Source organism: Bradyrhizobium sp. P5_C12, from assembly GCF_054049735.1.
Window position 1 is genome coordinate 1 of record NZ_JBFULU010000015.1, and the last position, 55,226, is coordinate 55,226.

Annotated in this window: 55 protein-coding genes and 1 pseudogene (1 of these 56 running past the window's edge); 39 read left to right on the forward strand and 17 right to left on the reverse strand. The window is 64.7% G+C overall.

Annotated features, from left to right (window positions below):
* The 3 genes and pseudogenes from ACXJMY_RS15630 to ACXJMY_RS15640 form a co-directional block, all read left to right on the forward strand.
* A pseudogene (locus tag ACXJMY_RS15630) lies at positions 1-479 on the forward strand (RNA polymerase sigma factor); the annotation flags it as partial.
* Positions 480-644: 165 nt separating this feature from the next.
* Entirely contained in the window at positions 645-1,181 is a 537-nt protein-coding gene (gene kdpF, locus ACXJMY_RS15635) for a K(+)-transporting ATPase subunit F (protein WP_456620231.1), read from the forward strand.
* 37 nt (positions 1,182-1,218) lie between these two features.
* A complete protein-coding gene (locus ACXJMY_RS15640; RefSeq protein ID WP_456620232.1) occupies positions 1,219-1,632 on the forward strand; it encodes a VOC family protein in 414 nt (137 codons plus the stop codon).
* A gap of 104 nt (positions 1,633-1,736) precedes the next feature.
* Here ACXJMY_RS15640 and ACXJMY_RS15645 read toward each other — a convergent pair whose 3' ends face one another.
* The 5 genes from ACXJMY_RS15645 to ACXJMY_RS15665 all read right to left on the reverse strand — a co-directional run bounded on the left by ACXJMY_RS15645 (position 1,737) and on the right by ACXJMY_RS15665 (position 4,763).
* Positions 1,737-2,087 carry a hypothetical protein gene (locus tag ACXJMY_RS15645; protein ID WP_456620233.1) on the reverse strand — a complete coding sequence of 117 codons (351 nt, stop codon included), beginning with the start codon at positions 2,085-2,087 and terminating at the stop codon, positions 1,737-1,739.
* A 375-nt stretch (positions 2,088-2,462) separates the two neighbouring features.
* Positions 2,463-2,642 (reverse strand): hypothetical protein, encoded by a 180-nt coding sequence (locus ACXJMY_RS15650; RefSeq protein WP_456620234.1) that lies wholly within the window; start codon positions 2,640-2,642, stop codon positions 2,463-2,465.
* Between the two features lie 110 nt (positions 2,643-2,752).
* Entirely contained in the window at positions 2,753-3,142 is a 390-nt protein-coding gene (locus ACXJMY_RS15655) for a hypothetical protein (RefSeq protein ID WP_456620235.1), read from the reverse strand.
* 239 nt (positions 3,143-3,381) lie between these two features.
* Positions 3,382-3,801: a hypothetical protein gene (locus ACXJMY_RS15660; protein WP_456620360.1), complete on the reverse strand. Its 420-nt coding sequence runs from the start codon at positions 3,799-3,801 to the stop codon at positions 3,382-3,384.
* A gap of 173 nt (positions 3,802-3,974) precedes the next feature.
* Positions 3,975-4,763 (reverse strand): SDR family NAD(P)-dependent oxidoreductase, encoded by a 789-nt coding sequence (locus ACXJMY_RS15665; RefSeq protein WP_456620236.1) that lies wholly within the window; start codon positions 4,761-4,763, stop codon positions 3,975-3,977.
* 91 nt (positions 4,764-4,854) lie between these two features.
* On the opposite strand from ACXJMY_RS15665, the gene ACXJMY_RS15670 reads away from it, so the two are divergent.
* The 10 genes from ACXJMY_RS15670 to ACXJMY_RS15715 all read left to right on the forward strand — a co-directional run bounded on the left by ACXJMY_RS15670 (position 4,855) and on the right by ACXJMY_RS15715 (position 9,816).
* The gene (locus ACXJMY_RS15670; protein ID WP_456620237.1) at positions 4,855-5,232 is read left to right on the forward strand and encodes a cupin domain-containing protein; all 378 of its coding nucleotides are present in this window, start codon (positions 4,855-4,857) and stop codon (positions 5,230-5,232) included.
* 308 nt (positions 5,233-5,540) lie between these two features.
* On the forward strand, positions 5,541-5,906 hold the full coding sequence (locus ACXJMY_RS15675; protein ID WP_456620361.1) for a nuclear transport factor 2 family protein: 366 nt from the start codon (positions 5,541-5,543) through the stop codon (positions 5,904-5,906).
* Positions 5,907-6,049: 143 nt separating this feature from the next.
* Positions 6,050-6,466, forward strand: coding sequence for a YciI family protein (locus ACXJMY_RS15680; protein ID WP_456620238.1), 417 nt, complete (start codon positions 6,050-6,052; stop codon positions 6,464-6,466).
* Between the two features lie 15 nt (positions 6,467-6,481).
* Positions 6,482-6,886 (forward strand): YciI family protein, encoded by a 405-nt coding sequence (locus tag ACXJMY_RS15685; protein ID WP_456620239.1) that lies wholly within the window; start codon positions 6,482-6,484, stop codon positions 6,884-6,886.
* Between the two features lie 66 nt (positions 6,887-6,952).
* Positions 6,953-7,315 (forward strand): hypothetical protein, encoded by a 363-nt coding sequence (locus ACXJMY_RS15690; protein ID WP_456620240.1) that lies wholly within the window; start codon positions 6,953-6,955, stop codon positions 7,313-7,315.
* A 177-nt stretch (positions 7,316-7,492) separates the two neighbouring features.
* Positions 7,493-8,233 (forward strand): TetR/AcrR family transcriptional regulator, encoded by a 741-nt coding sequence (locus tag ACXJMY_RS15695; RefSeq protein ID WP_456620241.1) that lies wholly within the window; start codon positions 7,493-7,495, stop codon positions 8,231-8,233.
* 121 nt (positions 8,234-8,354) lie between these two features.
* Positions 8,355-8,843, forward strand: coding sequence for a DUF2852 domain-containing protein (locus ACXJMY_RS15700; RefSeq protein ID WP_456620242.1), 489 nt, complete (start codon positions 8,355-8,357; stop codon positions 8,841-8,843).
* 350 nt (positions 8,844-9,193) lie between these two features.
* Positions 9,194-9,361, forward strand: coding sequence for a hypothetical protein (locus ACXJMY_RS15705; protein ID WP_456620243.1), 168 nt, complete (start codon positions 9,194-9,196; stop codon positions 9,359-9,361).
* Positions 9,362-9,430: 69 nt separating this feature from the next.
* Positions 9,431-9,688 (forward strand): hypothetical protein, encoded by a 258-nt coding sequence (locus ACXJMY_RS15710; protein WP_456620244.1) that lies wholly within the window; start codon positions 9,431-9,433, stop codon positions 9,686-9,688.
* Entirely contained in the window at positions 9,685-9,816 is a 132-nt protein-coding gene (locus tag ACXJMY_RS15715) for a hypothetical protein (RefSeq protein ID WP_456620245.1), read from the forward strand. The genes ACXJMY_RS15710 and ACXJMY_RS15715 overlap by 4 nt, the downstream gene beginning before the upstream one ends.
* Positions 9,817-9,849: 33 nt before the next feature.
* Here ACXJMY_RS15715 and ACXJMY_RS15720 read toward each other — a convergent pair whose 3' ends face one another.
* On the reverse strand, positions 9,850-11,013 hold the full coding sequence (locus ACXJMY_RS15720; protein ID WP_456620246.1) for an acyl-CoA desaturase: 1,164 nt from the start codon (positions 11,011-11,013) through the stop codon (positions 9,850-9,852).
* Positions 11,014-11,325: 312 nt separating this feature from the next.
* On the opposite strand from ACXJMY_RS15720, the gene ACXJMY_RS15725 reads away from it, so the two are divergent.
* Both ACXJMY_RS15725 and ACXJMY_RS15730 read left to right on the forward strand, forming a co-directional pair.
* Positions 11,326-12,093 (forward strand): serine O-acetyltransferase, encoded by a 768-nt coding sequence (locus ACXJMY_RS15725; protein ID WP_456620247.1) that lies wholly within the window; start codon positions 11,326-11,328, stop codon positions 12,091-12,093.
* Positions 12,094-12,134: 41 nt separating this feature from the next.
* On the forward strand, positions 12,135-12,845 hold the full coding sequence (locus ACXJMY_RS15730) for an SDR family NAD(P)-dependent oxidoreductase (RefSeq protein WP_456620248.1): 711 nt from the start codon (positions 12,135-12,137) through the stop codon (positions 12,843-12,845).
* 16 nt (positions 12,846-12,861) lie between these two features.
* On the opposite strand, the gene ACXJMY_RS15735 is transcribed toward ACXJMY_RS15730, so the two are convergent.
* Positions 12,862-13,149: a hypothetical protein gene (locus ACXJMY_RS15735; protein ID WP_456620249.1), complete on the reverse strand. Its 288-nt coding sequence runs from the start codon at positions 13,147-13,149 to the stop codon at positions 12,862-12,864.
* Between the two features lie 680 nt (positions 13,150-13,829).
* Between ACXJMY_RS15735 and tolQ the strand changes: the two genes are divergently transcribed.
* From tolQ to ACXJMY_RS15790, 11 genes are all read left to right on the forward strand, one after another.
* Entirely contained in the window at positions 13,830-14,546 is a 717-nt protein-coding gene (tolQ, locus tag ACXJMY_RS15740) for a protein TolQ (protein WP_456620250.1), read from the forward strand.
* 43 nt (positions 14,547-14,589) lie between these two features.
* A complete protein-coding gene (gene tolR / locus ACXJMY_RS15745) occupies positions 14,590-15,042 on the forward strand; it encodes a protein TolR (RefSeq protein WP_279666570.1) in 453 nt (150 codons plus the stop codon).
* 4 nt (positions 15,043-15,046) lie between these two features.
* Entirely contained in the window at positions 15,047-16,006 is a 960-nt protein-coding gene (locus tag ACXJMY_RS15750) for a protein TolA (RefSeq protein ID WP_456620251.1), read from the forward strand.
* Between the two features lie 23 nt (positions 16,007-16,029).
* The gene (tolB, locus tag ACXJMY_RS15755; RefSeq protein WP_456620252.1) at positions 16,030-17,397 is read left to right on the forward strand and encodes a Tol-Pal system beta propeller repeat protein TolB; all 1,368 of its coding nucleotides are present in this window, start codon (positions 16,030-16,032) and stop codon (positions 17,395-17,397) included.
* A 322-nt stretch (positions 17,398-17,719) separates the two neighbouring features.
* Entirely contained in the window at positions 17,720-20,050 is a 2,331-nt protein-coding gene (locus ACXJMY_RS15760; protein WP_456620253.1) for a putative bifunctional diguanylate cyclase/phosphodiesterase, read from the forward strand.
* A gap of 199 nt (positions 20,051-20,249) precedes the next feature.
* A complete protein-coding gene (locus ACXJMY_RS15765) occupies positions 20,250-20,975 on the forward strand; it encodes an N-acyl amino acid synthase FeeM domain-containing protein (RefSeq protein WP_456620254.1) in 726 nt (241 codons plus the stop codon).
* Positions 20,976-21,244: 269 nt separating this feature from the next.
* Positions 21,245-21,733, forward strand: coding sequence for a peptidoglycan-associated lipoprotein Pal (gene pal / locus ACXJMY_RS15770; protein WP_074121319.1), 489 nt, complete (start codon positions 21,245-21,247; stop codon positions 21,731-21,733).
* 187 nt (positions 21,734-21,920) lie between these two features.
* The gene (ybgF, locus tag ACXJMY_RS15775; protein WP_456620255.1) at positions 21,921-22,979 is read left to right on the forward strand and encodes a tol-pal system protein YbgF; all 1,059 of its coding nucleotides are present in this window, start codon (positions 21,921-21,923) and stop codon (positions 22,977-22,979) included.
* A 97-nt stretch (positions 22,980-23,076) separates the two neighbouring features.
* Positions 23,077-24,135, forward strand: coding sequence for a tRNA lysidine(34) synthetase TilS (gene tilS, locus ACXJMY_RS15780; RefSeq protein ID WP_456620256.1), 1,059 nt, complete (start codon positions 23,077-23,079; stop codon positions 24,133-24,135).
* Between the two features lie 279 nt (positions 24,136-24,414).
* Entirely contained in the window at positions 24,415-26,337 is a 1,923-nt protein-coding gene (ftsH, locus tag ACXJMY_RS15785) for an ATP-dependent zinc metalloprotease FtsH (RefSeq protein ID WP_007596301.1), read from the forward strand.
* Positions 26,338-26,377: 40 nt separating this feature from the next.
* Positions 26,378-26,770 carry a DUF3052 domain-containing protein gene (locus ACXJMY_RS15790; protein ID WP_456620257.1) on the forward strand — a complete coding sequence of 131 codons (393 nt, stop codon included), beginning with the start codon at positions 26,378-26,380 and terminating at the stop codon, positions 26,768-26,770.
* A 179-nt stretch (positions 26,771-26,949) separates the two neighbouring features.
* Here ACXJMY_RS15790 and ACXJMY_RS15795 read toward each other — a convergent pair whose 3' ends face one another.
* From ACXJMY_RS15795 to ACXJMY_RS15810, 4 genes are all read right to left on the reverse strand, one after another.
* On the reverse strand, positions 26,950-27,819 hold the full coding sequence (locus tag ACXJMY_RS15795; RefSeq protein WP_456620258.1) for an alpha/beta fold hydrolase: 870 nt from the start codon (positions 27,817-27,819) through the stop codon (positions 26,950-26,952).
* Positions 27,820-28,010: 191 nt separating this feature from the next.
* Positions 28,011-28,451, reverse strand: a complete 441-nt coding sequence (locus ACXJMY_RS15800; RefSeq protein WP_456620259.1) for a T6SS immunity protein Tdi1 domain-containing protein — start codon at positions 28,449-28,451, stop codon at positions 28,011-28,013.
* A gap of 586 nt (positions 28,452-29,037) precedes the next feature.
* Positions 29,038-30,519, reverse strand: a complete 1,482-nt coding sequence (locus tag ACXJMY_RS15805) for a hypothetical protein (RefSeq protein WP_456620260.1) — start codon at positions 30,517-30,519, stop codon at positions 29,038-29,040.
* Positions 30,516-32,006, reverse strand: a complete 1,491-nt coding sequence (locus ACXJMY_RS15810; RefSeq protein ID WP_456620261.1) for a hypothetical protein — start codon at positions 32,004-32,006, stop codon at positions 30,516-30,518. The genes ACXJMY_RS15805 and ACXJMY_RS15810 overlap by 4 nt, the downstream gene beginning before the upstream one ends.
* A gap of 293 nt (positions 32,007-32,299) precedes the next feature.
* Here ACXJMY_RS15810 and ACXJMY_RS15815 point away from each other — a divergent pair, with 293 nt between their 5' ends.
* The 3 genes from ACXJMY_RS15815 to ACXJMY_RS15825 all read left to right on the forward strand — a co-directional run bounded on the left by ACXJMY_RS15815 (position 32,300) and on the right by ACXJMY_RS15825 (position 34,682).
* Positions 32,300-32,464, forward strand: coding sequence for a Flp family type IVb pilin (locus ACXJMY_RS15815; protein ID WP_027532446.1), 165 nt, complete (start codon positions 32,300-32,302; stop codon positions 32,462-32,464).
* Between the two features lie 168 nt (positions 32,465-32,632).
* The gene (locus ACXJMY_RS15820; protein ID WP_456620262.1) at positions 32,633-33,859 is read left to right on the forward strand and encodes a glycosyltransferase family 87 protein; all 1,227 of its coding nucleotides are present in this window, start codon (positions 32,633-32,635) and stop codon (positions 33,857-33,859) included.
* Positions 33,860-34,001: 142 nt separating this feature from the next.
* Positions 34,002-34,682 (forward strand): TetR/AcrR family transcriptional regulator, encoded by a 681-nt coding sequence (locus tag ACXJMY_RS15825; RefSeq protein ID WP_247390641.1) that lies wholly within the window; start codon positions 34,002-34,004, stop codon positions 34,680-34,682.
* Positions 34,683-34,813: 131 nt separating this feature from the next.
* Here the strand turns inward: ACXJMY_RS15825 and pyk are convergent, their stop codons facing one another.
* Positions 34,814-36,250, reverse strand: coding sequence for a pyruvate kinase (gene pyk, locus ACXJMY_RS15830; protein ID WP_456620263.1), 1,437 nt, complete (start codon positions 36,248-36,250; stop codon positions 34,814-34,816).
* Positions 36,247-36,831: a DUF1036 domain-containing protein gene (locus ACXJMY_RS15835; protein WP_456620264.1), complete on the reverse strand. Its 585-nt coding sequence runs from the start codon at positions 36,829-36,831 to the stop codon at positions 36,247-36,249. The genes pyk and ACXJMY_RS15835 overlap by 4 nt, the downstream gene beginning before the upstream one ends.
* A gap of 172 nt (positions 36,832-37,003) precedes the next feature.
* Here ACXJMY_RS15835 and ACXJMY_RS15840 point away from each other — a divergent pair, with 172 nt between their 5' ends.
* The 4 genes from ACXJMY_RS15840 (at position 37,004) to ACXJMY_RS15855 (ending at position 40,178) form a co-directional block, all read left to right on the forward strand.
* Positions 37,004-37,306 carry a DUF1244 domain-containing protein gene (locus ACXJMY_RS15840; protein WP_456620265.1) on the forward strand — a complete coding sequence of 101 codons (303 nt, stop codon included), beginning with the start codon at positions 37,004-37,006 and terminating at the stop codon, positions 37,304-37,306.
* Positions 37,307-37,549: 243 nt separating this feature from the next.
* A complete protein-coding gene (locus ACXJMY_RS15845) occupies positions 37,550-37,822 on the forward strand; it encodes a DUF2312 domain-containing protein (protein ID WP_456620266.1) in 273 nt (90 codons plus the stop codon).
* Between the two features lie 116 nt (positions 37,823-37,938).
* Positions 37,939-39,705, forward strand: a complete 1,767-nt coding sequence (locus ACXJMY_RS15850) for an adenylate/guanylate cyclase domain-containing protein (protein ID WP_456620267.1) — start codon at positions 37,939-37,941, stop codon at positions 39,703-39,705.
* A 47-nt stretch (positions 39,706-39,752) separates the two neighbouring features.
* Positions 39,753-40,178, forward strand: a complete 426-nt coding sequence (locus ACXJMY_RS15855; protein ID WP_456620268.1) for a DUF1801 domain-containing protein — start codon at positions 39,753-39,755, stop codon at positions 40,176-40,178.
* Between the two features lie 165 nt (positions 40,179-40,343).
* On the opposite strand, the gene ACXJMY_RS15860 is transcribed toward ACXJMY_RS15855, so the two are convergent.
* From ACXJMY_RS15860 to ACXJMY_RS15875, 4 genes are all read right to left on the reverse strand, one after another.
* Positions 40,344-40,865, reverse strand: coding sequence for a hypothetical protein (locus ACXJMY_RS15860; RefSeq protein WP_456620269.1), 522 nt, complete (start codon positions 40,863-40,865; stop codon positions 40,344-40,346).
* Positions 40,866-41,136: 271 nt separating this feature from the next.
* Entirely contained in the window at positions 41,137-42,768 is a 1,632-nt protein-coding gene (locus ACXJMY_RS15865) for a DUF882 domain-containing protein (RefSeq protein ID WP_456620270.1), read from the reverse strand.
* Positions 42,769-43,036: 268 nt separating this feature from the next.
* Positions 43,037-45,235, reverse strand: a complete 2,199-nt coding sequence (locus tag ACXJMY_RS15870; RefSeq protein ID WP_456620271.1) for a L,D-transpeptidase scaffold domain-containing protein — start codon at positions 45,233-45,235, stop codon at positions 43,037-43,039.
* A gap of 343 nt (positions 45,236-45,578) precedes the next feature.
* On the reverse strand, positions 45,579-47,075 hold the full coding sequence (locus ACXJMY_RS15875; protein ID WP_456620272.1) for a sigma-54-dependent transcriptional regulator: 1,497 nt from the start codon (positions 47,073-47,075) through the stop codon (positions 45,579-45,581).
* A gap of 124 nt (positions 47,076-47,199) precedes the next feature.
* Between ACXJMY_RS15875 and ACXJMY_RS15880 the strand changes: the two genes are divergently transcribed.
* From ACXJMY_RS15880 to ACXJMY_RS15905, 6 genes are all read left to right on the forward strand, one after another.
* The gene (locus ACXJMY_RS15880) at positions 47,200-49,104 is read left to right on the forward strand and encodes a M3 family oligoendopeptidase (RefSeq protein WP_456620273.1); all 1,905 of its coding nucleotides are present in this window, start codon (positions 47,200-47,202) and stop codon (positions 49,102-49,104) included.
* A gap of 260 nt (positions 49,105-49,364) precedes the next feature.
* Positions 49,365-52,352, forward strand: coding sequence for a cell division protein (locus ACXJMY_RS15885; RefSeq protein ID WP_456620274.1), 2,988 nt, complete (start codon positions 49,365-49,367; stop codon positions 52,350-52,352).
* A 139-nt stretch (positions 52,353-52,491) separates the two neighbouring features.
* Complete coding sequence (locus ACXJMY_RS15890; RefSeq protein WP_008136857.1) at positions 52,492-52,644, forward strand: aa3-type cytochrome c oxidase subunit IV; 153 nt, start codon at positions 52,492-52,494, stop codon at positions 52,642-52,644.
* A gap of 137 nt (positions 52,645-52,781) precedes the next feature.
* Positions 52,782-53,909 carry a Re/Si-specific NAD(P)(+) transhydrogenase subunit alpha gene (locus tag ACXJMY_RS15895; protein WP_456620275.1) on the forward strand — a complete coding sequence of 376 codons (1,128 nt, stop codon included), beginning with the start codon at positions 52,782-52,784 and terminating at the stop codon, positions 53,907-53,909.
* Positions 53,910-53,920: 11 nt separating this feature from the next.
* Positions 53,921-54,238 carry a proton-translocating transhydrogenase family protein gene (locus ACXJMY_RS15900; RefSeq protein ID WP_456620276.1) on the forward strand — a complete coding sequence of 106 codons (318 nt, stop codon included), beginning with the start codon at positions 53,921-53,923 and terminating at the stop codon, positions 54,236-54,238.
* A 38-nt stretch (positions 54,239-54,276) separates the two neighbouring features.
* Positions 54,277-55,226, forward strand: the 5' portion of a protein-coding gene (locus ACXJMY_RS15905; protein ID WP_456620277.1) for an NAD(P)(+) transhydrogenase (Re/Si-specific) subunit beta. Its footprint extends 448 nt past the window's final position; 950 of the gene's 1,398 nt are visible here — the first part of the coding sequence; it begins with the start codon at positions 54,277-54,279; the stop codon falls past the right edge of the window.

The following is a 55,226-nucleotide window of genomic DNA, read 5'->3' on the forward strand; positions in this document are numbered from 1 at the left end:
TGATCGCGGAGGGCCTTGCCTTGATCGACAAGGCGATGCGCCATCGCCGCAGCGGGCCCTACCAGATCCAGGCGGCAATCGCCGCGCTGCATGCGCGCGCCGCGACGCCGGCGGAAACCGACTGGGCGCAGATCGACCTGCTCTATGGCGCGCTCGAGGTGGTGCAGCCCTCGCCGGTGGTGACGCTCAACCGCGCGGTGGCGGTCTCCAAGGTGCGCGGACCGCAGGCCGCGCTCGACTTGATCGAGCCGCTGGCGCCGAAACTCGCCAACTACTTCCATTTCTACGGCGTGCGCGGCGCCTTCCTAATGCAGCTCGGCCGCAACGACGAAGCCCGCATCGCCTTCGACCGCGCCATCGCCCTCGCCAACACCTCGGCCGAGGCCGCCCATATTCGCATGCATCTCGATCGCCTGATCCGGGACAGCCAGCCGAAGGGCGCCAACGGCGGCGCCAGGCAGGGCGCGAAGGTGAAATGACGGCTTGCCGTCATTCCGGGGCGGTCCGCAGGACCGAACCCGGAATCTCGAGATTCCGGTCTGGTCCTTCGGACCATCCCGGAATGACGAGCCAAAAAATCTCATTCCGTCTTGTCGGCCTCAGCCTCCTCCCTTCGTCTTAATCCCGTATCCAGGGAGCTACCTATGCTGAAAGCCATTGCCATCATCGCCCTCGTGCTCGCGGTCGGACTTGCGGGCGTCCTCGTCTTCGCGTTGACGAAACCCGACACCTTCCGCGTCGAGCGCTCGCTCGCCGTGAAGGCGCCGGCCGATGCCATCTATCCGGTGGTCGCCGACTTCCGCTTCTGGACCAACTGGTCGCCCTATGAGAACCGCGACCCCGCCATGAAGCGGACCTTCGGCGGAAGCGCGCGGGGCAAGGGCGCGACCTATGCCTGGGACGGGAACAACAATGTCGGCGCCGGCCACATGGAGATCCTCGAGGCGAGCACGCCGTCGAAGCTCCGCATCAAGCTCGATTTCGAGCGCCCCTTCGAAGGCCACAACACCGCCGAGTTCACCTTTGTGCCGCAAGGCGATGCCACACTGGTCACATGGGCGATGTATGGTCCGGCTCCGTTCATGTCCAAGCTGATGCAGGTCTTCATGAACATGGACAGCATGATCGGCAAGGACTTCGAGGCCGGCCTCGCCAGCCTGAAGAAGCTCACCGAGAAATGACGCGGTTCACGCCCAAGGAAGGAAAAGGAGAGAAACGATGCTCAATCCCTATCTGTTCTATCAGGACACCTGCGAAGCGGCGTTCAACTTCTACGCCAAGACGCTCGGCGGCAAGATCGATGCGATGATGCGGTCCTCGGACGCGCCGCCGGACATGCCGGCCGCGCCGGGCCGCGAGAAGATGATCATGCACGCGCGGCTGTCGCTGCCCGACGGCAGCGTGCTGATGGCCTCCGACGTGCCGGCCGAGCACTTTCACAAGCCGCAGGGCTTTTCGATCTCGTTCACGGTCACGGACCCCGCGGACGGTGAGCGCAAGTTCAACGCGCTCGCCGACGGCGGCTCGGTCACCATGCCCTACAGCAAGACGTTCTGGGCCAAGGGCTTTGGCATGTGCGTCGACAAGTTCGGCATTCCCTGGATGGTGAACTGCCCGGCGGAAGGAATGTGACCGGCGCGACCGCCTGAATGCACAAGCGGAGATCCCCCTCCCTCCGTGATTGCGGGGGAGGGGCACGTCGTCACCTCATACGCGCCGATCGGCCGCGCGCGTTCTCAACGGACCGATCCCGTCACGTCCTCGCTCGGCGGCGCTGACGGAACGCAGCGAGGGCAGATCACGAGCTTGGTGCCGAGCTGCCTGTCATTCTCCGCTTCGATCTCGTCATGGACCACCCACCATGCATCGGAGTAGGGGCGCAACGTGCCGAGCACTCTTTCCCGTTCCTGATTGGGATCACCCGCGACGGGGGCTTGATTCGTTGCGCGACGCTTCGTGATGGAGGGCCGGTTCGGATCCTGGCCGAGGCCATCCCATGCGATCGGGCGGCGCTCCTGCGCCGGTGCGACTGTGCATCCCGTGATCGCTGCGCAAAAAGTGAGCAGGACGAAGCCGTATCGCATCATGCCGGACCTTCAGTGCGGTACGCGACACGCAAAAATCCGCGTGGGAAACTTTGCATCGCGTCGGTTAAATGGAACTTAAGGGAAACGAGGTGGCCGGCATGGCCGAGTATCGAATCTTGCTTCGCAAGACTTTGCGAGAGCAGTGAGGCCGCATCGTGAAAAGGTGCGGACCGCATCGCACAACAACTGGCGCAATATTAGGCTGTGAACTCCGCGTCAGAATCGTTAATTGTGGTTCATAATTTCTACAAACCAGGGTGGGCGTGACTTGGAAGGGGAGCGACCGATGGCGGCGGCGCTGCAAATCAATTTTGCTCTTTGGGGAATGCTGATCTGCGCAAGCGTGAAGCTGGCGCCGTTGATTCAGACTCTCCTTTAAAAGAACAGCCAGTTTGTGACGGTCATGGCTCCCTCTGCGAGCACGTAGAGCCAGCCGACGGTTGCGATCGCGCTCGCCGACAGAAACGTCAGGGCGAAGGCATGTTCGCTCGCTTTGCGTGAAGGTGATGACGGCGTTTGCCCATCGGCGAGTCCGTCGTTGCCGATGATGGCCATGAACGCCTCCGCAGAGATCGAGTCGTGGCGTTAGATATGCCAAGCCAACTTGGCGTTAGTATGACGCTGTTCGCAGATGCAGCACATTTCCGCCGACGCTGCGCGTCGCGTCAACTCACCAGCAACGCGATGAGCGTGAAGCTGACGCTTGCGACGACAATCATGGGAACAATGTAGTTGCGCGGTCGCAGTGTCCGCGCTGGCGGCCTTCGCCGGCGCGGCGGCTCGGCTGCCTGCCATGCGGGCTGTGATGGCGCGCGCGAAGCCGGCACGCCCGAGCCAATATACTTCACATAGAGCTCGAGCAGGCGCAGCTCGGACGGAAGGTCCATCAGACCCTCGCGGTCGCGCTGCGACAGCAGTTCGAATTCGAGGGTTTCTTCGAAGCTCAGCTGGCCAAGGACAATGCGTCCCTGATCCGACAGGCGGTAGCGGAAATCGAGGGGCTGCATGGCAAGCGACCCGGGTGAAAATGAACGATCTTGAAAAAACGCGACCATCGTATTCTGCGACCACTGCTGAGATGTGACGGTCCCGCTTCGCGAGCCCCGAGAGAGCCTCAGTCTGGCCGCGATCATCATAGTCGGTCGTGAAAAAGCCGGAAACCGCGTAAATTGGGCAGGCGTTGCGAAGCGCTTGAGCGGAATCGGCGTCCGGAGCGGCGGGATTTCCGGGAAATGCCTAATCGCCGGACACCGGCGCGTTGATCCAGGTCACGCTGCTGCGGACCGTCGAATCGTCACCGGCAGCGCGGATAGATCGCGGCGAGATCGCGGCCCTTCAACAGAAGCAATCGCGACGAGAGACCGCCGTGGCGGCTGATCCAGTCGCGCACCGGGCCGGGATAGGCTCGCAGCACTGCTTCGGATGCTTCCGGTTCGGCGTAAAAGCGCCCGCGCCGGTCGACCGAGCGCGCTGCATGGAAGCCGAGCACGGCGCGTTTCGTGACACAGATGCGCTCGTCCGGCACGATGCTCAGCACCAGCGTGCAGGCGGACAGGCAGGGACCGTCGATCACCACGCGCTCGCCGCTCTCGCGCACCCTCTCGAACAGGTCGAGGAACGGCCCGACCTGTCCGCCCGGTGACTGGATGATGCGGATTTCGGCGGAAGCGGGCGCGGCGGCGAAGAGTGCTGATGCCAGCATCCAGACTTTCATGAAGGAGACGCGTCGCATGGTACTCTCCGCACATTCGATGCCGTAGGGTGGGCAAAGCCACCGGGTCGCGCGAATGTGCGCCCGATGACAGGCTCCGCGTGCCCACCAATAGCACCGCAAATCCGGAGAGATTGTGGGCACGGCGCGTCGCGCCTTTGCCCACCCTACCAGGTTCACCCGTTCCGCCGCTGCCCGCGCAGCGTCGGCAGACCGATGCCCGACGCATCGAAGCCGCCATCGACGGCCAAAATTTGGCCGGTGATGTAGCTCGATCGATCCGAGCACAGGAAGAAGATCGCTTCCGCGAGTTCCTCTTCCAGGCCGTAGCGGTTGAGTGGAATGGCATCGTGATAGTCGGCGCGGATCTCCGGGGTGTGCACCTGCTTGGCCATCGCGGTGTCGACCGGCCCCGGCGCCACCGCATTGACGCGGATGTTGAGAGACGCGAGCTCGACCGCGAGCTGCTTGGTCAGATGCGCGAGCCCGGCCTTGCTGGTGCCGTAGGCCGAGCGCAAGGTCGAGGCGCGCACCGCCGAGATCGAGGTGATATTGACGATGGCGCCGCCGCTGCCGTCGCGCATCAACGGCACCGCCGCCTTGGTGCAGAGGAGCGGGCCGGTGAGGTTGACCTCGAGCACGCGACGCCAGTCGGCGTCCGACGTCTCCATCAGCGGCGCGAACACGGCAATTCCGGCATTGTTGACGAGTGCATCGAGCCGGCCGAACTGCCGCCCGATCGCCTTGATCGCGGCGCCGACCGCGGCCACGTCCGAGACGTCGCAGGTCAGCGCCAGCGTCGCCTCGTTTTGGTCGATCTCGGCGACCGCGCGGCCGAGCAATTCGCCCTCGATGTCCAGCAGCGCCACCCGCCAGCCCTCGGCCAGAAATTTCCTGGCGGTCGCAAGCCCGATGCCACGTGCGGCGCCGGTGACGAGGGCGACTTTTTGCGGGTCTTGCGGCATCTGCTGATCTATCCTGTGTCCGGGAGGTCGGTTGCGCGAGCGCCGGCTCCTTTTACTGCCTTTTCGTTCTGGCAAGAAAGGCCTTCAGACCATGCCGATCGATCCCGACGCGATCCCGCGCGAGGAATGGCGGCCAGGTGTGACGACGCGCATGGTGACGTCGGCGCGCAACGGCGCATCCGCGCTCTGCATCTTCGAGCAATGGGTCGATCCCGGCGCCGGCGCGCCGACACACAGCCACCCGGTCGAGGAGGTGCTGACGGTGCGCGCGGGCGAAGCCGAGATGTGGATCGAGGACGAGCATGTCGCGGTCACGGCGGGCCAGTCGCTGCTGGTTCCCGCCGGCTGCAAGCACGGCTTTCGCAATTCGGGCACGGCGACGCTGCACGTCCATGCCGTGCTGGCGTCGCCGGTGTTCGAGGCGTTGCCGGAAGGGGCAAGCCAGTTGACGCGGCGGTGGGAGCGGTAGGTTTGCACGGACCTCGGCGCTGGAACGCGGAGGGCGCAATGAATGCAACTGCCGTAAGGGTTACATCGGCCCGTTGAACAATGTGAACCACGCGAACAAGCAGCTCGGCTCCGAAACTTCGCGCAGTAACAGTTATGTCTTTCACAGTGCGATCATTCTGAATCCATATGCATGGCGATGGGCGAAGCGCTACGCTTACTGGTGCGACAAAAAAGACGTCGGACGGTGCACGCCAATTCGCGCCGGAAGTTATGTCGGTATCAGTGCGGCTGATGCGTCTTGCAATGGAGTCCAGGAGAGATGCGATGATGCCCGACGACCGCGAGCGCCTGATTCGAAGCCTGTTCGCCGCCTATCTCGCCAACGACCGGCATGGGGTCAGCGATGCGCTGGCCGACGATTTCCGCTTCACCAGCCCGTTCGACGACGACCTCGACAAGGCGAGCTATTTCGAACGCTGCTGGCGGGATACCGGCTGGGTCGCGCGCCACGACATCGAACGCATCTTCGTCCGGGGCGACGAGGCCTTCGTCACCTACCATTGCCTGGCAACAGATGGCAGGAGTTTTCGCAACACCGAGTTTTTCACCTTCGCCGGCGGCAAGGTCCGCCGCATCGAGGTCTATTTCGGCGCCGCCTTCCAGGACGGCCGGTTCCTGCCGCAGCCGCGCTGACGCGTTGGGAACGCTGACGCGTTGGGAACAATGACCTCCGAAATAATTTCCGCGCCCCTGTCGGTATCGTAGAACCTCGCTCGTCTTACAGGGGAGCACAGGCCGGATCGGCCCCCCTCAAGTGAATGTCAGGGAGCACATCGATGCGTTTCATGGTGATCGTCAAGGCAAACCAGGACACCGAGGCCGGCAAGATGCCGAGCACGGAGATGCTGGCGGCGATGGGCAAGTTCAACGAGGAAATGGCCAAGGCCGGCGTGATCGAGGCGGGCGAGGGCCTGCATCCGACGGTGAAGGGCGCGCGCGTCAAATATTCGGCGACCGAACCCGGCGTCACCCGCGGCCCGTTCGCTCTCTCCCCCGACCTGATCGCCGGCTTCTGGCTGATCAAGACCGGTTCGCTGGACGAGGCGATCGGCTGGATGAAGCGCGCGCCGTTCGATCCCGGCTCCGAGATCGAGATCCGCCAGGTGTTCGCGGCCGAGGACTTTGGCGAAGCCTTCACGCCCGAACTGCGCGAGCAGGAAGAGCGTACGCGCGCATATGCGGCGAAGAAGTAGACGCGAGGACTTGCCATGCGATTCATGATGCTGATGATCCCGCTCGGCTACGAGACCGCGCCGCCGGACGTTCAACTCGATCCCGAACGCGTTGCCGCGATGATGCGCTACAACGAGGCGCTGAAGGATGCCGGCGTGCTGATCACACTCGACGGCCTGCATCCGCCGTCGATGGGCGCGCGCGTCACGTTTGCGACCGGCGTGCCGATCGTGACCGACGGCCCCTTTGCCGAAGCCAAGGAAGTTCTCGGCGGCTACTGGATGATCGAGGTCGCCTCGCGCGAGGAGGCGATCGCCTGGGCGAAGCAGTGCCCGGCCTCCGCCAATGAAGTCATCGAGATCCGGCAGGTGCAGGAGATGGCCGACTTTCCGCCGGAGGTGCAGGAGGCCGCCGCCGGCTTCGACGACCTGAAGAAGTAGCCGAGACGGCCGCGGATCAAGTCGCGGCTTCGTCAATCCATCATCCATCAACAAAGGAGAGAACCAATGAGCACCGATACCTATCTCGCCGTCTTCCTCGGCAGCAAGACCAGCCCGAATTGGGCCGCATGGAACGCGATGTCCGAGACCGAGCGGAAGGCGAAGGAGCTGGAGGGCATCGCGGCCTGGAAAGGCTGGGTCGAGAAGCATCAAGGCGCGATCCAGGCCATGGGCGGCCCTCTCGGCAAGACCAAGAAGGTCGACGGCAAGGGGGTCGCCGACATCGCCAACGAGATGGGCGCCTTCACCGTGGTCCGCGCAGCCTCCCATGAAGCCGCAGCCAAGATGTTCGAGAACCACCCGCACTTCGCGATCTTCCCCGGCGAACGCGTCGAGATCATGCCGGTGCTGCCGATTCCCGGCGGCTAGGCACGTACATCGTCATTCCGGGGCGCCCGAAGGGCGAACCCGGAATCCAGAGGTTTTGGCGCGAGATTGCGGGTGCGATGCTGGCGCATCGCCCCGGAATGACAGTGAAAATACGGGTTCACCAAATCCGGCCTGCGCTAGTGACCTTCACGCGCGGCTCATGTAAAAGCCGTTCACATGAGCTGGCGCAAGGAGACGCGCCGCGCCGAGCGCGGCTATCACCACGGCAATCTGAAAGAAGCCCTGTTGCAGGCGGCACTCGGGCTGATCGCCGAGAAGGGTGCGGCCGGCTTCACCTTTGCCGATGCCGCGCGCATGGCCGGCGTCAGCGCGGCGGCACCGTACCGGCATTTCCGCGACCGTGACGAGCTGCTGTCCTCGATCGCCCAGCGCGGCTTCGAACAGTTCGAGTCTCGCCTGACCGCGGCCTGGGACGACGGGCGTCCAGATACGGTCACGGCGTTCGAACGGGTCGGCAGGGCCTATCTCGCCTTCGCCCGCGAGGAGCCGGCGTTCTACAACGCGATGTTCGAATCGGGCCTGCCGGTCGATGCCAATCCGGCGCTTCAGGCGGCGAGCGAACGCGCCTTCAACATCATTCGCGCCGCGGCCGAACGGCTTGCGGCGCTCGCGCCGCCCGGTACGCCGCGTCCGCCGGCGATGATGATGGCGCTGCACATCTGGTCGATGGCGCACGGTGTGGCATCGCTGTTCTCGCGCGGCGACGCCGCGCGGCGAAAACTGCCGATGTCGCCGGATGAGCTGCTCGAGGCCGAGGTGCTGATCTATCTGCGCGGGCTCGGCTTCCCGACCGACCGGCGTCCGCCGGCGAAAAGCGCCGAGCCGCCGCCGGTGCCACCGGAGGCTTCCTCCGGTTCCGGCGTGCCTCCCGGCGGTCCCTGGGGCAAGCCGAAATAAAGTTGCGCAAATAATTTGGCGACCCTGTCAGGCGGCTGGCTTGACAAAATCGCGGGATAAGCTAGCTATGTAAATGTTATTTACATTCACAACGGCGCAGATGCCGTCATGGAGATGGGAAATGGCCTACACCGCTGATGTCAATCGATGGCGCGGCCCCTCGGACCAACACTATGAGCGCCCCCATATGCTCGACACGCCCTGGCATCCCGGCTGGATCGCCGTGACCATCCTCGGCTTCATCATCTGGTGGCCGATCGGACTCGCCCTTCTCTTTTTCACACTCGGGAGCAGAAAAATGGGTTGCTGGAGCCACCAGGATCGCTGGCAGAACAAGATGGAGCGGATGCAGTACAAGATGGACCGCATGCGCGGCCGCATGGAGCGCCGCGGCTTCGGCTTTGGCTTCGGTCCGCCCACGAGCGGCAACCGCGCCTTCGACGAATACCGCACCGAGACACTGCAGCGGCTCGAGGAAGAGCAGATCGAGTTCAGGAATTTCCTCGATCGTCTGCGTCACGCCAAGGACAAGGAAGAGTTCGACCAGTTCATGGCGCAGCACAAGACCCGTCCGACCCCGCCGCCGAACGATCAGCCGCCGCAGGGCTGATACGGAGGCCGAGACCTCTCAAAGCCTTCAGGCACATGCCTCCAAAGCCCTGATGGCCCCGAGCCGCCCGCCTGCGCATCCCGCAGGCGGGCGGTTTGGTTTTTGGGGGGAGCCTTACCTCTCCCCGCTTGCGGGGAGAGGCATAGGCCGCCTTCGGCGGCCGTTCTAAGACACGCCGAAGCGAAGCTTCGGCTATGTCGCTCTTGCGATCCGGGTGAGGGGGTACAGGTCTATCAACGATCTCGCGTGTGGAGAGAGGCCCCTCACCCCAACCCTCTCCCCGTAAGAACGGGGAGAGGGAGCAGGTCGAGCTCCCGAACCGGCGCACAGCTCACCGACACAAAAGACGCATGGAACTCCGCACCCGATTGCTCCTCGGCGTGACCGTCTTTGCGGTGCTGGGCTATATCGGCCTCGTCTATGGCGGCTGCGCCGTTGATCCCGATTGCCATTTTCGTCTCTGTCCAGGCGGGCGCACGTTTTGCGGCGTGGTCCATGCTCATGTGCAGGGGCCATAGAACCCGATCCGTCTGAGCCTCGACTAAGCCGTGAGCGCGCGTTGTCCGCGCGCATCGACGGGTGAGGCCATGACAGACGCCGGATGCAGGCAGATCAGGCAGCGGATCGCACGCTTCGAGCGTGCGTCGGCGCTGTTCGATCGGCACGGTGCCTCGGTGCCGTTCGCGATCGCATTCCTCAACGGATGGCCGACGGAGATCAAATTCTATCCGGAGCTCGTGGTCGGCAACGCCTGGAAGGTCTTTCTCAGCCTCGCCCTCTATCAGCTCGCTGCGTTCGCGCTCAGGCGCGCCGTCTCGTTCGCGACGGCGGATCTCGCCCCATGATCCTGCTCCGCGATTTCGCGCTCTTCGTCCTTCCCGCCCTGGTCGCGGCGGGCGGCTGGCTTTATGCGCTCAGCCTGCGCAAGCAGCCCCGGCCGGGCCGCGCGCGCAATGGACGCGTCCCGACATGACTGGCGCGGTGCTTCGTCGCATCGCCGGAAGGTTCAGCTTGCGGTGGCGAGCTGCGCGCGAACCGACGCCAGGAAGTGTTCGTAGGCGTGGTCCACGATCTCGTTGAGCGATCGCGTTCGCGCGAACATCGCCTTGGCCTCGGCGAGAAACTCCTCGCGGGTCGGTATCTTCGGCAGATGCAGATGTGTCAGCGCATCGACGCCTTCATGGGCGCGATTGAGGATGTCGTGCAGCGTCGGCAGCTGCAGCTGGGCGAGGTCGGCCCGGCGCCGCGCCGATGAGATCGCGTGCGCCAGCTTCGGCGCATCGAACCGTCCGGCAAGCTCGCGAGCCGCCCGATTGATGACCCGTGCGCCCAGCGGCTGCTCGTTGCGCAACACCTGTTCGGGCGGTGCCTTCATGTTCCAGACGACGCCGACCCAGGACAACGCCTTCAGGATGTAATAGGTCACGTCGATCTCCCACCAGCGAAAGCCTTGGCGCACGCTGCTCTGGTAGGCGTGGTGATTGTTGTGCCAGCCCTCACCGAGCGTGAAGAACGCCAGCAGCCAGTTGTTGCGGGAATCATCGCCCGTCACGTAGCGCTTGCGTCCATGCACATGGGCGAGCGAGTTGATGCAGAAGGTCGCGTGATAGAGCAGCACCGTGCTCCACAGGAAGCCGACGACCAGGCCGGACCACCCCGCAACCAGGAAGCACAGCACTGCAAGCGCAACGGCCGGCAGCAGTTCCAGCCGGTGCAGCCACATCAGCTCCGGATAGCTCGCGAGATCGCCGACTTTCACGAGGTCGGTCGCATCGTGCTGCCGGGAAAAAATCCAGCCGAGATGGCTGTAGAGGAAGCCGCGATGACGCGGCGAATGCACGTCGATCTCGGTGTCGGAATGCAGATGATGGTGTCGATGCTTGGCCGCCCACCACAAGACGCTCTTTTGCGCGGTGCTCTGCGCGAGACAGGCCAGGATGAACTGAAACACCCGGCCGGTCGCGAATGCCCGGTGCGAGAAATAGCGGTGGTAGCCTGCCCCGATTGCAAACATGCGCAGGCCATACAGTGACACGCAGATCGCGACGGCCGGCCAGGTGATGCCGGTCCAGATGGCGGCGACGCAGCCGAGATGGACCAGCAGGAACGGAAGGACGGAGGGATACATGATGTCGTCGTGCTGGTCGTCGGCGGAGGCGGGGGGCGACATGTTTGCGGCGTGACCTTGGATGAAGGGGATGGGAATTCGGCCGGCAGCGCGAAACGCCGCCGCGTGTGAAAAACCCCGCGGATGGCGTGCCACCGCGGGGTCTTGAACGAGATGCCTTGCCGGTACCCCCGGTCAAAGCAGTCGGCCGACAAATCGATAATTGAGCATATGATCTCGAATGCCTGGTATGCAAGCACGTAGTCTCACGGGAACCGCGCTGCGGCGCTCGGCCGCTGGTCAACTTGGCGTGCGGGCCGCGGACGACCTATATTCGTTGGCTGAGAAGCAAGCGGCAAAGCACCGGAGGCTGCGATGGCGGGAGCTGCGACCGTGACGAGCGGCGACCTCTGGCGACAGATTCGCGGCGAGGCGCGACGCGCGGCCGCCGCCGATCCTGTGTTCGGCACGGTCCTGGCGGGCGCCATTCTCGTCCATGACGATTTCGCCGCCGCCTTGTCCGATCTGATCGGGCGACGGCTTGCTGACAGCGCCGCCACGCGCGCGCGCTTCACATCATTCGCCAACGAGGCCTTTCACGGCGAGCCGGACCTGGTCGAGGCGGCGAGCTGCGACTTGCAGGCCATCGCGTTTCGCGATCCGGTCGTCGCCGGCCTGTTGCCGCCGCTGCTGCATTACAAGGGTTATGCGGCGCTGCAAGCCTGGCGCGTCTCGAACTGGTTCTGGCGGCGCGGCCATACCGACGCGGCGCTGCTGTTTCAGAACGAGGCGTCGAACGTCTTGCAGGTCAGCATTCATCCGGCCGCGCAGATCGGGTCGTCGGTGTATCTCGACCACGCCACCGGCATCGTGATCGGCGCGAATGTCGTGATCGGCGACGAGGCCACCATCCTCCAGAACGTCAGCATCGGCCGCCGTGGCGAACTGCCGACGCGCTCGCCCCGCATCGGCCGCGGCGTCTTCATCGGCGCCGGCGCGACCATTCTCGGCGATCTCAGCATCGGCGATTTCGCCAAGGTCGGCGCCGGCACGGTGGTGACATCAGACGTGCCGGGCGGCTGCACGGCGGTCGGCAATCCCGCGCGACTGACCAATTGCCCGGAACCCGCGTCAGCGGCCTGACGGGCCGATCGGATCATCAGATTCAATCTCCGGAGAGTGCAATGAAGACGGCAATCGTGATCGGGGTCGGCCCGGACCGCGGGCTCGGGGCCCGGCTCTGCAAGCGCCTTGCGGCCGATGGGCTCAAATTGATCGTCGCGGGCCGGACGCTGTCGGCGCTGCAGGCGGTTGCCGGCGACATCCAAAAGGCTGGCGGCGCGGCCGTCCCCTTCGTCGCGGACGCCACCAGGGAGAGCGACATAATCGCCTTGTTCGATGCGGCCGGCGACAACCTCGATCTCGCCATCTACAACGCCGGCAACAACACGCCGGGCAAGATCATCGAGATGGAGGCCGACTATTTCGAGCAGGCCTGGCGCGTGGTCTGCTTCGGCGGCTTCCTGTTCGGCCGCGAGGCGGTGCGCCGCATGGCCCCGAACAAGACCGGCACATTGCTATTCACCGGCGCCAGCGCCTCGCTGCGCGGGCGCTCCGGCTACGGCGCGTTCAACTCGGCGAAGGCGGGGCTGCGCACGCTGGCGCAGGCCATGGCCAAGGAATACGCGCCCGACGGCATTCATGTCGGCCATGTCGTGGTCGACGGCGCCATCGCCGGCGACAAGATTCTTACGCGGTTTCCCGATGCGGCAGGCCGCGAGGACAGCCTGATCGACATCGAAGGCATCGTCGATGCCTTCACCTTCCTCTATCGCCAGCCCGAACGCGCCTGGTCATTCGAACTTGATGTCCGGACGTCGAGGGAGAAGTGGTAGATCGCGGTCCGACGGATCAGGCGGCAGCCTTGTTCTTGATGGCACCAATGATCGCGGTGAGTATCGCCCCGCCGGCGCCGCCGGCGACAACCTGTGATACGACGCCGCCAACGCTGAGATTTCCCGATTGCGCTGCGGCCATGACGGACGGAAGCAACAACGTTACGATCTGGCCGAGCACGCCACCGCCGACCAGACCGGAAATGACGTTTCCAGCCATTCCGAGATCAAATGTCGGCGAAGACTTGCCCGCGCCAATTCCACCAAGTGCGCCTGAGACGAGGTTGATCAGAATCTGTTCCATGGGGATCTCCCGTATAACGGGCAGCCCATCAGCCACCACCATCGGTTGACGAGCGGCCCATCCGGCACTCTCAGGCGGTTTGCTGATAAAAACAATAGAGCCGTGTCGCCGATCGCGAGGGGAAATTCCGTCGCGCGTGGCACAACGTGCATAACGATGCTTCCGACTCCGCCTTTACCAAATTTCGGATTCGGCGTGTGTGATGCGCCCCGCTCGGACGAAATGCGCCGAGGGAACGCCAACCGAAAAAGTGTGCCGTGTGGGGCCCCCTGACCTCCCCCCGCAAGGGGGGAACCGATCTCGTTCGGGGCTGGCAGCGCATCCGGCAAAACCACGCGGCGAAATGTCCTTTGGGTCGAAAGCCCCCAACCCCCTGCGCTGCCTGCCCTTCCCGCAGCCAAATTCGCCTGCGGTAACCTCGCATTAACCATCGCCGGGCTCTGGTAAGGGCGGACAGTCGCGCCCAGGGCCCGAAGTCAAGGCCTTGGGTCGAGGCCCTTAGTTTTGACATCTTGGCAGGGAATGCAGACGGCCGGCTTTGGACGAGCCCTGCACCCCAGAAAGATCAGGCTTTGAGCGGGCTTGCCGGCTGCGCTGGTTTGCGCGGCCGTTAGGGGAACCGGCAGCCATTTGCTGGCCGGGGGACGTTAGGTAACGATCGCCTTGAGAGGATACTGCTTATGAATCCGGCCGACGTGGCTCAGTCAGCCCTTCCGGTTGCTGCCTCCGCCGACGTGTCGCTGATTGCGCTGTTCTGGCAGGCTCACTGGATCGTGAAAGCAGTGATGCTGGGACTTCTGGCCTGCTCGGTCTGGGTCTGGGCGATCGCCATCGACAAGATCTTCCTGTTTTCCCGCACCCGCCGCTCGATGGACCGTTTCGAGCAGGCGTTCTGGTCCGGCGAGTCGATCGAGGAACTCTACCGCACCCTGTCGGCCAAGCCGACCCATTCGATGGCGGCCTGCTTCGTCGCGGCGATGCGCGAGTGGAAGCGCTCCTTCGAGAGCCACGCCCGCTCGGTCGCGGGCCTTCAGATGCGCATCGACAAGGTGATGAACGTCTCGATCGCGCGCGAGGTCGAGCGGCTGGAGCGCCGGCTCCTGGTGCTCGCGACCGTCGGCTCCGCCGGCCCCTTCGTCGGCCTGTTCGGCACGGTCTGGGGCATCATGTCGAGCTTCCAGTCGATCGCGGCCTCGAAAAATACCTCCCTGGCGGTGGTCGCCCCCGGTATCGCCGAGGCGCTGTTTGCGACCGCCGTCGGCCTTATCGCCGCCATTCCTGCCACTATTTTCTACAATAAGTTCACTTCCGAGGTGAACCGGCAGGCCCAGCGGCTCGAAGGCTTCGCCGATGAATTTTCAGCCATCCTGTCGCGTCAGATCGACGAGCGGGGCTGACGGGCGGCATGTATAGTGTGAAGGGCAATTTGGGCACCAGACCATGGGCATGAACGTCGCGAGTTCGTCCGGAGGCGGCGGGCGCCGCAGCCGGCGCAAGCCGGTCATGGCCGAGATCAACGTCACGCCGATGGTCGACGTGATGCTGGTGCTGCTCATCATCTTCATGGTGTCGGCGCCGCTGCTCACGGTCGGCGTGCCGCTCGACCTGCCGCAGACCCAGGCCAAAAGCCTCGAGCAGAACGACCAGAAGCCGATCCAGATGTCGGTCGACATCAAGGGCAAGGTGTTCATCAACGACGCCGAGATCGCCATCAACGAGCTGGTGCCGAAGCTGAAGGCGATCACGGACGCGCGCGGCGGGCTTGAGGAGCGCATCTATCTGCGCGCCGACAAGAAGGCGGATTACGGCACGGTGGCCCGGGTGATGGGCCTGTTGTCCGGTGCAGGATTCAAGAAGCTGGCGCTCGTCACGGAAGCGGATCAGGGGTCCTAAGCCGGTGAAGGTGAACGTCGACAAGACACTCGTTGCGTCGATTGCCCTCCACGTCCTCGTGATCGGATGGGGGCTGGTCACCTTTAGCAGCAAGGCCTTCATCGCGCCGGAAGAGTCGCTTCCGATCGATATCATCTCCACCGATCAGCTCGCGCAGATGATGTCGGGGCAGAAGACCGGCAAAAAGGAAGAGCCGAAGCCCAAGGTCGAGAAGATCGCCGAGGCCAAGCCCGAGGAAGACGCGGTCGGCAAGGTCACCGAGAAGAAAGAGCTGATCAAGACCAGCTCGACGCCCGAGCCGCCGCCAAAGCCCGTCGAGAAGCCGGTCGAGAAGAAGCCCGAGCCGCCCAAGCCGGTCGCCGAGGCCAAGCCGAAAGAAGAGCCGAAGCCGCAGGAAAAGAAGCCTGATCCGGCCAAGGAAGATCCGATCGCCGAGCTTCAGAAGAAGCTGGACACCAAGAAGCCGCCGCCGAAGCCGGTGGAGCAGAAGGTCGCGGCGGTGCAGCCGCAGCAGCAGCCGAAGCCGAAGGAGCGCAGCTTCGATCCTGCGCAGATCCAGCGCGACCTCGACAAGCGCGCCGCGACCAGGCACGAGCTCGCTGGAACGGCGCTGAATGCGTCGGCCTCGCTGGGGTCGACGACTGGGACCGCGGCCAACAACGTCGCGACCTGGCGGGGTGCATTCCAGGGCGCGGTCAAGCGCTGCTTCACGCCCACCTATAACGGGCAGGACGCCGATCAGTACGAGGCCGACATCGACATCCCCATGAAGATCGATGGATCGCTGGCATCCGAGCCCATTGTCGTCGCGGTGAGAGGACCGTCCCGGTCGATCGCCCAGGCGGTGGCGGAGAGCGCCAAGCGCGCCATCGTGCAGTGTCAGGTTTATTCGTTCATGCCAAAGCCGCAGTACGAGAGCTGGAAGCTCATCCCGATGACTTTCGGCCTGAAAGATATGTTGTGACATCCGAACAAAAGAATTTTGCAATGAGTGACGTCCGATCGATGAACCGCCGCCGCTTCATGACCCTGACCGGATCGACGCTTGCGATGCTCGGGGGCGGACGCGCCTTCGCCCAGCAAGCCCAGCCGCGGCTTCGTATCGACCCCACCGAATTCCAGCCGATCCCGATCGCGATTTCCGGCTTCGTGCCGGGCTCGCCGTCCGACGGCGACGTCGGCAACGGCGTCACCCAGGTCATCACCAACAATCTGAAGCGCTCGGGGCTGTTCGCCCCGATCGACCAGGCCGCCTTCATCGAGCGCATCAGCAACATCGACGTTGCGCCGCAGTTCCAGAACTGGAAGACCCTCAACGCGCAGGCCCTCGTCACCGGCCGGATGACACGGCAGCCGGACGGAAGGCTCAAGGCCGAATTCCGCCTGTGGGACGTGATCTCCGGCCAGCAGCTCGCCGGCCAGCAATATTTCACCTCGCCGGAATATTGGCGCCGCATCGCCCACATCATCTCCGACCAGATCTACGAACGCATGACCGGCGAGAAGGGCTATTTCGACAGCCGCGTCGTGTTCGTCGACGAAACCGGGCCGAAGGAGCGCCGCGTCAAGCGGCTCGCCATGATGGACCAGGACGGCGCCAATGTGCGCTACCTGACCCGCGGCTCCGACCTCGTGCTGACGCCGCGCTTCTCGCCGAACTCGCAAGAGATCACCTACATGGAGTTCGGCCAGGGCGATCCGAAGGTCTATCTCTTCAACATCGAGACCGGCCAGCGCGAGATCGTCGGCAACTTCCCGGGCATGACCTTTGCGCCAAGGTTCTCGCCGGACGGCCAGCGCGTCATCATGAGCCTGCAGCAGGGCRGCAATTCCAACCTGTTCGTGATGGATCTGCGCTCGCGCTCGACGACGCGCCTCACCGACACGCCGGCGATCGACACGTCTCCGTCTTACTCGCCGGACGGCACCCGCATCTGCTTCGAGTCCGATCGCGGCGGCAGGTCGCAGATTTATGTGATGGGCGCGGGCGGCGGACAGGCGCAGCGCATCTCCTTCTCCAAGGACGACACCAACGCCAGCTATTCGACGCCGGTGTGGTCGCCGAAGGGCGACTACATCGCCTTCACCAGGCAAGGCGGCGGGCAGTTTTCGATCGGCGTCATGAAGCCGGACGGCAGCGGCGAGCGGCTGCTCACCTCCGGCTTCCACAACGAGGGCCCGACCTTCTCGCCGAACGGCCGCGTGCTGATGTTCTTCCGCGATCCCGGCGGCAACGGTGGGCCGTCGCTGTACTCCGTCGACATCTCCGGCCGCAACGAGCTCAAGGTGCCGACGCCGGGCTTCGCCTCCGACCCGGCATGGTCGCCGCTGCTGTCCTCGACGGCGGGCCAGTAGAGCGTTTTCGGGCGAAGTAGGTACCGGTTCGCGTAAGGAAAACGCGCTCCGTTCCGATTCCATCGGAACGGAAAGGGCTTGAGAAGCTGCGCGTTCGCAACGCGCGATGTTTTCGAAAAAACGTGCCGATTTTTTCGCGTTTCGTCCGGGACGCAAGGTTTCCTTCACCTTGTGCCCGGCAAGGCTTGCCTAGTTGCTTGATATGTCAGCGGAAACAGGTTCGCTATTGCCGAAAAACAACTCGACTTTAACGATGTTCCCTCAGAAAGGCTTCACCTGGGCTGGGTAAAAGTACGCCCCAAACAGGACGCGTAACAAGCCAATGCAGCTGGCCGACCAGAAGCAGAGCGATCGAGACGAGCTGGAGCCGATACTCTACGCCGCTCTCATCAACTCTATGGTGCAGAATTTCTGGGCGATCTTCCTCGGCTCGGCCAGCACGGCCGTGGCCGCGGTCATGACTGCGCTGAAGACCGGCGACGTCTTGTTGTGGCCGATCGCGTTCCTGATCATTGCCATCGGCACGGCGCGCGCGTTTCAGATGCGGCGCTACGAAAACCGGATACCGGGTCTGACGTTCGAAGAGGCGAGGCATTTGGAGCCGCGCTATTGGTTGGGCGCGCTGGTCTATGCCGGCGTGATCGGCCTGTGGTGCTTCGTCGTCATCTTCAACAACGACGATGCGGTTGCGAACATGCTCTGCATCTCCGTCACCGTCGGCTACACCGCCGGCGGCGCCGCGCGCAATTACGGCCAGCCCCGCGTGATCCAGTGRCACGTCGCGCTGGCCTGCGGTCCGATGTCGCTCGCCCTGCTGCTGCACGGTGGATTCTATCACGTTGGGCTCGCCGTGATTCTTGGGATGTTCTTCATCGCCTTGAAGAACATCAACCTCAGCCTGCACGCGATCTTCGTCAAGGCGCTGACCTCGAGCTTCCGCGAATCCGCGCTGGCGAGCCAGTTCGACACCGCGCTCAACAACATGCCGCACGGCCTCTGCATGTTTCGCGCCGACGGCCGGCTCGCGGTGATGAACCATCGCTTCGGCGTGGTGATGTCGCTGCCCGACGATTTGGTCAAGCGCGGCGCCACCGCCGCGGACATCGTGTCGGCCTGCGTTGCCGCAGGCTCGATCTCGGCGGACAGCGGCAACCAGATCCTGGCCGAGATCGAGCATGCGCGGATTCGCGAGATCGTCACCGCCGATCCCGACCCGGCGCGCGACCGCACGCTGGCCTGGACGTTCCAGCCGATGACCGGCGGCGGCACCGTGCTGCTGCTGGAAGACATCACCGAGCGCACCAATGCGGAAGCCCGCATCACCCATCTCGCCCGCTTTGACGAGCTCACGGCGCTGCCCAACCGGGTCAGCTTCCGCGACGAAATCGAGCGGCTGCTGGCGCATTCGCACCATGCCGAGCGCCTCTCCGCGCTGCTCTTCATCGATCTCGACCAGTTCAAGCAGGTCAACGATACGCTGGGGCATCCCTGCGGCGACCAGCTCCTGTGCGCGGTCGCCAACCGCCTGCGCGAAATGCTGCGGCCGGAGGATTTCGTCGCCCGCTTCGGCGGCGACGAGTTCGTCGTATTCCAGCAGAACATCGGCGCGGCCGAAGACGCCGCGAGCCTCGCCCGCCGCATCGTCGAGCGGCTGAGCGAGCGCTACCGCATCGACAATCATCTGGTCGAGATCGGCGCCAGCGTCGGCATCGCGCTGACCTCGCCGGACGGCGTCAGCGCGGATACGCTGCTCAAGAACGCGGACATGGCGCTCTACCGTGCCAAGGCCGACGGCCGCGGCACCTTCTGCTTCTTCCGCGACGAGATGGCTGCGACCGTCGAGGCCCGCCGCATCCTCGAGCTCGACCTGCGCAAGGCGCTGGCCAACGAGGAGTTCGAGCTGTTCTACCAGCCGCTGGTCAATCTGAAGTCCGGCAAGATCACCACCTGCGAGGCGCTGCTGCGCTGGAATCACCCGGTGCGCGGCACGGTCTCGCCGGTCGACATCATTCCGGTCGCCGAGGACATGGGCCTGATCGTCGACCTTGGCCGCTGGATCCTGCGCCGGGCCTGCATGGAATGCATGAAGTGGCCCGAAGGCGTCAGCGTCGCCGTCAACTTCTCGCCGCAGCAATTCCACCAGCGCGACGTGCTCAGCGAAATCCGCTACGCGCTCGAGGTCTCCGGCCTCCCGGCCCATCGGCTGGAGATCGAGATCACCGAGTCCTCGCTGTTGCGCAACACCCAGCTCACGCACGACATCCTGTCGCAACTGCATGCGCTCGGCGTGCGCATCTCGCTGGACGATTTCGGGACCGGCTATTCGAGCCTCAGCTATCTGCACAATTTCCCGATGCAGAAGGTGAAGATCGACCGCTCCTTCCTCGAGGGCATCGACACCGACCGGCCGCTGACGCTGCTGCGCGGCGTGGCGCGGCTGTCGGCCGACCTCGGCATGGCGGTCGTGGTCGAAGGCATCGAGACCAACGAGCAGCTCGAGCTGATCAGCGCCGACGGCACCGTCTCCGAGGCGCAGGGCTATCTGTTCAGCCGTCCGGTGCCCGCCGTGCGGATGCGCCAGCTCCTCAACGCCTCGCATGGACGGCGCGGCGAGACCCTGCTCCAGGTCGCCAGCTCGCGCTCCTTCGCCTAACTCTGCTTCTCGAAATTTCCTGTCGTTTCAGACCGTTGCGTCGGCACCGTAGTGCTACGGAGGGTTAACCCTAACCCTTCGATTGCTTTGCATCATTGTTAAGAAGCTGTTAATAAATCATCACGCGCGCGCAAGTTGTTCTGCGTCGTCTTGGTGTGAGCGTGTGATGAGCGGCGGGTAAGGCGGGTAAGGAGTTGGAATGCAGTCCTCAGCCAGAGCGATCATTTCGGCTGTTGGACGGGGAGCCGAACTCCTGACCGACGTCGATTATCATATTGCCGAAACGGCCGAGGAGAAGGAGGCGATCTACAACCTCCGCTACCGCGCCTATCTGCGCGAAGGTGCCGTCAGGGAATCCTCCGAGGCACGCGTCACCGACCAGTATGACGAGCTTCCGAACGCATGGACGTTCGGCGTCTATCTCCACGGCGAACTCTGCAGCTCGGTGCGCATCAGCGTGCTGACCTCGGAATGGCGCGAGTCGACCTCGGCCGACGTCTTCCCCGAAGTCCTGCTGCCGCGGCTCGAGCGCGGCGAGGTCATGATCGATCCGACGCGATTTGTCGCCGACCCCGACAAGGCGAAGCGCGTTCCGGAATTGCCTTATCTGACGCTGCGTCTCGCCTATATGGCGTGCGAGCATTTCAACGCCGATCTCGGCCTTGCGATCGTGCGTCCCGAGCATCAGGCATTCTATCGCCGCGTCTTCCTGCACGCGCCGATCGCCGAGCCCCGGCTGGTTCCCGGCCTCACCAAGGCGTTCGGCCTGATGGCGGCGGACTTCCCGACCTTCCGCAAGAAGGTGTTCGAGCGTTATCCGATCATGCGCTCCACTGCGTTCGAGCGGCGGATGCTGTTCGGCCGCGGCGGCCAGCACCAGGCTCCGCAACGGCCGGCGCTCGTGCCGGACGCCGTTCACGCCTGAGTCGGGTGGGGCGCGCCTCACCGAAGGCTTCGGGCGGCTCCGGCCCCAGGCTCAAAATTGCAGCAGAACCAGCGTTTTTGCCGGTTAACGCGGCTTGCCTTCACCCTCGCGCCACATTTACAACCCATTAACCATGACGGTTGCTTTTCGCCGGTGGGGGGCATTTGACCGGCTCTGGCAACATCCCATCAAGGTTGACGGAACGTTCGCTTAACCAACCCCCTGTAGACCGGACAGCAGTGGACTAACGTGAGCGTGGAGGCTCCGGAATGAAACATCCTATGCGTATCCTCCAGGGATTGAAGCTGGCTGCAGTGCTTGCGGTCGCGCTGTCGATGGGCGCCTGCGCCAACAAGAACCTGGGTGCCGATGCGATGGCCAGCGCGGCGACGCCTGGCAGCCAGCAGGATTTCGTCGTGAACGTGGGCGACCGCGTGTTCTTCGAAAGCGACCAGACCGATCTGACCCCGCAGGCGATCGTGACCCTGGAGAAGCAGGCGCAGTGGCTCCAGACCTATCCGCGCTACTCCTTCACCATCGAAGGTCATGCCGACGAGCGTGGCACCCGCGAGTACAACATCGCGCTCGGCGCCCGCCGCGCCCAGTCGGTGCGCTCGTTCCTGGCCTCGCGCGGCATCGATCCGAACCGCATGCGCACCATCTCCTACGGCAAGGAGCGGCCGGTCGCCGTCTGTAACGACATCTCGTGCTGGTCGCAGAACCGCCGTGCCGTCACCGTGCTGAACGCGAGTTCCTGACGCGCAGTCAGGTGCCGTTCAGCTTCAGAAACGGATCATGCCGGCGCCCTCTCGGGCGCCGGTTTCGTTTCAGCGTTCTGTGACTAAAACCCCTTTGTTCCAGTCACATTTTTGGCGTACTCCCCTTCAATGTGTGGCGCGTCGAATGTTCCGTCGCAGGCCATTTCGCTTTCGTCGTCAGGGCAAGATGTCATCCAGATTTAAGGTCTTTACCGGCACCGTGGCGATCGCCGCGCTGCTCTCTTTGGGCTCGCCCGTCTTCTTGAGCTCGCCCGTCCTGGCGCAGTCGGACGACGACCCCGAGATGCGGATCGAGCGGCTGGAGAACCAGCTGCGCCAGCTCACCGGCCAGAACGAGGAGCTGCAATACCGCAACCGCCAGCTCGAGGAGCGCCTCCGTGCGCTCGAGGGCGGCGCGCAGGCCGCGCCCGGGCAGGCGCCGGTCCAGCCCAATGTCGCCGCCGTGCCGCCCGCCCAGTCCGCGCCGGTCTATCGCCAGCAGCCGCAACCCGCCCAGCCGAATTACGATCCCCAGACGGCAGCTCCGGCCCCGATCGTTCAGGAAGCGCCGCAGCCGGGCGCGCCCGGCGTTCGCCGCCGCGGCGATGCGTTCGACCCGAGCCAGAATCCAAGCGCTCCGGGCGCGCCGCGCGCGCTCGGCGGTGGGCCGCAGCCGATGCCGGCGGGAGCTCCGACCGGTGCGCCCGGCGGGCGCAACGCCGGCGAGCCGCTCGATCTCGCCAACACCAGCCCGCGCTATCAGCAGGGCGTGCCGCCGGCAGCCCAGCCCGGCTATCCGCCGGCCCAACAGGGTTATCCCGCGCCTGCCGCCGGCACGGGCCTGACCACCCTGCCGCCCTCGGCCACGCCGCGCGACGAGTTCGACCTCGGCATCGGCTACATGCAGCGCAAGGACTATGCGCTCGCCGAGCAGACCATGAAGAATTTTGCGCAGAAATATCCGAGCGACCCGCTGCTCGGCGACGCCCAATACTGGCTCGGCGAGAGCTACTTCCAGCGCCAGCAATATCGCGACTCGGCGGAAGCCTTCCTCGCCGTCACCACCAAATACGACAAATCGGCCAAGGCGCCGGATGCCCTGCTGAGGCTCGGCCAGTCGCTCGCCGCGCTGAAGGAGAAGGAGGCCGCCTGCGCCGCCTTCGGCGAGATCGGCCGCAAATATCCGCGCGCCTCCGCCGGCGTCAAAGCCGCCGTCGACCGCGAGCAGAAGCGGGTGAAGTGCTGAGGCGCCGCATTCTGTCCTGACAATGCGGACGGGGCTGCGCTAAACATCGCGAGCCATCCGCCAGCGATGGCTTGCTGCGATGGCTTGGGCCGCGTCAATGTCAGACGACAACTCACCGATCTCGGCGCGCGAGGCGAGGCGGCTCTTCGCTGATCTGCGAAGCGCGCCGGCGTTGGTGCTCGCAGTCTCCGGCGGGCCCGACTCCGTCGCGCTGATGTGGCTCGCGGCGCGCTGGCAGCGCAGCCTTGCGCGCGGGCCCCGCCTGGTGGTCGTCACCGTCGATCACGGCTTGCGGCCGGAGGCGGCGCGCGAGGCGCGCGAGGTCAAGCGGCAGGCCGCTGCGCTCGGGTTGATGCACCGGACCCTGCGCTGGCGCGGGACGAAACCGAGGACGGGGCTGCCCGCCGCGGCGCGCGAAGCCCGCTACCGCCTGCTCGCGCGGGCCGCGCGCAGCGCCGGCGCGAGCCATGTGGTGACCGCGCACACTTGCGACGACCAGGCCGAGACTTTGTTGATGCGGCTGTTGCGCGGCAGCGGCATCGCCGGGTTGTCGGCGATGGCGCGTCTGTCCGAGCGCGACGGGATCGTGCTGGCGCGCCCGCTGCTCGACGTTCCGAAGTCGCAGCTGGTTGCGACCCTGAAGCGGGCCAAGCTCGGCTTTGCCGATGATCCCACCAACCGCGACACCGCGTTCACCCGGCCGCGGCTGCGCGCGCTGCTGCCGCAGCTCGCGGCGGAGGGCGGCGATGCCCGCAATCTGACGCGGCTCGCAGGCAGGCTGGCGCGGGCCAATGCGGCGGTCGAGGTGCTGGCCGACGGCGCCGAGCGCTTCCTTCGGCTGCGGGATCGCGGCGATGCGCCGCATGCTCCGGGCGCGCGAAGCTTCGAAGCCGCGGCCTTCGCCGCCCTGCCGGAGGAAGTCCGGCTGCGGCTCCTGCTGCGGGCCATCAACGCACTCGGCCATGAGGGGCCGGCGGAACTCGGCAAGGTCGAGGCCTTGATGGCCGCGCTTGATCAGGCCATCGCGGCAGGCGCCCGCGCACCTGCAAAGGGCCGGCCGGCGCTGAAGCAGACGCTTGCGGGAGCCTTGATCAGCCTTGCCGGGGGGCGTATCCACGTCGTGCCGGCGCCGGCCCGGCGGATCAAGGGTGGATAGGGGCGGACCATGACACCGGCCGTTTCGCGCCCATGCCGTCAGGCCACCTTAACCAGGCAGGAAAAACCCGGGTCCGGTCGCCATTATTTCAGCGGGAATCGCTCTAAGATGGGATAAATAGTCCCATCTCGTTCCCTTGGCAGCGACCGGGACGGCACCTAAATTGTATGCGTCTAACCAAGAGGATTCCTTGGGGATTTCCTCGCACTGCCCAAGTCACTCTCCAAGCCACTGCCCAAGGATCAGGGTCGCGATCCGCGCGACCACGAAGGAAGATCGATGAACGCCAATCTGCGCAATTTCGCCCTCTGGGTCATCATAGTGTTGCTGCTGTTGGCGTTGTTCACGCTCTTCCAGAACCCGGGTCAGCGCGCCTCGTCGCAGGACATCGCCTTCTCGCAGCTCCTGAGCGAAGTTGATCGCGGCAATGTGCGCGACGTCGTGATCCAGGGCCCGGATATTCACGGCACCTTCACCAACGGCTCGAGCTTCCAGACCTATGCGCCGAGCGACCCGACGCTGGTCAAGCGCCTCTATGACAGCAAGGTCCAGATCACCGCGAAGCCGCCGGGCGACAACGTGCCGTGGTTCGTCTCGCTGCTGGTCTCCTGGCTGCCCTTCATCGCGCTGATCGGCGTGTGGATCTTCCTGTCGCGGCAAATGCAGGGCGGCGCCGGCAAGGCGATGGGCTTCGGCAAGTCGCGCGCCAAGATGCTGACCGAAGCGCACGGCCGCGTCACCTTCGAGGACGTCGCCGGCGTCGACGAGGCCAAGCAGGACTTGCAAGAGATCGTCGAATTCCTGCGCGACCCCGGCAAGTTCCAGCGCCTCGGCGGCCGCATCCCGCGCGGCGTGCTGCTGGTCGGTCCTCCCGGCACCGGTAAGACCCTGATCGCGCGCGCGGTCGCGGGCGAAGCCAACGTGCCGTTCTTCACCATTTCGGGTTCGGACTTCGTCGAGATGTTCGTCGGCGTCGGCGCTTCCCGCGTGCGTGACATGTTCGAGCAGGCCAAGAAGAACGCGCCCTGCATCATCTTCATCGACGAAATCGATGCGGTGGGTCGTCACCGTGGCGCCGGTCTCGGCGGCGGCAATGACGAGCGCGAGCAGACGCTGAACCAGCTGCTGGTCGAGATGGACGGCTTCGAGGCCAACGAGGGCGTGATCCTGATCGCCGCGACCAACCGTCCCGACGTGCTCGATCCCGCGCTGCTGCGTCCCGGCCGCTTCGACCGTCAGGTCGTGGTGCCCAATCCGGACGTCGTCGGCCGCGAGCAGATCCTCAAGGTTCACGTCCGCAAGGTGCCGCTGGCCCCCGATATCAACCTCAAGACCATCGCGCGCGGCACGCCGGGCTTCTCCGGCGCCGACCTGATGAACCTCGTCAACGAGGCTGCCCTGACCGCTGCGCGCCGCAACAAGCGCATGGTCACCCAGGCCGAGTTCGAGGAGGCCAAGGACAAGGTGATGATGGGCGCCGAGCGCAAGTCGCTCGTCATGACCGAGGAAGAGAAGCTCTTGACGGCCTATCACGAGGGCGGCCACGCCATCGTCGGCCTCAACGTCGTCGCGACCGATCCGATCCACAAGGCGACCATCATCCCGCGCGGCCGTGCGCTCGGCATGGTGATGCAGCTGCCCGAGCGCGACAAGCTGTCGATGTCGCTCGAGCAGATGACCTCGCGTCTCGCCATCATGATGGGCGGCCGCGTCGCCGAAGAGCTGATCTTCGGCCGCGAGAAGGTGACCTCGGGTGCGTCGTCCGACATCGAGCAGGCCACGCGCCTTGCCCGTATGATGGTGACGCGCTGGGGCCTGTCCGAGGCGCTCGGCACCGTGTCGTATGGCGAGAACCAGGACGAGGTCTTCCTCGGCATGTCGGTGTCGCGCACCCAGAACGCATCGGAGGCGACGGTTCAGAAGATCGACACCGAGATCCGGCGCTTCGTGGAAGAGGGCTACAACGAAGCGACGCGCATTCTCACCGAGAAGCGCGCCGACCTTGAAGCTCTCGCCAAGGGCCTGCTCGAATTCGAGACGCTCTCCGGCGACGAGATCATCGACCTGCTCAAGGGCAAGAAGCCGAACCGCGAGTCCGTGCTCGAGCCGACCACGCCGCGCGCCTCCGCCGTGCCTCCGGCCGGCAAGTCGCGCCCGCGGCCGGATCCGGACCCCGGCCTGGAGCCGCAGCCGCAGGCGTAACGCCTCTCGCGTCGTGGCCGGCTATTCCGGCAAACCGTTAGTGCAAAAGCTCGGCATCAAGCCGGGCTTTTGTATTTTCGTGGACGGCCTTTCGTCGGCCTATCGCGATGTCGTCGGTGAATTGCCCGATGACGTGAAGATCGCAAGGACCGCCAAGGCGCCGCTCGACATGGTGCATGTCTTCGCGACCGAAGCGAAAGGCTTTGCGGTCAAGCTGCGCAGCTACCGCAAGGCGATCGCACCTGATGGGATGATCTGGGCATCATGGCCGAAGAGGGCCTCGGGCGTCGCGACTGACGTGACGGAAACGCTGGTGCGCGAGACCGCGCTCGCAAACGGTCTCGTCGACATCAAGGTCTGCGCCGTCGACGACGTCTGGTCAGGCCTCAAGCTCGTGATCCCTGTCAAGGACCGCATCAAGCTCCCAAAGTAGCCCCGGCGCCGTTGGGGAGCGCGAGCCGTAGCCGCAGCCTCCGTCATTGCGAGCGCAGCGAAGCAATCCAGAATCTTTCCGCGGCGGCAGTCTGGATTGCTTCGCTACGCTCGCAATGACGGTGTTGCTGCTGTTGAGCTCGCAATGACTTGGCGTGCTTTAATGGTTGCTACGATATTTCACTTCGCCGCGGCTCCTGCCCTCTCCCAGCCACGCTCCAGGAAACGCAGCACGTCGTCGTTGAACTGCTCGGGATCCTGCAGGAACGAAAAATGGCTGACCTCCGGCTGGATCAGCAGGCCCGCCCCCGGAATATTCGCCGCCATGAACTCGGTGTTCTCGCGCTTGATCGCCTCGTCGTGATCGCCGTCCACGATCCAGGTCGGGACCTTGATCGATGCGAGGTCGGAGGCCGTCCATTTCGGCTGGCTCTCCCACATCTTGGTGATCTCCGCGACGAAGCTGTTGTACGCGGCAGGCGTCGGTGAGAGGCGCTTGTACTCCTCGCCGGCTCTCGCGATGTAGGCGTTGAAGACGTCGCTTGACGCAATGTCGGCAACGCCGGATGGATCCGAGTTCGCCGCGAAAGCGAACAGCTTGCTCACCCGCTCCGGGTGTTTCATGGCGATGTCGAGGCCGATGATCGCGCCGTCGCTCCAGCCCACGATCGCCGCCTTTTTGATCTTGAGATGGTCGAGCAGCCCGACCACGTCCGAGGCCATCAGATCGTAGCCATAGGGCTCCTGGTTGCGGCTGCTGCGCCCATGCCCGCGGCTTTCCATGACGATGACCTGATAGCGCCGTTGCAGCGCACGGACCTGGTGGCCCCAATAGTTGGCGTTGGCGAGACCGCCATGCAGCAACAGCACGGGCTCACCCCGCCCGAACATTGCGTACCAGACCTTGATGCCATTGACGGGCGCGAAGCCGCTCTGCGCTGCCTTGGGCAATGTCGGCGTCGGCGGCAAGTTCAGCCATCGCGGCGCCGCATGCGCCGCGTTGATCGAGACCGTAACGAGAAGTGCGATGAAGAGATTGCGAAACGGCATGACACGTCTTCCTGTTCGACCACGGGACGTTAGCCCATGACCAAGACGTAGGGTGGGCAAAGGCGCGAAGCGCCGTGCCCACCACGGAGTGCTTCGCGATGGTGGGCACGCTTGCGCTTTGCCCACCCTACGGTCTGACGTTTCTTTTGTTGGGATGCTAAGAGTCTCACAAGAGCACCACACCCTGAAGCTTAGTCGGTGAGCTTGAGCCGGATCTGGGCTCCGTCGGGAAGATCATTGATCTGTTTCGCAATGTGGCCCGAGAATGAGATCAGCTCTGCTCTATCGATAGTCCCAATATTTTCGAGCGCGCAAACGCCGCCAAGGGTGGCGGGAAGTTTCAGGCAATAGCATCGCTTGGCATCCGGCATTCCCAACGTTGCGCGAGCTCGTTCAACGAGTTCTCGCATTGTCCAATCTTTCAAGAACTCGTCTGCGTTTTGCAGCCTTGCAAAGTCCTCTTCATTGATCGCAACAACCTCGCAAGATAATTCCTCGGGGCATATGCGCCAGTATTGCCCGTCTTCACCAGTGAAGATCACATTGCCAAATTCATTCTGCATGACAAGTGAAGTTGGCCGCACAGCTCGCCAACCCCAAGCATCAGCTATCTCATCAAGGATATGCATCATACCATGCTATCGGTGTGAGGATCGCCTGCCAATGTCTCGTTCGGTCAAAACGCGAAGAGCAGAACGTGAGCAAATTCAGTCCGCTAAGGCCCCATTGAACGGACCTCAAGGGAGGCTTCAAAGATCCTCCCCGTTGAAGAGATGCCCGCCAGATCACGAACAGGGCATCGCGGCGGGGCTAAAATGCCTCTTGTTGACCATGATTTCGAGCGTAGATTTGGCCAATCTGGGCGATGGCAGGGCAGTTGCAATGACGGCTCGGTCCCACAAGACCGCGGAAGAGGAGTACGAGGAGCAAGTTCGCATCCTCATCCGTATCGTTTCAGCCTCCACTTTGGGGCTTCTCGCTTTCGCAGCGGGCCTGCTGATTGGGACCTTTCTGTTCTCGTGATCGAAGTTGAATGACCGGCCGTCCGGGCGCGGTGGGTTTTACGAAAGTTACAAAGTATCAGCTGTCGGGCGACATCGCCGGGCTGCGAATCCTTACTCAGCCCGAATCTCTCTCGCCGGAGTGCCTGCTCAAGTCTGCTTCACACTCAGAAGCGGACATCTCACCTTTATGAGTACACGCCCTTGAGCTGCGTCTTCACTTCGACGTCGCCGCGGCCGCGCCGCCCGTATCGTCCCGCACATGGATCACCGCGATCGTGTCGCCGTAGAGCCGCTTCCAGCCCTTGATGTGGTCCAGGATCTGGGCGGCGGGCGAGCCCGCGGAGAGCAGCGTCGCGTCGATCCTGTTGTCGTCGAGCATGCGCAGCAGGCCGGCGACGTTGCGGCCGTCCTCGGCGGCAAAATAATCCATCAGGAATTTTTCGCCATAAAGCTCCGACCGGCCGTCGACGAAGGGCCTGATGTCGCGAACGATCAGATAGCCGCCGAAGTCATAGGAATTGAAGATGCGTGCGGCCTTGCGCTGGCTGAGAACGTCGACCGCGGCAACCGGCGCCCGCGTCGCGGAGAATTCGAAGGCATGATGTGCCGCAAAGGCCGCGGTCGCGCTGACGGTGGCCATGACGATCGCCAGCGCGATCAGCCCCGCCGGCGCGCCCGGGACGATCCGCAGAGCGCCCGGCGCCTCCGACGCAGGCCTCAGCCTGCCGCTCAGCGGCTGCGCCAGCACCAGCGGAACGAGCACGCCGAACGTCTCGATGCTGCGGATATGCGCCAGCGCCATCCAGGTGGCGACCAGGATCAGCAGGACACGCGGCGGCGACAGTGCGAGGCCGCGGGACAGCCCGAGACCGAGCAGTCCGAGGAGCGCGCCCGCGAACGGGCTGAACGAGCTGAAATCGGCCGGGCGCCACTCGGCGATCACCGCGAAGGACTTGCCGAGGCTGAGGATGCGGGCAGCACCCAGCAAGGTGTCCAGTCCGTAGGGTGTGCAGCAGCTCGCCGCCAGCGCCGCAAGCCCGAATGCGGTCCAGCGCAATGCGAGCGCGAGCCGGCGCGCCGGCGCCGCGTTCCAGAGCGCTTCGAGCCCGATCGCCCCGATCAAGGCGAGCCCGAGCACGAAGCCGCCGTGAAGGTTGGCCCACAGCACCATCAGCGGCAGCAGCAGGAAGGAGGGCGCGTGACCGCGGTCGGCTGCGGCCATCAATGCTCCGGCCCAGGCGACCATGACCGGCAGCGCCAGCACATGGGGGCGGGCCAGCAGATGCGGCGTCGCCAGCGTCATCGCCAGCAGGCAAAACAGCAGCGCATAAGGCAGATCGAGATGCCGTTGCAGCAGGGCCAGCAGCAGTCGCATCGCCACCGCGATCGCGGCCGCGGTCAGGACCACGGGCCCCGCCCATCCCCAATGCGAATAGGTTGTCGCGAACAGCACCTGGGACAGCCAGGACGTCGAGAGCCAGGCCTCGCCCTCGCGCGTCAGGGAATAGAAGTCGGTCCAGGGCACGGCCCGGTGGTCGAGGATCCATTGGCCGACCTTGATCTGCCAGAGCGTGTCCGGATCGTGCAGCAGGCTGTCGCCGTTCACCAGCAGCAGCAAATAGGTCGCGGCCGCGACGCAAAGCGGCGCCAGATTGCGCTGGCGGCGCGCGATGGGAAGACTGGCCGCGATCGTCATGGTTTTGCCGGCGCGGCCGCCCCTGGCGCGCGGTCTCGCACATGGATCACCGCGATGTCGTCTGTATAGATCCGCTTCCAGCCCTCGAGGTGATCGAGGATCTGGGGGCCCGGGGCATCGGCGCCCAATAGCGTCGCGTCGATCTTGTACTCGTCGAGCAGGCGAGGCAGCAGCTCGGGCTTTTTCCCCTCCGTCGCCTTGAAGAAGTCCATGACGAATTTTTCGCCATAGAGCTCGGCGCGGCCGTCGGCGAAGACCGGGATGCCGCGCGAGATCAGATAACCGCCGAACTGGTAGCCGTTGAAGATCCGCTGCGCCTTGCGTTGCTCGAGCAGATCGACCGCCGCAACGGGTGTCTGCGCCATCGTGAAGGTAAAGCGGTGGTGCCCCATGTAGATCGACGTCGAGGTCCACGCCGCTGCCACGATCATCAGCGCACCGAGCGCAGTCACATAGCGGGCCGGCCAGCTGTCGCTGCCGGCTGCGTCCGGCTCCTGGCGCGGGAACATCTGGCCGAGCGGCTTCGCCAGCACCAGCGGCACCAGGAACGCAAATGCCTCGATGCTCCTGACATGGGTCAGCGCGCTCCAGGTCAGGAACAGGATCAGGAAGATCCGCGGCGCCGAGAGCACGAGGCCGCGATAGTAACCGAGCGCGATCAGGCCGAGCAGTGCACCTTCGAACGCCGTGAAGGAGGAGAAATTCGCCGGCATCCATTCGTAGATCACCGTCAACAGCTCGCCGAGGCCGAGGATGTTGGTCGCGCCCAGTGGCGTTCTCCAGCCGTAAGGCGTGCAGCAGGTCGCGATCAGCGCGCCGATGCCGAACAGCACCCAGCGCATGAACAGCGCAAGCCGTCGTCCCTTTTCGGCATGCTCGACGGCCTCGAGCGCGATCGGACCGATCAGCGCCAGACCCAGCACGAAGCCGCCGTGCAGGTTCGCCCACAGCGCCATCAGGGGCAGCCAGTACCAGGACGGTGCGCTCCTGCGGTCGGCCGCCGCCATCAGCATGCCAACCCACGCCACCATGACGGGCAGCGCCAGCATATGCGGACGCGTCAGGATATGATGCAGCGACAGCAGCAGCGCCAGCATCGCAAACAGCACCGAGCGCGGGATCTCGAGCTGCGCGTCGAGAAAATAGACGAGGATTGCGGCCGTGAGCGCGGTCGCCATCGCGGTGAGGATCACCGGCCCGGCCCAGTCCCATTGCGCATAGGAGAAGGCGAACAGCACCTGCGACAACCACGATGTCGAGATCCAGGGCGCGCCAGGCCGCGTGAAGGAATAGAAGTCGGTGTAGGGCAGGGCGCGGTGATCGAGAATCCATTGCCCGATCTTGATCTGCCAGAACGAGTCGGAGTCCTGGAGCAGCGTGTCGCCGACATAGAGGAAGAAGAGATAGGCGCCGGCACCGACGCACAGCGGCACCAGCGCTCGCGCGCGGCTCTGCACCGCGATGTCGTTGGCGAAGGAAAGGGACATGCCGCCTCGTCGTCCTGCTTGTTCTTGTCGGGTTGGCCGAGCGGGCCGCATTGGACCATGGCGGTCATAACTTCGGGTAAATCGCCGAAGCCGGATTCGGCCCATGTCTCGACGATTTAACGGATTGTTTTAGATTTCAGTTTACCATCGCCGAATTGACGTAACCCGCTCCGTGTTTACGCAGTCGAATTAACTGCGGCGCAATTCTTTGCCTCTAGGTTCAATTCCATGGTCGGGCGGCGCTGGGAAGCCGATGAGACCAGACCAGCCTCGTGTAGTTTTTGGAGCAGTCTATGAAGAACCTCGTTTCGCGTTTCGTGAATGACGAATCCGGCGCCACCGCCATTGAATACGGCCTGATCGCCGCCGGCATCGCGCTGGCGATCATCACCGTCGTCAACAACCTCGGCACCACGCTGAATGCCAAGTTCGGCTCGATCTCGTCCAGCCTCAAGTAAGCTGGACCACCACCAGAAATACGAAGAGCCCCGTCATCGACGGGGCTCTTTTGCTTGGTTCGGCGATCGGCGTGCGGGATTCGAGGCTCGGGCTTAAGCCTCCTTCAAGTCACGCGCGTGTATGACGTGAGCGCATCCGCGTCACTGTATTGCGTCAAGGGAAGCCGCATGGCTGAAGTCTCGCCCGCCCCGCCTGCTGTTGGCCGTCACGGCGCGGTCCCCGCAGCGCTCCTCAACATCTCCTTCGTGCTGGCGATCGTCACGCTGGCGTATTTTCCGACGGCCTATCTCACGCATGTGTGGATCTTCGGCGCGGACGGCCGCGGCATCCCCACGGACTTCGTCAACGTCTGGGCGGCCGGCAGGTTGGCGCTCGAGGGCCATCCCGCGCAGGCCTGGGATTGGGACATCCAGAAGCAGGTCGAGCTCGCGCTGCTCAAGCAGGACTTCGTCGGTCATTTCGCCTGGCACTACCCGCCGCCCTTCCTGTTCGTCGCCTCCTTGCTCGCGCAGTTTCCTTACTCCGCGGCTTTCATTGGCTGGGCCGCGTTCAGCATGCTGCCTTACCTCGCCGTGATGCGCGCGATCATCGGACGGAATGCGGGTCTGGTGCTTGCCGTTGGCTTTCCCGCCGCATTCATCAACATCCTGGTCGGCCAGAACGGCTTCCTCACCGCCTCGCTGATCGGCGGCATGCTTTATCTGATGCCGACGCGGCCGGTGCTGGCCGGAATTTGCCTCGGCCTTCTTAGTTACAAGCCCCAATATGGATTGCTGTTTCCGCTGGTCCTGATCGCCGCCGCCGAATGGACGGTGCTTGTGACGGCCGCAACCGTCGCCGCCGCGATCGCAGCCGTATCGTGGCTCGCCTTCGGCACCGAGAGCTGGCAGGCCTTCTTTCACTGGATACCGATGTTCTCGCAGGCCTTCCTCACCGAGGGTCGTGCGCCCTGGTTCAAGATGCAGAGCATCTTCGCGTTGGTGCGCTATCTCGGCGGCACCGAGCAGCTCGCCTGGATATTCCAGTGGGTGTTGACGGCCTCGCTTGCCGTCGTGCTGGTCGTGATGTGGCGCAGCAGGCTGCCATATGCACTGAAAGCGGCGATGCTTGCGGCGGCAACGCTTCTGACGACGCCCTATCTGTTCATGTACGACCTGGTTGTGCTGGCGATCGCGATTGCCTTTCTCATCCGCGCCGGCCTCGACGATGGTTTCGCGCGCCACGAGGTGATGGCCTTGCTCTGTGTCTTCGCGCTGCTCGCAACCTTCCTGTTTCTCGGCCAGCCGGTGGGCTTCCCGGCAATTCTCATCGTCGTCGGGCTGATCTTTGGCCGCTGCGCAGCCTGGCGCGCTGCCGCGGCTGCATCGGCGCAGCCTGTTGCGGCGCGGGCGTGATCGCAGATCAGCGTCAGCGCATTTGCGTCTTGTGTTCGGCTCTGAATAGTTGTTCAGTTCTTGGGGGCGATTTGCAGCGAAATCGGTGACGAAGCGTTCGGCCGCAGGGCGTGCGGCGGGCGTGTGGGACAGGAAGCGCGCCATGGTTTATCGGCGGACGCATCAAGTGGTTAAGCGCCTTGCGGCCAGGCGCAGCGCGATCCTCGCGGCGGCGCGGGAGGCTGCGGCGGAAGGCGGAATGGCGGCGGTCCAGATCGCGCCGGTCGCCGTCCGGGCCAATGTCGCGGCGGGCACGGTGTACCGCTACTTTCCCTCCAAGGCCGAGCTGATCTCCGAATTGATTGCCGAGGTCTCCCGTGACGAGCTCGCGGCGATTCGCCGGGCGGCCGATGCCGCACCCGGCCCGTCCTCGGCGCTGGCGGCTGCCGTGACCACCGTGGCGGTCCACACCCTGTCGCAGCGCAGGTTGGCCTGGGGCATCCTGGCCGAGCCGGTCGATGTCGATGTCAGCGCCTCCAGGCTTGCCAGCCGGCGCGAGATCGCCGGCGAGATCGCAGCGAGGATCGACGCCGCGGTGCGGGCCGGTCATTTGCCGGCGCAGGACACCGCGCTCGCCGCCACCGCGCTGCTCGGCGCGCTGCACGAGGCCCTGGTCGGACCGCTCGCCCCCGACAATCTCGACGACCCCGCCAAGATGCGCGACGCGGTGCAGACCGTGACGCTGCTCGCGCTCCGCGCCGTCGGCGTCATGGACGCCCGCGCCCGCGGCCTCGTGGTGCAGCAGACGCTGCTGCCGACAACAAAGGCGCTGGTCGGGGCCTGATGCGCGCCGCGGCCTGATTGGCGCGGCGCCTCAATCGCTTCGCCCAATCCACCGCGCGTCAGGCCGGCCGTCGCCGGCTACTGTGCATGGGGTTGTTTTCGATATTTTTGCTGCCGCGCGCCTGCGCGACTTCAGATATCCGCGCCGCCCTCGGGGCCGACGGAGGCGATGCGGACCATGTTGGTGGTGCCGGGGATGCCGAGCGGCACGCCGGCGACGATGATCACGCGCTGGCCGGCGCGGACGAAGCCGTCCCGGAACGCGATCTGGCCGGCGCGGCTCACCATGTCGTCCTGGTCGCGCGCATCTTCCGCCACCACGCAGTGCACGCCCCAGACGACCGACAGCCGGCGTCCCGCGGCGACGTTCGGCGTGATCGCCACGATCGGCGGCTTCGGCCGCTCGCGCGCCACGCGCACGGCGGTCGAGCCCGAGCTGGTCCAGCAGATCAGGGCGGGCAGGTCGAGCGTCTCGGCGATCTGCCGCGCGGCATCCGCGATGGCGTCGCCGGCGGTGGATTCCGGGGCGGGGCGCTGAGCGGTGAGCACAGAACGATAAATCGGGTCGCGCTCGACCTCCTCGCCGATGCGGTTCATGGTCGAGACCGCCTCGACCGGGAATTTGCCGGCCGCCGATTCCGCCGACAGCATGATGGCGTCGGCGCCTTCATAGACGGCGGTGGCGACGTCGGAGACCTCGGCGCGGGTCGGTACCGGCGCTTGGATCATCGATTCCAGCATCTGGGTCGCGATCACCACCGGTTTGCCGGCGCGGCGCGCCATCCGCGTCATCTGCTTCTGCAGGCTCGGCACGCGCTCCAGCGGCAGCTCGACGCCGAGATCGCCGCGCGCCACCATCAGCGCGTCGGAGGCCTCGATGATCTCGGCGAGGCGGTCGATCGCCTGCGGCTTCTCGATCTTGGCCATCACCGCGGCGCGGCCGCGGATCATCTTCTTGGCCTCGACCACGTCGTCGGCGCGCTGCACGAAGGACAGCGCAATCCAGTCGACGCCAGTGACCAGCGCCGCCTCGAGGTCGGCGCGGTCCTTCGGCGTCATCGCCGAGACCGGCAGGTCGGTGTCGGGCAGGCTGACGCCCTTGCGGTCGGACATCTTGCCGCCGACCACGACGCGGGTCACGGCGTGCTCCTTCGAGGTCTCTTCCGCGATCAGCCGCACCTTGCCGTCGTCGAGCAGCAGCGCATGGCCGGGCCGCAACGCGGCGAGAATCTCCGGATGCGGGAGATGGACGCGGGTGGTGTCGCCCGGCGTCTTGTCGGAATCGAGGGTGAAGATCTGGCCGTTCTGGAGCTGGACCGAGCCCTCGGCGAAGGCGCCGAGCCGGAGCTTCGGCCCCTGGAGGTCGACCAGGATGCCGATCGGCCGGCCGTAGCTCGACTCGACATTGCGGATCGTCGCCACCAGCTCCCGCATCTTGTCATGCGGGGTGTGGCTCATGTTGATGCGGAACAGGTCGGCGCCGGCCTCGAACAGGCGGCGGATCATCGCGAGATCCGAAGAGGCAGGTCCCAGGGTCGCGAGAATCTTGATACGGCGAAGACGCCTCATGGCTTATTTCCAGGSGGGGGTGGGAGGCCGGGCGAGCCCGGGGGCGTAGCACCGGGCGGGCTATTGGGCAAACCCGGAACGCCGCCCCCCGGACCAACCGGGCCCGGCAGACCAGGTACGCGCTGTTGTGCGGGCTGCTCGTTGGCGTCGGTGAGCTGGACCGTCCAGGCCCGCTGCTCGCCGGTATCGACCTCGAAATAGCCGGTCCGGTCATAACCGCGCGCCAGACAGTCCTCGGTGCCGCGGATGGTGAACTCCTTGTCGCGCGAGCACATGAAGGCCTGCCCGGACCATTCGCCGCCGCGGTCATAATCGATCGCGTAGATGTAATAGTAGCGGGCGACCAGCGTTCCCCTGAGCAGGGTCTCGCAGGAGCGGGACGAGATGTTCCACCAGCCCTCGGTGGTCCAGCCCTCGGCGTCCTTGTAGCCCAGCGCAATGCCGACCCGGCTCGCAGTGTTGTTGCAGAGGCGGAAATCGGCGGAAGCCGGGCTGGTCCAGAGGCACAGCAGGCCGACCATCAGCACCGGGACCAACCGGGCGAGCAGGCGAAGGGGGGAGCGGGGAGATTCGGCGATCATTGTCGCGGAACGTATACCAGATGATTGACGATTTGGCGTAGGGCCGGGGAACTGGCCCCCGGCTTGGGCTCATGGGCCGTTTGCGCCGCGATATGGCAAAATCTGTGACAGGACCCCACCTGATCCCGTAAGGGTCTAGCCAGACAACGAGCCACGGCCAGGGATGCGAACGATGGCAATCGACGACAAAACCAGAACGGAGCTCGAGGCGGCGGCCTTCCGGCGCCTGGTCGAGCATTTGCGGACGCGGACGGACGTCCAGAACATCGATTTGATGAATCTGGCCGGCTTCTGCCGCAACTGCCTGTCCAATTGGCTCAAGGACGCCGCGGATGCCCAAGGCGTCGCTTTAAGCAAGGACGAGAGCCGGGAAGCCGTCTACGGCATGCCCTACGAGACCTGGAAAGCGAAACACCAGGGCACGGCGACGCCCGAGCAGCTCGAAGCGATGAAGAAGGTCCATCCCGGGCACTAGTTTTTCTCCGTCATTCCGGGGCGATGCGCAGCATCGAACCCGGAATCTCGAGATTCCGGGTTCGCCCTTCGGGCGCCCCGGAATGACGACAATCTCCAGTATCTTCTCATCTCCTGTGGGCGCGCTGTGGACGAGCGCGATGCTGCCTTGAACGCGGGGGCCGCCAACCCTAAGGGTCAAGCAGCACGCGCGGTGAGGATGCCGGCGTCACCTCGTTTTGCCAGTTCCATTGGGAGTACCAAGATGGCCACCTCCGCCGCCGTTCGCGACGACGAGCCCGCGACGAAATTTGCCAAGGACCAGCTCAAATCCATCATCGAGCGCATCGAGCGGCTGGAGGAGGAGAAGAAGGCGATTTCCGACGACATCCGCGACGTCTATGCCGAGAGCAAKGGCAACGGCTACGACGTCAAGGCGCTGCGCACCATCGTGCGCCTGCGCAAGCAGGACCCCAACGAGCGCGCCGAGGCCGAGACGATTCTCGAGACCTACATGCAGGCGCTGGGGATGATCTGAGGCGAGGAGGCCGCGGCGTCACCGGTAGGAGTACCTCGTCCGGCCGCAATTTGCAGCGCACCCAGCTTGGGCAAAATCCGCTCGTCTGCTAGAGTGCTCGGTGAAGGGACCGAGCCATGGATGTGCCAGGGCCAGAGCGCAGGCTCGCAGCGGTCCTCGCGGCTGACATGGTCGGCTTTAGTCGGCTCATGGAGGCCGATGAGGCTGGCACGCTCGCGCGCCTCAAAACCCACCGGATCGAGCTGATCGATCCGGCCATAGCCAAAAATCACGGCCGCATCATCAAGACGACGGGCGACGGCATGCTCGTCGAATTCCATAGCGTCGTCGACGCGGTGCTGTGCGCTGCCGAAATTCAGAGCCGGATGGGGCGACGCAATGCCGACGTCCCGCCGCCGCGATGGATACAATTCCGCATCGGCATCAATCTCGGCGACGTGATCGTCGACCAGAACGATATTTTCGGCGACGGCGTCAACGTCGCGGCACGGTTGGAGGCGCTGGCCGAGCCTGGAGGTATCTGCATCTCGAGCGCGGTGCGCGACCAGCTCGGCCTGCGCCTCGATGGCGTTGCATTCGAGGATATCGGCGAGCAGAACGTCAAGAACATCGTCCGTCCAATCCGCGTCTACCGGATTCGGCTGGAGGAGGGGCCGGCAAGCACGCCAGACGGCGCGAAGGGCACCGCAAAGACGACGGGCAAGTCGAAGAAGCCGTCCATCGCCGTGCTGCCCTTCGCCAACATGAGCGGCGATCCGGAGCAGGAGTTCTTTGCGGACGGCTTGACCGAAGACATCATCACCGAGCTTTCGCGCTTCCACGACCTGCTGGTGATCTCCCGCAACTCGACCTTCGTGTACAAGGGCAAGGCGGTCAAGGTGCAGGACGTCGGCCGCGAATTCGGCGTCGATTATGTCATCGAGGGCAGCGTGCGAAAGGCCGGAGATCGCGTCCGCGTCACCGTGCAGCTGATCGACGCGGAAACCGACCGGCACATTTGGGCCGAGCGCTACGACGGCGAGCTCAAGGACATCTTTGCCATCCAGGACGAGATGACCCGGGCGATCGCCGCCACGTTGCCCGGCCGCGTCGAGGCGGCGACGCACGATCGGGCCAACCGCAAGCCCACCGACAACATGGCGGCCTATGAATGCGTGCTGGCCGCCAAGGTCCTGCATCATCGCTCCAATCGCGAAGACAATGCGCGGGCGCAACTTCTGCTCGACCGGGCGCTCGAACTCGATGCGAACTATGCTCACGCACACGCGTGGAAGGCGTGCGTCCTGGGTCAGACCTGGGTCTATAATTGGTGCGCGGATCGCGACGCCACCTTCCAACAGGTGGCTTCAGAGCTGGAGACCGCGCTGGTCCTCGACGACAATGACAGCGACGTCCACCGCATCCTCGCGGCGCTCAATCTGAACCGCGACGACCATGACAAGGCCACCTATCATCAGGAGCGGGCGCTCGCGCTCAACCCGAACTACGACCTGGTCGTGGTGCAGCAGGGCGAACTTCTGACCTGGCTGGGCCGACCTGAAGAGGGTATCGACTGGATCAAGAAGGCGATGCGGCTCAACCCGTATCACCCGGAACGCTTCTGGAGCCATCTCGGGCGCGCCTATTATTGTGCCGAGAAATACGCCGAAGCCGCCGAGGCCTTCTCACGGATCACACGCCCCGATCACACCCATCACGCCTCCCTTGCGGGGATCTTCGCGCAAATGGGCAACGCGATTGCCGCCGGCGCGCACGCAGCCGAAGTTCTCAAGCGTGAACCGGCCTTTTCGGTGGCCAATCATCTCTCCACCCAGCACTATAAGCGCGACGTGGATCGTCAGCGCTACGAGGCGGGCCTGCTCAAGGCAGGCCTGCCGGCTTGATCTGGCGCGCAGCCGAGACCGATGGGCGATCGATCGAGAGTGAGACCGTGACTGAGCCGCTGTTGCCGTGCGAGGTGAGCCGGGCCTTCGACGCCTTTCCGGCGCCGTTGCGCAGGCGCCTTCTCGACGTGCGCAAGCTCATCTTTGCGACAGCCAAGGCGCATGACGACGTCGGTCCGCTGACCGAGACGTTGAAATGGGGCGAACCGGCCTATCTGACCGAGCAGTCCGGAAGCGGCAGCACCATCCGGCTCGGCCGCGTCAAGGATTCCGGGCACGCCGCCATTCTGTTCAACTGCAAGACGACGCTGGTCGATACCTTCCGCGAGCGCTTTCCCGATCAGTTCGAGTATCGGCAGACCAGGGCCTTGCTGTTGCCCGTATCCGGCGCGCTGCCAAAGCAGCAGCTCACCGTCTGCCTCTCGCTGGCGTTGACGTATCATCTGGATCGGCGGCTCAGGAACGCGCGGTAAAAGCCGCGGACCTGTAGCCCGGATGGAGCGAAGCGAAATCCGGGGCCGTCATCGCTTCTGGCACGATTCCCGGATTACGCTTCGCTCCATCCGGGCTACGAGACTGCGTCGGTCCGGCGCGCAGCTTCGATCCGCAAGATTGCCGGTCTCGTCTCAATTGCCGCGTCAGCGTTTGGAGTCCCGTCGGGCCTGCGCCCGCTTGTTGGCCTGCGAGACCCTTCCGATTTTTTCCGGTGGAAGTTTCTTGATCCGGCGGCGGCTCGGGATGGACCGCATGCCGTCATGCGAAGTTGGGGGCGTCTGCGGTCGCGCAAACTGACGTGCCCGGCGAAGTGCCAGCGCCCGTCGCGCCGCTTCCCCGAGCTCCCGTCGTGCCTCAAACTTCCGGATGCGCCTCAGCTCGTTCTTGACGCGTTTGATGGCGGCAGCGAAGACTGATTGGCGCCGGTTTGCGTGCTCTGCCGTTCCGGAGAAGCTCTTGCCGCGCGGGTCGGCCGTCCCCTTTGTTTCGCGGCGTCGATGCCGCGACAATGTACGCTCCCTGTCGCGCAGATCCCGTAGCCGGTCGCGAAGGCCCTCAAGTCCATCGCGCTCCATTTCTCCAACCACGGGATGGTGCGTATTCAAGATGACTTCGCGCTCGTCCTGGTTCAGAAGGCTGAGCTCGGATTTGCATGGAACTGACATCGCACGCTCCCTTCCGGGTTATTCGCGCATTGCCACAATGCGCGCTTGGAAGGCGCGGCGATACCGGGTGATTACCCGTTGGAAGTGGGGGAATCCTCCTTAGTGCACATGCGCACCAGGCTTGGGCAAAATCCGTTCATCTGTCGTCACGGACATGCGAGCACAGCGCGTGCACGAGGCCGGGACGACACGGAGGATGTGGCGCTGTCAGGTCCGTGGATTGCGTCGCACCATCCGGGCTACGCGACGCTGTGTTCGTGGAAATACCGCTTCAGCGCAGCGCGGCGGTGCGCACGACGAAGGACGTCGTCTCGAGCTTTGCGGTCGCGCTGCCCGAGAAGCTGTCGCAGGACAGGCCCTGCATCGGATCGTCGGCAAAGCCCATCGCGATCACGGCCTGCGGCTTGACGAAATAGGCGCGCATCGCGGTCATGTCGAGCTCACCCATCAGCGTGACCGACATCGAGCGGCTGGCGCTCGGCGACAGCATCACGATCTTGAGCCAGATGCTCTCGCCCTTGGCCGCGGAGAGCCGGGTCGCGGTTGCGACCATGCCGTCGATGCTCTTGCCGACCACCGTGTTGATCTCGGTCGCGGGCGCGAGGTTGCGCGTCGCAGATGCAGGCCGTGCCGAGCGCGGGAGCGGGGCGGAGGCGGCGACGACATTGGCACGATCGACCGGCGAGGCGGCCGGCGCGTAGGCCAGTGCCTGGTAGGCTGCGTTGGAGACGCTTGCGGTCGGCTGCGGGTCGGTGGCGGCGGCGAGCGCCTGGCGCGCCTTCAGCGCGGCGACCTGCGCCGGTGTCGCCTGCTGCGGCGTGGCCGGGGTATCCCAGAAGCCGCGGGCGTTGATGATGTCGGCCGGCGTCTCCGGCTTTGCGTCAGCAGACTTGCCGGCGGCAGGCTTGTCAGCCACAGGCGCGGGTTTCGGTTTCGGCGGCGCAACAAGCTGCGCATCGGCCGAAGCGAGCTGGATCGTCGCGGCCATTGACGGCTTGGCGCGGGGCGTCGGCACCGGATCGGCCGGCTTGGCCGCGGCTGCGACCACGGTCGGCGCGCCGGGCTTCGCGGTCGCCGCAGGCGCGCCCTCGTCATCCTCGTCGCTGCTCGTGGCGGCCGGAGCCGTCTTGCCCTTGAACAGGGCGGCAAAGAAATTCGGCTTGCTGCCGGAATCGTCGCCGCTGCCGCGGCGCTCGATCTCGGCCTTGGCGAGCTCATAGCCCTTCAGCGGCGTGCCATCGGTCGGGACATGAACCGTGCGTCCGTCCGGGAAGACGCGGGCGAGCTGGTCATGCGTCATCCGCGGCCAGTGCCGGATGCTGCCGGTATCGAGATGCACGAAGGGCGAGCCGGAGGTCGGATAGAAACCGACGCCGCCGCGCTGGAGGCGCAGGCCGGCGAAGCGGATCTGCTCCAGCGGCACGCCCGGAATGTAGAAATCCATCGCATGCCCCAGCATGTGCTGGCTGAAGCGCGCCACACCGGAGGAACGGCGGCGCAGCATGGCGTTGGTGGCGGGGGAACGGTAGGAGGAGATGATCTGGATCGGCTGCTTGCCGTCGACGTCGCGATAGACTTCCCAGAGGATGTCGAACAGGTGACGGTCCATGACCGTCTCGTCCTGGGTGCGCCAGTCGCGCAGGAAGTGGTTGAGCTGTTTCAGGGCCGCTTCGTCGAAGCGCCCGTCGCGCTTGAAGGTGACGGTAAGATCTTCGCCGGAATGGGTGTGGTGGAACGAGAGCGTCTTGGTTTCGTTCAGCGCCGCGGCGTCGTGAACTGAACCTGCGGCAGCAAACAGCAACACGGAAGCGAGGCCGATCCGGGAACCGGCCCTCACTCCCGCATGGGACAACGACAGCACAAAGAATTGGCGTGCGAGACCAGTCAGCACGTTAGAGCCCACCCAGTCGACCAGCGTTCAAAATGGACTCTCCCGCCAACCCCGCTAGCGCGCGAAAGAGGATGAACGCTTTGTTAAAGCGAGAAGGTTAATTTGAGGTTGACCTTCCCGCCCCCAGAACCAAGTCAGAGTACCGACCTAAGCGGCCTAGTGTGGCGAAAAAACGCCCGCTGCCCGAGCGCGGGTGGAGAGTGGTTAACGTTAAACGGCCCCATCCGGGGGATGGGGCCGCTGATTTTATTGAAGAATTTCAGGAAAAGCGGCGCCGGGCTCAGCGGGTGAACACCCGCTGCTGCTGCGGCCGACGGCCGACCGGAGCCGGCGGCGGGGTCGGCGCCCCGAACAGCCGTTCGAAGAAGTTCGGACCGGACGAGCCGAAGCCACCGCCATTGTTGGCTATCGCCACGCCGGATGGCAGCGTCGTCGCCGGGCGCGAATAGCTCGGCTGCGAGTGCGCGACGACGTTCTCGAGATCCTTGCCGCGGCCGTTCTTCAGGATGTTGATCATGGTCGCGTCGCGGCCATAGACGTCCTTGCGGAATTGCAGCTTGCCGCCGTCGTCCACGAACGCGGTCTGGTAGGTGATGTTGACCGGGATCGGGGTCGGGAATTTCAGGTCGATCTCGCTCTTGCCGTACATGCTGCGCACGCGCTCCGGCGTGTACTTCTCGTTCGGCATGGTGATGTTGAGCAGAACGGAAGCGTACTGATCCGGATTCTGCACGCGCATGCAGCCATGGCTGAAGGCGCGCTCGTCCCTGGCGAACAGGTTCTTGTCCGGCGTGTCGTGCTGATAGACCAGGAACTTGTTCGGGAAGTTGAAGCGGATGCGGCCGAGTGCGTTGGCTTCACCGGGCGGCTGCGAGATATGGACCGAACCGTCGCGGTTCTGTTCGAGCTTGAGGCCCATGCGCTGGAGCACGGTCGGGTCCTGCTGAAGCGCCGGCAGATATTCGTTGTAGACGATCGACGGCGGCACGTTCCAGGTCGGATTGACCGTGATGTACTTCATCGTCTCGGTGAGCAGCGGCGTGGCGTGCTGGCCCGGCTTGCCGGTGACGACGCGGGTGGTCCAGACCTGCTGGCCGCGCTGCATTACCTTCAGCGTGTAGTCGGGAATGTTGAGGATGACATAGGCATCGCCCAGCGAGGGCACGCCGAGGTCGCGCGGCAGCCAGCGCCAGCGCTCCATGTTCACCAGCACGACGTCGATCTGCTTGTCGCGCTTCGGGCTGTTCAGCGCCTTGACCGTCTTGTCATCGAGGATGCCGGTCGCCTTGATCTCGGCGCCGTCCTGGAATTTTCGCACGGCTTCGGCGACCGCGGCATCGTAACGGGTGTCGCTGGCGTTCTCGGCGATGCCGAGCTTGGCGCGGAGCTGCGGCACGCGCGGATCTTCCACGACGATTTCAGCCTGCTTCTTGCCGCGGGCCGGGGTGTATTTCAGCGCGGGGCCGTCGGCGATCTCGATCACCGGGCCGTCGGTCTGGCCGCGCAGCTGCGCCAGCTTCGCCTTCAATTCCTTGTAGAGCTTCTGCGGCGGGTTGTAGCTGTCGAGCGCGGCGGAGGCATCGGTCGCGGTCGTGACCTTGGCGAGCACCTCGCTCGGATCGGTCGGATGCTCGGGATAGAGGATGTCGCCGCTGACCTGCGACCAGTGCATGCGGCCGCTCTGGGCCTGGCGCGCATAATCGAACATGCTGGCGGTGAGCTTGAGCTCGGCGTCGGCGAGCGCATCGGGTGTCGTCGCGGCAGCGAAATCCGGCACCGGATAGTCGGCGGGATTGAGGCCGTCGGAAGCCGCATCCTTCAGCCGCGCGATCACGCCCTTGGCGGCGGCGGTCAGGCTGCCGCCCTGGGTCCAGACCGGCGCGAAGTCGCGTGCGCCGTAAAACTTCTCGACGGCGGCGCGCTCGTTCTTGCGGTCGAGATAGCGCGAGGTCTTGGCGCCGATCATGTCCTTGAGCTTGTCGGCGACCGGCTGGTCGGCGGCCGGAACGTTGCTCGCGGCCTTCACCGGCTCGGCGGCGGGCGCTGCAGCGGCAGGTGCTGCCGGAGCGGCCGGCGTTGCCGTCGCAGTGTCGGCCTTGGCAGGCTCGGTCTTTGCGGGTTCCGTCTTGGCCGTCTCGCTCTTCGGCGCCTCGGTGGCGGGCGTGGTGGCGACGTCGGAAGGCTTGGTCTCGACCTTGTCGGGTGCCGGCGCGGCTTCGGCCTTGACGGGCTCCTTGGCGGGCTCCTTCACGGGTTCCTGGACCGTGGCGGTGGTGTCGAGCTTGATGTCGGCGGCGGTTGGAGGCGGGACGTTGGCGGGCTCGGGGCGCGGGATCGCGGCTTCGATCGCCAGCTCGGCGGCGCTGCTGCGCGCCTGATCCTGCGCCAGGGCTGAGCTGGCCGACACCGTGAGGAAGGTCGCCGCGACCGTCATCAAGACGCGGTCAAAGCCTGCACGGTGGTTCAAACAGTCACGCATTGTGTCGCACCCCTCGGGTGAACTGTCCCTTGTGGAACAGCTTTGTTATCGTCTTCAGCTTCGGCTAAACCGCGCCGGCCTCTCGAAAGTTGCACGCCTGCACGCAACGATTCCTACGCAGACGATATACAGGCCCCGATTTTGCAGCCAGCGCTACCGGGGACAACTCACGACAAACTGACTTCTAGGAAGCCGCTTTGCAACGGATTGTGCGCTTCTGCCACGCGCTTTTCCCTCTGTCTGTCACTTCCAAGTCACGGTTCAAAGTGCAGACGAATTCTGCCGTAATGCGAAGGGCTTGCGGCCACGCCGTCGGGTCAGAAAATCCCCCCTCGCATCAGGCTCAGTGCGTCTCCTCACCGCTTTTCCCGCCATGTCCCTGCACGCCGGCCTCGTCGAGCTTTCGATAGAGCGTCGACCGGCCGATTTTGAGGCGGCGTGCGACCTCGGACATCTGTCCGCGGTAATGCGAGATCGCAAAGCGGATGATCTCGTTCTCCATCTCCTCCAGCGGGCGGACATCGCCGGTCGCGGTCAGCATGGCGAGAGTTCCCGTCGAGGGGAGCGGAGCAATCGGTATTTCGTTACCTGAAACCATGGCCGGCATCGCGATCGGCTCGATCATCAGCGGTGCGGTCGGAATGTCCGTTGCGGCGTGCGGATGCGAGCCAAGCAGCGGGAAATCGCCGAGGCCGAGCTGGTCGCCTTCGCTCATGACCACGGCACGGTAAACAGCGTTTTCGAGCTGGCGGATGTTGCCGGGCCAGTCGAGCTGCGCGAGGTGCGCCACCGCCTCGCCGCTGATGCCGGCGATCGCGCGGTTTTCCTCGGCGGCGAAGCGCGCCAGGAAATGCCGCAGCAGATGCGGAATGTCCTCGCGCCGGGCCCGCAGCGAGGGGATCGTCAGCGGCAGCACGTGCAGGCGATAGAACAGGTCCTCGCGGAAATGGCCCTGCTTCACCCGCTCCAGCAGTTTGCGGTTGGTGGCCGAGATGATGCGGACGTCGACCTTGACCGGCTTGCGGCCGCCGACCGCCTCGACCGCGCCCTCCTGGAGCGCGCGGAGCAGCTTGACCTGCGCGGTCAGCGGCAACTCGCTGACCTCGTCCAGAAACAGCGTGCCGCCATGGGCCTCGACGAACTTGCCCATGTGCCGTTCGGTCGCGCCGGTGAAGGCGCCCTTCTCGTGACCGAACAGGATCGACTCGACGAGGTTGTCGGGAATCGCGCCGCAATTCACCGCGACGAACGGCTTTGCCTTGCGCTCGCCGCTGCCATGGATGGCGCGCGCGAACATCTCCTTGCCGACGCCGGACTCGCCCTCGATCAGCACGGGAATCGACGAGCCCGCCGCCTTCTGCGCGGTCCGCATCACGCCCGCCATCGCCTCGGCGCGCGTGACGATGTCGGAGAAGGTGAGCCGTCCCTCGCGGCTGTGACGGATGCGCTGCAATTCGCCCTTGAGTGCGGAGGCGTTGAGCGCGTTGCGCAGAGAGACCTGGAGCCGCTCCATGCCGACCGGCTTGACCACGAAGTCGGCCGCGCCCGCGCGCATCGCCGAGATCACGTTGTCGATGCCGCCATGGGCGGTCTGCACGATCACCGGCACGGTCAGGCCGGCCTCGCGGATTTTCGCCAGCACGCCCATGCCGTCGAGGCCGGGCATCACGAGGTCGAGGATGACGGCGTCGATAACAGGTCCGTCGGGGGCGGTGAGGGCGGCAATCGCGGCGTCGCCGGACTCGACGACGACCGTCTCATAGCCGCATTTCTGCACCATGTTCTCGACCAGCCGGCGGGCTACTGCGTCGTCGTCGGCGATCAAAATACTGGCAGCCATGGTGTTCCCCGCACGCTACTACTATCTGTCTCGAATCGGGGCACTCTGGCCGAAGCCGATTAACACACTCTTAAATCTTGATGACCCCGCCCGCCGCGTTTGTTGAACACAGGTTTCCAGCACAATGACTTCGCGCTCCACATCCGCCCTCCGCAAGCCGAACACCAAAAAAGCCGCCAAAGCCAAATCCTCCAAGCCTTCATCTGCGAAGCCTTCACCTGCGAAGCGTTCGCCTGCGAAGCCCGCGAGCAAGACCGCCAAGCTTCCGGAGTGGAACCTCGCCGATCTCTATTCCGGGATCGACGCGCCGGAAGTGGCGCGCGATCTCGAAAGGATGGATGCCGATTGCGTCGCGTTCGAGACCGACTACAAGGGCAAGCTCGCGACAGGGACAGCAAACGAAGATGGCGGAAAGTGGCTCGCCGGCGCCGTGCGACGCTATGAGGCGATCGACGATCTCGCCGGCCGTCTCGGCTCCTACGCCGGCCTCGTCCACGCCGGCGACAGCGTTGATCCCAAGATTTCAAAGTTTTACGGCGATGTGTCGGAGCGCCTCACGGCGGCGTCCACCCATCTTCTGTTCTTCGCGCTCGAGCTCAATCGTGTCGATGACGATATTTTGACCCGCGCGATGCAGGCGCCAGAGCTCGCGCATTACCGCCCCTGGATCGAGGACCTGCGCAAGGAGAAGCCGTACCAGCTCGACGACAAGCTCGAGCAGCTCTTCCTGGAGAAGGCGCAGACCGGCTATTCCGCCTTCAACCGGCTGTTCGACCAGACCATCTCGGGTCTTCGCTTCAAGGTCGGATCCAAGGAGCTTGCGATCGAGCCGACGCTCAATTTCCTGCAGGACCGCGACGGCGCCAAGCGCAAGGCCGCGGCGGAAGCCCTGGCCAAGACCTTCAAGGCCAATGAGCGCACTTTCGCGCTGATCACCAACACGCTCGCCAAGGACAAGGACATTTCCGACCGCTGGCGCGGCTTCAAGGACGTCGCGGATTCCCGCCACCTCAACAACCGCGTCGAACGCGAGGTGGTGGACGCGCTGGTCGCCTCCGTGCGCGCGGCCTATCCAAAACTGTCGCACCGCTATTACGCGCTGAAGGCGCGCTGGTTCAAGAAGAAGCGGCTCGCCTTTTGGGACCGCAATGCGCCGCTGCCCTTTGCCGCGACCGACACCATCGCCTGGCCCGAGGCGCGGAACATGGTGCTATCGGCCTATCGCGGCTTCTCGCCCGACATGGCCGACATCGCCGAGCGCTTCTTCACCGACCGCTGGATCGATGCGCCGGTGCGTCCGGGCAAGGCGCCGGGCGCCTTCTCGCACCCGACCACGCCGTCGGCGCATCCCTATGTGCTGATGAACTACCAGGGCAAGCCGCGCGACGTCATGACGCTCGCCCATGAGCTCGGCCACGGCGTGCACCAGGTGCTGGCGGCGAAGAACGGCGCGCTGATGGCGCCGACGCCGCTGACGCTCGCCGAAACGGCGAGTGTGTTCGGCGAGATGCTCACGTTCAAGCGGCTCCTTGCCCAGACCAAGAATGCAAAACAGCGCCAGGCGCTGCTCGCCGGCAAGGTCGAGGACATGATCAATACCGTGGTGCGGCAGATCGCGTTCTATTCGTTCGAGCGCGCGGTCCACACCGAGCGCAAGAACGGCGAGCTCACCGCGACGCGGCTCGGCGAGATCTGGCTGTCGGTGCAGGGCGAGAGCCTGGGTCCCGCGATCGAGATCAAGGCGGGCTACGAGAACTACTGGATGTATATCCCGCACTTCATCCATTCGCCGTTCTACGTCTACGCCTACGCGTTCGGCGATTGTCTCGTGAACTCGCTCTATGCGGTCTACGAGAACGCGGCCGAGGGCTTTGCCGAGCGCTACCTCGACATGCTCGCCGCCGGCGGCACCAAGCACTATTCCGAACTGCTGCGGCCGTTCGGGCTCGATGCCAAGGATCCTAAGTTCTGGGATGGGGGCTTGAGCGTCATTGCCGGCATGATCGACGAGCTGGAGGCGATGGGCTGAGGCGGGGGGAGCTCCTTCCGCGGGGGCGGTTGCCGTCGAAGCGTGCCGGAGCCGTCCGCACCGAGTGCGGCGCCGCAGGGCAAGTGCGGCGTCCGCGCGAGTTCCATGCGCGCCCGCCGAGGGACCGCCGCGGCATAGCCCAAACTTTTACTACGTGGGATTGAACGTTCGCGCAGCCCGCGAGACGAATCCAAAGATACTTGGAAAGTGAATTTCAACTGTTGATTGTCGATTGATCGATTTTTGCTGGGGAGACGCCCATGCTCGATCAGGGGTCCGCCACGCCCGTTCCGGAGTCGAAAAACGCTGCGGCGATCGACGAGGAAATTCCCTGGTGCGAAAAGCACCATCAGATCGTTCGGGACGAAATCGCGGCGATCAACACGCGGCGCGAGCCGGAGCGGCACCTCGATGCCGATGGCCTGGAACCCTGCCAGTTGCTCGACGTCACCGGGCTCGCATTGTCCGGTGGCGGCATTCGCTCTTCGGCCGTTTGCCTTGGTGTGTTGCAGGCGTTGAACCACCACAATTTGATCGGGCGGATCGACTATCTCTCCACGGTGTCGGGCGGCGGCTACATCGGCACCTCTCTCAGCGCCACAATGACGACGGCGCGGCGATTTGTATTCGGTGAAAGACCGGGCGGCGGGACTATCACGGCCGCCGAGATCAGCGACACGCCTTCGGTCGGACATCTGCGCAACTATTCGAATTACCTGATCCCTGCCGGCGCACGCGATCTCCTGACCGGAATCGCGATCGTCGTGCGCGGACTGGTCGCCAATATCGGGCTGACATTGCCAATCGTGCTGTTGCTGGCGGCCGTCACGATCTGGTCAACGCCTCTGCGGAGTTGCCTGACGGTTGCCAACATCTTCGGTCTCAGCCTCGCAAACAACAAGCTGTGCGAGTTGCACGATTTCAGCCTCATCGATCGCTACGGTTTCAGCACCTTCGGTGCGGCCATCGCCCTGGTCATGTTTCTGTGGAGCGGGCTTGCCTATCTCACCTCGCGCTCCGTCCGCTGGAGTGGCTCCAGCGTTGTCTTCGCCTATATTGGAGGTATCGCATTATTGCTGGGCGTTGCATGCGACTTCGCGCGCTTTCTCCAGGTCCAGCATTTTGCGCTGACCCTGTCGATCGCAATCATCGGCGTCGTGCTGTTTTTCGGATGGGCGCTCAAGCAGTCGTTTGCAAGCCCCGGAAAGCGGCAGGAATTCCGTTCGCATTGGCCGAGCATGGGCGCGACCGTCCTGGTGCTGCTGGTTGTCATGGCCTTCTTCGATTTTCAGCCCTTCATGCTGGGGCAGATGTTCGACGTCGCCGATAGCGACGCGATCGGTGGGCCGGCCGGCGCAGTCGCGATCACCTGGATCAAGTCGCTCGCGGCAGTGGCTGCTCCGATCGGTGTCTTCGTCACCGCATTCAGGCAGCAATTCGCGGAATTGCTGAAGGGCAACAGCGCATCCTCGCAGTGGGGGGCGCTGGTGCTCGCGGTCGTCGCCAAGGTCGCCCTGTGGATCGCGGGTCTCGCGCTTCCGCTCATCATCTGGGTTGCATACCTCTATCTGTCGTTTTGGGGCATCTCCAACGACCTGTTCGAGAAGTGTCCGGCATCGCTGGGGGCCGTTTCGCAAAGAGAGTGCCTGGCCAACGCCAAATCGAACGCGCCGTCCGGCAACCTGGCCGGCAAGATCCAGTTTGATGCCAGCACGGGGACCTTGTCGGCCGAGATCACGCCGAGGGCCGCACCGCCGGTCGTGGCAGACAACGAGCGCTTGACGCCTATTTGGCACGTTCCCGTCTGGCTCCGGTTCCTGGCCGAGAAAGCGGGGAATGCGGTTCAGGTTCGCCTTCCCGGTCTGTTCCAGGGCGAAGCTTCGGAACTCGCCTACTCCTACAGTCTTCGGATGGTCATCCTCTACACCTTCGCCGGCGTCCTGTTGTTCGCCATCTCGTTCTTCCTGACGCCGAACGCGAACTCGCTGCACCGCCTCTATCGCGATCGCCTGAGCAAGGCTTTCCTGTTCGATCCGACGCGTTCGGCCGACGGCGGCATCGCGCGCGCCGAAGCCAGCCTCGATCAGGGGCGCGATTTCAGGCCGCTCGATCGCATGAAGCTGACGGATCTCTACGCGGCTCCGGTCGAGTCGGACCGCATTCCGGGGCAATCGGCCGCGCCAAAGCTGCACGCGCCCTATCAGCTCATCAACACGGCATTGAACATCCAGGGGTCCGACTTTGCCAATCGGCGCGGCCGCAACGCGGACTTCTTCGTGTTCTCCGCCCTGAACATCGGCAGTGAGGCAACGGGCTATGCGCCCACCGGATTGGTGCAGGACGATGAACAGAGCCTCGACCTCGCGACCGCAATGGCGATCTCCGGAGCCGCGGCCTCCTCGAACATGGGCTCGAGCTCGATCAAGGCGCTGACGCCGACGCTTGCGCTCCTCAACGTGCGGCTTGGCTATTGGCTGAAGAATCCGCGTTACGTCGATGATCGGGTCCGGCCGCAGCGCCGCTCCACGCCGCTTTACTTCTGGTCCGAGATCTCGGGGCGATTGTACGAGAACAGCGACAGCGTCTACCTGACGGACGGCGGCCATATCGAGAATCTCGGCGTCTACGAGCTGTTGCGCCGCCGCTGCAAGGTGATCATCGCGGTCGATGCGGAGGCCGATGCGCCGATGAATTTCGGCTCCCTGATGACGTTGCAGCGTTACGCCCGCATCGATCTTGGCGTCAGGATCGACCTGCCATGGATGCCGATTCGCGAATGCACGCGCGCGCTGATGGCGCGCAATGCCGACAAGGCGGGCGATCCCGCGGCCCCCGACGAGCATGACGAGGCCGCGCGCGACCGCGTTCACGTCGCCATCGGTACCATCGACTATGGTGGAGATGACCAGGGCTATCTGGTCTATGTCAAATCGTCGCTGAATGGCGACGAGAACGACTACATAAGGGACTATGCGCGGCGAAACGATCGCTTTCCCCACGAGACCACCGGCGATCAGTTCTTCTCGGAGGAGCAGTTCGAGGTCTATCGCGCGCTCGGCTTCCACATGGCTCACGGCTTCCTGTCCGGCGACAATCCGGTGGCGGTCGGTCCCGGTACGGCCCCGCGCACGGCCCGATTCACCGAGGCGGGCGAGCCGGCGGTCGACGCCGTGCGCGCGGCGCTCGGCCTTGCGGTACCGCAGCGACAGAGAGCGAGCGTCACCGCCGCGATGATCGATCAAGGCTGAGCGGCGCGAGCGCCGGATTCCCGGCAATCGGAATTCCAAATGACCTGATTTGCAGGAAAACCGCGTCTGCCTGCCGTTGCCCTGCCCGGCGGTTTGCGGTATTGCCACCCAGGAATTCGACTTTCGACTGGGGACATCCATGGCTGACCATAGCGAAGTGGCGTACACCACCGCCGACGGCAACGACTACGTTGCCCACGAGCAGACCTATGAGGGCTTCATCAAGCTGGTCAAATACGGCACGGCCTCGGTCGCGCTCATCGTGATCCTGATGGCGATCTTCCTGACCTGATCCATCGCCTGCCGCACCGCCAGCGCCGTCGGTGCCCATAAAATTTGCATTCAAGCCGGTATCAAAACCGGTATCCAACGTTGCGGGAGTAACGCTAAGTTCGCGTGCGCGCTTTGTCCCGCGTCGCCGGAGGGCCTATGAAGATCGCCGTTGCCAAGGAAATCGATCCGTCGGAGCCGCGGGTCGCCGCTTCGCCTGATACGGTGAAGAAGTTCAAGGCGCTCGGCGCCGAGATCGCCGTTGAGCCGGGCGCCGGCCTCAAGTCGGGCCTGCCGGATTCCGAGTTCACCGCGGTTGGCGCCACCGTCAGCGCCGATGCGCTGAAGGACGCCGACATCATCATCAAGGTGAAGCGCCCCGAGGCCTCCGAGCTTGCGCAATACAAGCGCGGCGCGCTCGTCATCGCGATCATGGACCCCTATGGCAACGATGCCGCGCTGAAGGCGATGGCGGATGCCGGCATCTCGGCCTTCGCGATGGAGTTGATGCCGCGCATCACGCGCGCGCAGGTCATGGACGTGCTGTCGTCGCAGGCGAACCTTGCCGGCTACCGCGCCGTGATCGAGGGAGCCGAAGCCTTCGGCCGTGCCTTTCCGATGATGATGACCGCTGCCGGCACCATTCCGGCGGCAAAGGTGTTCGTGATGGGCGTCGGCGTCGCCGGCTTGCAGGCGATCGCGACGGCGCGCCGTCTTGGCGCGGTCGTCACCGCGACCGACGTACGGCCCGCGACCAAGGAGCAGGTGGAATCGCTCGGCGCAAAGTTCCTCGCCGTCGAGGACGAGGAGTTCAAGAACGCGCAGACCGCCGGCGGCTATGCCAAGGAAATGTCGAAAGAGTACCAGGCCAAGCAGGCCGCGCTCACCGCCGAGCACATCAAGAAGCAGGACATCGTGATCACGACGGCGCTGATCCCGGGCCGGCCGGCGCCGAAACTGGTCTCGGCCGAGATGGTCAAGTCGATGAAGCCCGGTTCGGTGCTGGTCGATCTCGCCGTCGAGCGTGGCGGCAATGTCGAGGGTGCGCGGCCCGGCGAGGTTGCCGAGGTCGATGGCATCAAGATCGTCGGCTACACCAACGTCGCCGGCCGCGTCGCGGCCTCGGCCTCCAGCCTCTATGCGCGCAACCTGTTCAATTTCATCGAGACCATGGTCGACAAGGCCAACAAGGCGCTGGCCGTGAACTGGGACGACGAGCTCGTCAAAGCGACCGCGCTGACCAAAGACGGCGCCGTGATCCACCCGAACTTCCAGCCGAAAGCCTAAGGAGAGCCGCCATGGAGCATGTTGCACAGGTCGTCGACCCCTTCGTCTTCCGGCTGTCGATCTTCGTTCTCGCCGTCTTCGTCGGCTATTTCGTGGTGTGGTCGGTGACGCCTGCGCTGCACACGCCGCTGATGAGCGTGACCAACGCGATCTCCTCGGTGATCGTGGTCGGCGCGCTGCTTGCCGGCGGTGTTGCGAATATTTCAAGCGGCTCGGGCTGGGCCCGCGCCTTCGGCTTCGTGGCGCTGATTTTTGCCTGCATCAATATCTTCGGCGGCTTCCTTGTCACCCAGCGCATGCTGGGGATGTACAAGAAGAAGTCCAAGTAAGCGTCACCTCGGGGTGAGCTGGCGAATGGGGACCTGAGATGAGCGCCAATCTGTCTGCAGTCTTGTATCTCGTGGCGGGTGTGCTGTTCATCCTGTCGCTGCGAGGATTGTCGAGCCCGGCGACGTCGCGCCAGGGCAATTTGTTCGGCATGATCGGCATGGCGATCGCGGTCGCCACCACGCTGGCCAATCATCCCCCGGCGGACAGCCTTGCCTGGCTCCTCGTCATCGTCGGCATCGCGATCGGCGGCGGCATTGGCGCCGTCATCGCGCGTCGCGTGCCGATGACCTCGATGCCGGAACTGGTCGCCGCCTTCCACTCGCTGGTCGGCATGGCCGCGGTGCTGGTCGCCGCGGGCGCGTTCTATGCGCCCGAGGCCTTCGACATCGGCACGCCCGGCAACATCCATGCGCAGAGCCTGGTCGAAATGTCGCTCGGCGTCGCCATCGGCGCGCTGACCTTCACCGGTTCGGTGATCGCGTTCCTGAAACTGTCGGCACGCATGAGCGGCGCGCCGATCATCCTGCCGTTCCGCCACGTCATCAACATCGTCCTGGCGCTGGCGCTGGTGTTCTTCATCGTCGGCCTGGTGCTGAGCGGCAGCGCGCTCGACTTCTGGCTGATCGTCATCCTCGCGCTGGCGCTCGGCGTGCTCATGATCATCCCGATCGGCGGCGCCGACATGCCGGTCGTGATCTCGATGCTGAACTCCTATTCGGGGTGGGCCGCGGCCGGCATCGGCTTCACGCTCGGCAATTCCGCGCTGATCATCACCGGCGCGCTGGTCGGATCGTCGGGTGCGATCCTGTCCTACATCATGTGCCACGCCATGAACCGGTCGTTCATCTCGGTCATCCTCGGCGGCTTCGGCGGCGAGACCGCGGCGGCCGGCGGCGGTACCGGTGAGCAGAAGCCGGCCAAGCTCGGCTCGGCGGACGATGCCGCCTTCATCATGAAGAACGCCTCCAAGGTCATCATCGTCCCCGG

What these genes read in the sequence shown, in the direction of transcription:
- ACXJMY_RS15810 (WP_456620261.1), bottom strand. Translation starts at nt 32,006, where the DNA reads ATGTCCCTTTCCTTCGCCAACGACATCGCGGTGCAGAGCCGCGCGCGA.
- tolQ (WP_456620250.1), top strand. Translation starts at nt 13,830, where the DNA reads ATGAATCCGGCCGACGTGGCTCAGTCAGCCCTTCCGGTTGCTGCCTCC.
- ACXJMY_RS15655 (WP_456620235.1), bottom strand. Translation starts at nt 3,142, where the DNA reads ATGGTCGCGTTTTTTCAAGATCGTTCATTTTCACCCGGGTCGCTTGCC.
- ACXJMY_RS15735 (WP_456620249.1), bottom strand. Translation starts at nt 13,149, where the DNA reads ATGGAACAGATTCTGATCAACCTCGTCTCAGGCGCACTTGGTGGAATT.
- ACXJMY_RS15710 (WP_456620244.1), top strand. Translation starts at nt 9,431, where the DNA reads ATGACAGACGCCGGATGCAGGCAGATCAGGCAGCGGATCGCACGCTTC.
- pal (WP_074121319.1), top strand. Translation starts at nt 21,245, where the DNA reads ATGAAACATCCTATGCGTATCCTCCAGGGATTGAAGCTGGCTGCAGTG.
- ACXJMY_RS15665 (WP_456620236.1), bottom strand. Translation starts at nt 4,763, where the DNA reads ATGCCGCAAGACCCGCAAAAAGTCGCCCTCGTCACCGGCGCCGCACGT.
- ACXJMY_RS15795 (WP_456620258.1), bottom strand. Translation starts at nt 27,819, where the DNA reads ATGCCGTTTCGCAATCTCTTCATCGCACTTCTCGTTACGGTCTCGATC.
- ACXJMY_RS15725 (WP_456620247.1), top strand. Translation starts at nt 11,326, where the DNA reads ATGGCGGGAGCTGCGACCGTGACGAGCGGCGACCTCTGGCGACAGATT.
- pyk (WP_456620263.1), bottom strand. Translation starts at nt 36,250, where the DNA reads ATGAGGCGTCTTCGCCGTATCAAGATTCTCGCGACCCTGGGACCTGCC.
- ACXJMY_RS15680 (WP_456620238.1), top strand. Translation starts at nt 6,050, where the DNA reads ATGCGTTTCATGGTGATCGTCAAGGCAAACCAGGACACCGAGGCCGGC.
- ACXJMY_RS15860 (WP_456620269.1), bottom strand. Translation starts at nt 40,865, where the DNA reads ATGTCAGTTCCATGCAAATCCGAGCTCAGCCTTCTGAACCAGGACGAG.
- ACXJMY_RS15820 (WP_456620262.1), top strand. Translation starts at nt 32,633, where the DNA reads ATGGCTGAAGTCTCGCCCGCCCCGCCTGCTGTTGGCCGTCACGGCGCG.
- ACXJMY_RS15875 (WP_456620272.1), bottom strand. Translation starts at nt 47,075, where the DNA reads ATGGCTGCCAGTATTTTGATCGCCGACGACGACGCAGTAGCCCGCCGG.
- ACXJMY_RS15640 (WP_456620232.1), top strand. Translation starts at nt 1,219, where the DNA reads ATGCTCAATCCCTATCTGTTCTATCAGGACACCTGCGAAGCGGCGTTC.
- ACXJMY_RS15815 (WP_027532446.1), top strand. Translation starts at nt 32,300, where the DNA reads ATGAAGAACCTCGTTTCGCGTTTCGTGAATGACGAATCCGGCGCCACC.
- ACXJMY_RS15700 (WP_456620242.1), top strand. Translation starts at nt 8,355, where the DNA reads ATGGCCTACACCGCTGATGTCAATCGATGGCGCGGCCCCTCGGACCAA.
- ACXJMY_RS15660 (WP_456620360.1), bottom strand. Translation starts at nt 3,801, where the DNA reads ATGAAAGTCTGGATGCTGGCATCAGCACTCTTCGCCGCCGCGCCCGCT.
- ACXJMY_RS15675 (WP_456620361.1), top strand. Translation starts at nt 5,541, where the DNA reads ATGCCCGACGACCGCGAGCGCCTGATTCGAAGCCTGTTCGCCGCCTAT.
- ACXJMY_RS15730 (WP_456620248.1), top strand. Translation starts at nt 12,135, where the DNA reads ATGAAGACGGCAATCGTGATCGGGGTCGGCCCGGACCGCGGGCTCGGG.
- ACXJMY_RS15695 (WP_456620241.1), top strand. Translation starts at nt 7,493, where the DNA reads ATGAGCTGGCGCAAGGAGACGCGCCGCGCCGAGCGCGGCTATCACCAC.
- ACXJMY_RS15870 (WP_456620271.1), bottom strand. Translation starts at nt 45,235, where the DNA reads ATGCGTGACTGTTTGAACCACCGTGCAGGCTTTGACCGCGTCTTGATG.
- tolR (WP_279666570.1), top strand. Translation starts at nt 14,590, where the DNA reads ATGGGCATGAACGTCGCGAGTTCGTCCGGAGGCGGCGGGCGCCGCAGC.
- ACXJMY_RS15880 (WP_456620273.1), top strand. Translation starts at nt 47,200, where the DNA reads ATGACTTCGCGCTCCACATCCGCCCTCCGCAAGCCGAACACCAAAAAA.
- ACXJMY_RS15720 (WP_456620246.1), bottom strand. Translation starts at nt 11,013, where the DNA reads ATGTCGCCCCCCGCCTCCGCCGACGACCAGCACGACGACATCATGTAT.
- tilS (WP_456620256.1), top strand. Translation starts at nt 23,077, where the DNA reads ATGTCAGACGACAACTCACCGATCTCGGCGCGCGAGGCGAGGCGGCTC.
- ACXJMY_RS15690 (WP_456620240.1), top strand. Translation starts at nt 6,953, where the DNA reads ATGAGCACCGATACCTATCTCGCCGTCTTCCTCGGCAGCAAGACCAGC.
- ACXJMY_RS15840 (WP_456620265.1), top strand. Translation starts at nt 37,004, where the DNA reads ATGGCAATCGACGACAAAACCAGAACGGAGCTCGAGGCGGCGGCCTTC.
- ACXJMY_RS15890 (WP_008136857.1), top strand. Translation starts at nt 52,492, where the DNA reads ATGGCTGACCATAGCGAAGTGGCGTACACCACCGCCGACGGCAACGAC.
- ACXJMY_RS15805 (WP_456620260.1), bottom strand. Translation starts at nt 30,519, where the DNA reads ATGACGATCGCGGCCAGTCTTCCCATCGCGCGCCGCCAGCGCAATCTG.
- ybgF (WP_456620255.1), top strand. Translation starts at nt 21,921, where the DNA reads ATGTCATCCAGATTTAAGGTCTTTACCGGCACCGTGGCGATCGCCGCG.
- ACXJMY_RS15715 (WP_456620245.1), top strand. Translation starts at nt 9,685, where the DNA reads ATGATCCTGCTCCGCGATTTCGCGCTCTTCGTCCTTCCCGCCCTGGTC.
- ACXJMY_RS15895 (WP_456620275.1), top strand. Translation starts at nt 52,782, where the DNA reads ATGAAGATCGCCGTTGCCAAGGAAATCGATCCGTCGGAGCCGCGGGTC.
- ACXJMY_RS15705 (WP_456620243.1), top strand. Translation starts at nt 9,194, where the DNA reads ATGGAACTCCGCACCCGATTGCTCCTCGGCGTGACCGTCTTTGCGGTG.
- ACXJMY_RS15650 (WP_456620234.1), bottom strand. Translation starts at nt 2,642, where the DNA reads ATGGCCATCATCGGCAACGACGGACTCGCCGATGGGCAAACGCCGTCA.
- ACXJMY_RS15800 (WP_456620259.1), bottom strand. Translation starts at nt 28,451, where the DNA reads ATGATGCATATCCTTGATGAGATAGCTGATGCTTGGGGTTGGCGAGCT.
- ACXJMY_RS15765 (WP_456620254.1), top strand. Translation starts at nt 20,250, where the DNA reads ATGCAGTCCTCAGCCAGAGCGATCATTTCGGCTGTTGGACGGGGAGCC.
- ACXJMY_RS15685 (WP_456620239.1), top strand. Translation starts at nt 6,482, where the DNA reads ATGCGATTCATGATGCTGATGATCCCGCTCGGCTACGAGACCGCGCCG.
- ACXJMY_RS15825 (WP_247390641.1), top strand. Translation starts at nt 34,002, where the DNA reads ATGGTTTATCGGCGGACGCATCAAGTGGTTAAGCGCCTTGCGGCCAGG.
- ACXJMY_RS15885 (WP_456620274.1), top strand. Translation starts at nt 49,365, where the DNA reads ATGCTCGATCAGGGGTCCGCCACGCCCGTTCCGGAGTCGAAAAACGCT.
- ACXJMY_RS15645 (WP_456620233.1), bottom strand. Translation starts at nt 2,087, where the DNA reads ATGATGCGATACGGCTTCGTCCTGCTCACTTTTTGCGCAGCGATCACG.
- ACXJMY_RS15900 (WP_456620276.1), top strand. Translation starts at nt 53,921, where the DNA reads ATGGAGCATGTTGCACAGGTCGTCGACCCCTTCGTCTTCCGGCTGTCG.
- kdpF (WP_456620231.1), top strand. Translation starts at nt 645, where the DNA reads ATGCTGAAAGCCATTGCCATCATCGCCCTCGTGCTCGCGGTCGGACTT.
- ACXJMY_RS15850 (WP_456620267.1), top strand. Translation starts at nt 37,939, where the DNA reads ATGGATGTGCCAGGGCCAGAGCGCAGGCTCGCAGCGGTCCTCGCGGCT.
- ACXJMY_RS15670 (WP_456620237.1), top strand. Translation starts at nt 4,855, where the DNA reads ATGCCGATCGATCCCGACGCGATCCCGCGCGAGGAATGGCGGCCAGGT.
- ftsH (WP_007596301.1), top strand. Translation starts at nt 24,415, where the DNA reads ATGAACGCCAATCTGCGCAATTTCGCCCTCTGGGTCATCATAGTGTTG.